General features: G+C 63.7%; 54 protein-coding genes (1 of these 54 running past the window's edge). 30 read left to right on the top strand and 24 right to left on the bottom strand.

Annotated elements, in window-relative coordinates; genetic code table 11:
• Nucleotides 1–209, bottom strand: partial view of an aromatic amino acid ammonia-lyase gene (locus BA190_RS21010; RefSeq protein WP_068291658.1) — the beginning only. The gene continues 1,612 nt to the left of window position 1, outside the view; only the first 209 of its 1,821 coding nucleotides appear in the window; it begins with the start codon at nt 207–209; its stop codon lies off the left edge, out of view.
• 279 nt (nt 210–488) lie between these two features.
• On the opposite strand from BA190_RS21010, the gene BA190_RS21005 reads away from it, so the two are divergent.
• The 8 genes from BA190_RS21005 to BA190_RS20970 all read left to right on the top strand — a co-directional run bounded on the left by BA190_RS21005 (nt 489) and on the right by BA190_RS20970 (nt 10,444).
• Nucleotides 489–1,412, top strand: a complete 924-nt coding sequence (locus tag BA190_RS21005; RefSeq protein ID WP_068291942.1) for a DMT family transporter — start codon at nt 489–491, stop codon at nt 1,410–1,412.
• Between the two features lie 228 nt (nt 1,413–1,640).
• A complete protein-coding gene (locus BA190_RS21000) occupies nt 1,641–2,858 on the top strand; it encodes an ROK family transcriptional regulator (protein ID WP_068291656.1) in 1,218 nt (405 codons plus the stop codon).
• Nucleotides 2,859–3,161: 303 nt separating this feature from the next.
• Nucleotides 3,162–4,994: a peroxidase family protein gene (locus BA190_RS20995; RefSeq protein ID WP_068291652.1), complete on the top strand. Its 1,833-nt coding sequence runs from the start codon at nt 3,162–3,164 to the stop codon at nt 4,992–4,994.
• A gap of 1 nt (nt 4,995) precedes the next feature.
• Nucleotides 4,996–5,895 (top strand): hypothetical protein, encoded by a 900-nt coding sequence (locus tag BA190_RS20990; protein ID WP_068291649.1) that lies wholly within the window; start codon nt 4,996–4,998, stop codon nt 5,893–5,895.
• Nucleotides 5,892–7,328, top strand: coding sequence for an NADH:flavin oxidoreductase (locus BA190_RS20985; protein WP_068291646.1), 1,437 nt, complete (start codon nt 5,892–5,894; stop codon nt 7,326–7,328). The genes BA190_RS20990 and BA190_RS20985 overlap by 4 nt, the downstream gene beginning before the upstream one ends.
• 44 nt (nt 7,329–7,372) lie before the next feature.
• Nucleotides 7,373–8,923, top strand: coding sequence for a hypothetical protein (locus BA190_RS20980; RefSeq protein ID WP_068291643.1), 1,551 nt, complete (start codon nt 7,373–7,375; stop codon nt 8,921–8,923).
• A 16-nt stretch (nt 8,924–8,939) separates the two neighbouring features.
• Nucleotides 8,940–9,365 (top strand): hypothetical protein, encoded by a 426-nt coding sequence (locus BA190_RS20975; protein ID WP_068291640.1) that lies wholly within the window; start codon nt 8,940–8,942, stop codon nt 9,363–9,365.
• 221 nt (nt 9,366–9,586) lie between these two features.
• Entirely contained in the window at nt 9,587–10,444 is an 858-nt protein-coding gene (locus tag BA190_RS20970; protein WP_068291638.1) for a slipin family protein, read from the top strand.
• Between the two features lie 68 nt (nt 10,445–10,512).
• Here BA190_RS20970 and BA190_RS20965 read toward each other — a convergent pair whose 3' ends face one another.
• Entirely contained in the window at nt 10,513–11,391 is an 879-nt protein-coding gene (locus BA190_RS20965; protein ID WP_068291636.1) for a LysR substrate-binding domain-containing protein, read from the bottom strand.
• Nucleotides 11,392–11,595: 204 nt separating this feature from the next.
• Here BA190_RS20965 and BA190_RS20960 point away from each other — a divergent pair, with 204 nt between their 5' ends.
• The gene (locus BA190_RS20960) at nt 11,596–11,904 is read left to right on the top strand and encodes a DUF1127 domain-containing protein (protein WP_068291635.1); all 309 of its coding nucleotides are present in this window, start codon (nt 11,596–11,598) and stop codon (nt 11,902–11,904) included.
• Nucleotides 11,905–12,017: 113 nt separating this feature from the next.
• On the opposite strand, the gene BA190_RS20955 is transcribed toward BA190_RS20960, so the two are convergent.
• Together BA190_RS20955 and BA190_RS20950 are read right to left on the bottom strand one after the other, a co-directional pair.
• A complete protein-coding gene (locus tag BA190_RS20955) occupies nt 12,018–12,707 on the bottom strand; it encodes a DUF937 domain-containing protein (RefSeq protein ID WP_068291633.1) in 690 nt (229 codons plus the stop codon).
• Nucleotides 12,708–12,737: 30 nt separating this feature from the next.
• Nucleotides 12,738–14,141: an MATE family efflux transporter gene (locus BA190_RS20950; RefSeq protein WP_068291631.1), complete on the bottom strand. Its 1,404-nt coding sequence runs from the start codon at nt 14,139–14,141 to the stop codon at nt 12,738–12,740.
• A 240-nt stretch (nt 14,142–14,381) separates the two neighbouring features.
• On the opposite strand from BA190_RS20950, the gene BA190_RS20945 reads away from it, so the two are divergent.
• Complete coding sequence (locus BA190_RS20945; protein ID WP_202908499.1) at nt 14,382–16,034, top strand: acyl-CoA dehydrogenase family protein; 1,653 nt, start codon at nt 14,382–14,384, stop codon at nt 16,032–16,034.
• A 196-nt stretch (nt 16,035–16,230) separates the two neighbouring features.
• On the opposite strand, the gene BA190_RS20940 is transcribed toward BA190_RS20945, so the two are convergent.
• Nucleotides 16,231–16,773: an invasion associated locus B family protein gene (locus BA190_RS20940; RefSeq protein WP_068291629.1), complete on the bottom strand. Its 543-nt coding sequence runs from the start codon at nt 16,771–16,773 to the stop codon at nt 16,231–16,233.
• Nucleotides 16,774–17,172: 399 nt separating this feature from the next.
• Between BA190_RS20940 and coxB the strand changes: the two genes are divergently transcribed.
• The 13 genes from coxB to BA190_RS20875 all read left to right on the top strand — a co-directional run bounded on the left by coxB (nt 17,173) and on the right by BA190_RS20875 (nt 29,936).
• Nucleotides 17,173–18,006 carry a cytochrome c oxidase subunit II gene (gene coxB, locus BA190_RS20935; protein WP_068291937.1) on the top strand — a complete coding sequence of 278 codons (834 nt, stop codon included), beginning with the start codon at nt 17,173–17,175 and terminating at the stop codon, nt 18,004–18,006.
• Between the two features lie 33 nt (nt 18,007–18,039).
• Nucleotides 18,040–19,686, top strand: coding sequence for a cytochrome c oxidase subunit I (ctaD, locus tag BA190_RS20930; protein WP_068291628.1), 1,647 nt, complete (start codon nt 18,040–18,042; stop codon nt 19,684–19,686).
• Nucleotides 19,687–19,887: 201 nt separating this feature from the next.
• The gene (gene cyoE, locus BA190_RS20925) at nt 19,888–20,811 is read left to right on the top strand and encodes a heme o synthase (protein WP_371260366.1); all 924 of its coding nucleotides are present in this window, start codon (nt 19,888–19,890) and stop codon (nt 20,809–20,811) included.
• Nucleotides 20,808–21,053, top strand: a complete 246-nt coding sequence (locus BA190_RS20920) for a hypothetical protein (RefSeq protein ID WP_068291626.1) — start codon at nt 20,808–20,810, stop codon at nt 21,051–21,053. The genes cyoE and BA190_RS20920 overlap by 4 nt, the downstream gene beginning before the upstream one ends.
• Nucleotide 21,054: 1 nt before the next feature.
• The gene (locus BA190_RS20915; protein ID WP_068291624.1) at nt 21,055–21,675 is read left to right on the top strand and encodes a cytochrome c oxidase assembly protein; all 621 of its coding nucleotides are present in this window, start codon (nt 21,055–21,057) and stop codon (nt 21,673–21,675) included.
• Nucleotides 21,676–21,706: 31 nt separating this feature from the next.
• Nucleotides 21,707–22,543, top strand: a complete 837-nt coding sequence (locus BA190_RS20910; protein WP_068291622.1) for a cytochrome c oxidase subunit 3 — start codon at nt 21,707–21,709, stop codon at nt 22,541–22,543.
• A gap of 168 nt (nt 22,544–22,711) precedes the next feature.
• A complete protein-coding gene (locus tag BA190_RS20905; protein ID WP_068291621.1) occupies nt 22,712–23,089 on the top strand; it encodes a DUF983 domain-containing protein in 378 nt (125 codons plus the stop codon).
• The gene (locus BA190_RS20900; RefSeq protein WP_068291620.1) at nt 23,086–23,841 is read left to right on the top strand and encodes an SURF1 family protein; all 756 of its coding nucleotides are present in this window, start codon (nt 23,086–23,088) and stop codon (nt 23,839–23,841) included. The genes BA190_RS20905 and BA190_RS20900 overlap by 4 nt, the downstream gene beginning before the upstream one ends.
• Before the next feature lie 136 nt (nt 23,842–23,977).
• Entirely contained in the window at nt 23,978–25,390 is a 1,413-nt protein-coding gene (thrC, locus tag BA190_RS20895) for a threonine synthase (protein ID WP_068291617.1), read from the top strand.
• Nucleotides 25,387–26,646, top strand: coding sequence for a pitrilysin family protein (locus BA190_RS20890; RefSeq protein WP_068291615.1), 1,260 nt, complete (start codon nt 25,387–25,389; stop codon nt 26,644–26,646). Before thrC ends, BA190_RS20890 begins: the two co-directional genes overlap by 4 nt.
• Before the next feature lie 8 nt (nt 26,647–26,654).
• Nucleotides 26,655–27,242 carry a GNAT family N-acetyltransferase gene (locus tag BA190_RS20885; RefSeq protein ID WP_068291613.1) on the top strand — a complete coding sequence of 196 codons (588 nt, stop codon included), beginning with the start codon at nt 26,655–26,657 and terminating at the stop codon, nt 27,240–27,242.
• Between the two features lie 190 nt (nt 27,243–27,432).
• On the top strand, nt 27,433–29,370 hold the full coding sequence (locus BA190_RS36065) for a hypothetical protein (protein WP_156771622.1): 1,938 nt from the start codon (nt 27,433–27,435) through the stop codon (nt 29,368–29,370).
• 173 nt (nt 29,371–29,543) lie between these two features.
• Nucleotides 29,544–29,936, top strand: a complete 393-nt coding sequence (locus BA190_RS20875; RefSeq protein WP_068291931.1) for a cupin domain-containing protein — start codon at nt 29,544–29,546, stop codon at nt 29,934–29,936.
• An 88-nt stretch (nt 29,937–30,024) separates the two neighbouring features.
• On the opposite strand, the gene galU is transcribed toward BA190_RS20875, so the two are convergent.
• Nucleotides 30,025–30,900, bottom strand: coding sequence for a UTP--glucose-1-phosphate uridylyltransferase GalU (gene galU, locus BA190_RS20870; protein ID WP_068291609.1), 876 nt, complete (start codon nt 30,898–30,900; stop codon nt 30,025–30,027).
• Between the two features lie 389 nt (nt 30,901–31,289).
• On the opposite strand from galU, the gene BA190_RS20865 reads away from it, so the two are divergent.
• Together BA190_RS20865 and BA190_RS36600 are read left to right on the top strand one after the other, a co-directional pair.
• Nucleotides 31,290–34,172 (top strand): EAL domain-containing protein, encoded by a 2,883-nt coding sequence (locus BA190_RS20865; RefSeq protein ID WP_068291929.1) that lies wholly within the window; start codon nt 31,290–31,292, stop codon nt 34,170–34,172.
• 334 nt (nt 34,173–34,506) lie between these two features.
• Nucleotides 34,507–34,860, top strand: coding sequence for a transposase (locus BA190_RS36600; protein ID WP_256390544.1), 354 nt, complete (start codon nt 34,507–34,509; stop codon nt 34,858–34,860).
• Nucleotides 34,861–34,944: 84 nt separating this feature from the next.
• Here BA190_RS36600 and BA190_RS20855 read toward each other — a convergent pair whose 3' ends face one another.
• On the bottom strand, nt 34,945–35,562 hold the full coding sequence (locus tag BA190_RS20855; protein WP_068291605.1) for a YqgE/AlgH family protein: 618 nt from the start codon (nt 35,560–35,562) through the stop codon (nt 34,945–34,947).
• A gap of 167 nt (nt 35,563–35,729) precedes the next feature.
• Between BA190_RS20855 and BA190_RS20850 the strand changes: the two genes are divergently transcribed.
• From BA190_RS20850 to BA190_RS20840, 3 genes are all read left to right on the top strand, one after another.
• Nucleotides 35,730–36,569: a protein-disulfide reductase DsbD domain-containing protein gene (locus BA190_RS20850; RefSeq protein ID WP_068291604.1), complete on the top strand. Its 840-nt coding sequence runs from the start codon at nt 35,730–35,732 to the stop codon at nt 36,567–36,569.
• A 98-nt stretch (nt 36,570–36,667) separates the two neighbouring features.
• On the top strand, nt 36,668–37,150 hold the full coding sequence (locus tag BA190_RS20845) for a peroxiredoxin (protein WP_068291603.1): 483 nt from the start codon (nt 36,668–36,670) through the stop codon (nt 37,148–37,150).
• A 189-nt stretch (nt 37,151–37,339) separates the two neighbouring features.
• On the top strand, nt 37,340–38,146 hold the full coding sequence (locus BA190_RS20840) for a hypothetical protein (RefSeq protein WP_156771621.1): 807 nt from the start codon (nt 37,340–37,342) through the stop codon (nt 38,144–38,146).
• Between the two features lie 209 nt (nt 38,147–38,355).
• Here the strand turns inward: BA190_RS20840 and rnhA are convergent, their stop codons facing one another.
• The 14 genes from rnhA to BA190_RS20770 form a co-directional block, all read right to left on the bottom strand.
• A complete protein-coding gene (gene rnhA / locus BA190_RS20835) occupies nt 38,356–38,841 on the bottom strand; it encodes a ribonuclease HI (RefSeq protein WP_068291598.1) in 486 nt (161 codons plus the stop codon).
• Nucleotides 38,838–39,803 (bottom strand): homoserine kinase, encoded by a 966-nt coding sequence (locus BA190_RS20830; protein ID WP_068291596.1) that lies wholly within the window; start codon nt 39,801–39,803, stop codon nt 38,838–38,840. Before BA190_RS20830 ends, rnhA begins: the two co-directional genes overlap by 4 nt.
• The gene (ispH, locus tag BA190_RS20825; RefSeq protein WP_068291922.1) at nt 39,803–40,792 is read right to left on the bottom strand and encodes a 4-hydroxy-3-methylbut-2-enyl diphosphate reductase; all 990 of its coding nucleotides are present in this window, start codon (nt 40,790–40,792) and stop codon (nt 39,803–39,805) included. The genes BA190_RS20830 and ispH overlap by 1 nt, the downstream gene beginning before the upstream one ends.
• 62 nt (nt 40,793–40,854) lie before the next feature.
• Nucleotides 40,855–41,490, bottom strand: coding sequence for a response regulator transcription factor (locus BA190_RS20820; RefSeq protein WP_068291594.1), 636 nt, complete (start codon nt 41,488–41,490; stop codon nt 40,855–40,857).
• Nucleotides 41,491–41,494: 4 nt separating this feature from the next.
• Nucleotides 41,495–42,565: a sensor histidine kinase gene (locus BA190_RS20815; protein ID WP_068291592.1), complete on the bottom strand. Its 1,071-nt coding sequence runs from the start codon at nt 42,563–42,565 to the stop codon at nt 41,495–41,497.
• 78 nt (nt 42,566–42,643) lie between these two features.
• A complete protein-coding gene (locus BA190_RS20810; protein WP_068291590.1) occupies nt 42,644–42,913 on the bottom strand; it encodes a hypothetical protein in 270 nt (89 codons plus the stop codon).
• A 99-nt stretch (nt 42,914–43,012) separates the two neighbouring features.
• Nucleotides 43,013–44,347 carry an AAA-associated domain-containing protein gene (locus BA190_RS20805; protein ID WP_156771620.1) on the bottom strand — a complete coding sequence of 445 codons (1,335 nt, stop codon included), beginning with the start codon at nt 44,345–44,347 and terminating at the stop codon, nt 43,013–43,015.
• Between the two features lie 18 nt (nt 44,348–44,365).
• Nucleotides 44,366–46,117 carry an ABC transporter permease subunit gene (locus BA190_RS20800; RefSeq protein ID WP_068291588.1) on the bottom strand — a complete coding sequence of 584 codons (1,752 nt, stop codon included), beginning with the start codon at nt 46,115–46,117 and terminating at the stop codon, nt 44,366–44,368.
• Between the two features lie 102 nt (nt 46,118–46,219).
• Nucleotides 46,220–46,540, bottom strand: coding sequence for a hypothetical protein (locus tag BA190_RS20795; protein WP_068291583.1), 321 nt, complete (start codon nt 46,538–46,540; stop codon nt 46,220–46,222).
• Between the two features lie 712 nt (nt 46,541–47,252).
• Nucleotides 47,253–48,050 (bottom strand): ATP-binding cassette domain-containing protein, encoded by a 798-nt coding sequence (locus tag BA190_RS20790; protein ID WP_068291581.1) that lies wholly within the window; start codon nt 48,048–48,050, stop codon nt 47,253–47,255.
• Nucleotides 48,050–49,036: an ABC transporter permease gene (locus BA190_RS20785; protein WP_068291578.1), complete on the bottom strand. Its 987-nt coding sequence runs from the start codon at nt 49,034–49,036 to the stop codon at nt 48,050–48,052. The genes BA190_RS20790 and BA190_RS20785 overlap by 1 nt, the downstream gene beginning before the upstream one ends.
• A 75-nt stretch (nt 49,037–49,111) precedes the next feature.
• Nucleotides 49,112–50,131 carry a substrate-binding domain-containing protein gene (locus BA190_RS20780; protein WP_068291576.1) on the bottom strand — a complete coding sequence of 340 codons (1,020 nt, stop codon included), beginning with the start codon at nt 50,129–50,131 and terminating at the stop codon, nt 49,112–49,114.
• A gap of 140 nt (nt 50,132–50,271) precedes the next feature.
• On the bottom strand, nt 50,272–51,843 hold the full coding sequence (locus tag BA190_RS20775) for an FGGY-family carbohydrate kinase (protein ID WP_068291574.1): 1,572 nt from the start codon (nt 51,841–51,843) through the stop codon (nt 50,272–50,274).
• A gap of 100 nt (nt 51,844–51,943) precedes the next feature.
• A complete protein-coding gene (locus BA190_RS20770; RefSeq protein ID WP_068291573.1) occupies nt 51,944–52,987 on the bottom strand; it encodes an LLM class flavin-dependent oxidoreductase in 1,044 nt (347 codons plus the stop codon).
• Between the two features lie 134 nt (nt 52,988–53,121).
• Between BA190_RS20770 and BA190_RS20765 the strand changes: the two genes are divergently transcribed.
• Nucleotides 53,122–53,574: a helix-turn-helix domain-containing protein gene (locus tag BA190_RS20765; protein ID WP_068291916.1), complete on the top strand. Its 453-nt coding sequence runs from the start codon at nt 53,122–53,124 to the stop codon at nt 53,572–53,574.
• Here the strand turns inward: BA190_RS20765 and BA190_RS20760 are convergent.
• The 3 genes from BA190_RS20760 to BA190_RS20750 all read right to left on the bottom strand — a co-directional run bounded on the left by BA190_RS20760 (nt 53,546) and on the right by BA190_RS20750 (nt 56,072).
• Nucleotides 53,546–54,058: a hypothetical protein gene (locus BA190_RS20760; protein ID WP_068291571.1), complete on the bottom strand. Its 513-nt coding sequence runs from the start codon at nt 54,056–54,058 to the stop codon at nt 53,546–53,548. The genes BA190_RS20765 and BA190_RS20760 overlap by 29 nt on opposite strands.
• Before the next feature lie 105 nt (nt 54,059–54,163).
• A complete protein-coding gene (msrB, locus tag BA190_RS20755; RefSeq protein ID WP_068291569.1) occupies nt 54,164–54,640 on the bottom strand; it encodes a peptide-methionine (R)-S-oxide reductase MsrB in 477 nt (158 codons plus the stop codon).
• Between the two features lie 115 nt (nt 54,641–54,755).
• On the bottom strand, nt 54,756–56,072 hold the full coding sequence (locus BA190_RS20750; protein WP_068291567.1) for a peptidase S41: 1,317 nt from the start codon (nt 56,070–56,072) through the stop codon (nt 54,756–54,758).
• A gap of 317 nt (nt 56,073–56,389) precedes the next feature.
• Here BA190_RS20750 and BA190_RS20745 point away from each other — a divergent pair, with 317 nt between their 5' ends.
• Nucleotides 56,390–56,755: a Rap1a/Tai family immunity protein gene (locus BA190_RS20745; RefSeq protein WP_068291566.1), complete on the top strand. Its 366-nt coding sequence runs from the start codon at nt 56,390–56,392 to the stop codon at nt 56,753–56,755.
• The last annotated feature ends 199 nt before the right edge of the window (nt 56,756–56,954 follow it).

Below are 56,954 nucleotides of genomic sequence, written 5' to 3'. Positions count from 1 at the left end.
TTGGCGCCGTTGCGGGCGATCTCGACAACCTGCTGGTAGGTGAGATCGCGCCCCGTCAGCGTAACCGTCTTGTCGACCTCGGTTTCGTCGATCGGCCGGTATTTATCGGTGTCTTCAAATGCTCTCGCTGGTGGCGCCAAAGAAAACAGGAAAGTAAGGGCCGCGACAGTCAGAAATATGCGGATTGGATAGGTATCACGCCTCGACATACACATTTCTCCTATCAGTTAACGGAAACTCCTATTCGACACTTCACCTATTAGAAAAAAATATTCATATAAGTAAAAAATTCTTACTGCTCTTTGTCAATCGACCGACGCGAAGAATTCATGCGGCACGGGCTCCATTGCCGGTATGGAGTTCCGTTCGAGGCCTGATGCTCCCGGGCGGGTTGAGGCTTCTGACACCTGCAACCATCAACCGACGCGATGATTTCCATTCGCGAGCTTGATTGGACCGGCCCGGCAAATCCCCCGATAATCGAGCACATGACCAGCACGACTTTGAAGGCAGGACCGAGCGAGGCAGCGCCTCTCGGAGTTACCGATCTCGGCCTCTATGCCGGGGTCGTTTTCGTTTGGGGCACGTCCTGGATCGCGCTGCACATGCAGCTCGGCGTGGTCGCGCCGGAAGTGTCGCTGCTGTGGCGCTTCCTGCTCGCCACAGTAATGATGCTGGGCTGGGTCGTGCTGTCGGGCGCACCGCTGTCCTTTGCCTGGAAGGATCATCTCAGCTTCGCCGGGCTCGGCCTGCTGCTCTTTTCCACCAATTTCCTGTGCTTCTACTATGGCGGTCTGTCGACGCCATCCGGCCTGCTCGCCGTGGTCTTTTCACTGGCTTCGGTGTTCAACATCGTGCTGAGTGCCCTGATTTTCGGCCAAAAGCCCAGCCTGCGCTCGGTCGCAGCCGCCCTGATGGGTTTTGCCGGAGTCGGCCTGATGTTCGCACCGCAGCTCGCCGGCGACCATCTTTCCGGCGCGGCCCTCACCGGCCTCATCCTGTGCGTGGTCGGCACCCTGAGTTTCTGCTTCGGCAACATGCTGACCCTCAGCCTGAAGAAGCGCGCCATTTCCCTCACCTCCGCCACCGCCTGGGGCATGGTCTACGGCTCGCTTTTCCTGTTCGTCTTCAGCCTCGCGCGCGGGCAGGCTTTCATCATCGAGCCCAATCTACATTATCTCGGCGCCCTGCTCTGGTCGGCCCTGCTCTCTTCGGTTCTGGCCTTTGCCGCCTACCTCACCTTGCTGTCGCGCATCGGCGCCAGCCGGGCCGGCTATTCCACCGTGCTGTTCCCGGTGGTCGCCCTTGCCATTTCGACGATCTTCGAAGGCTATGTCTGGAGCGCGCCGGCCATGACAGGCCTTGCGGTCGTGCTCGCCGGCAACCTGCTGATGCTGACCGGGCGCCGCTGACCAGACGCCCTCATCTGAGCGGGAATTGGAGTATCAGCCTCACAGCTCCATCGCTTGATGGAGCGGGGCTGACATCTGGAAACCGATGCACCCGTCGACAAATATGTCAGCCGCAGGCGGACACTCCAAATCCCGCAGATACCTTGAGCCCCTCGCTCTGGCTTATGACTGATTCTGGTCATAAGCTTGCCGCTCGCCCAGAAGCAGGGCCGGCACGAAGGAGCTACGGTGAAGGACAGCGCCAAGTCGGGACAGGAAGAAGGCTCGGCGGCCGGAGCCGGTGCGATCCTCTGGCTGATCGCCTCTGGAAAAGCGCGCTCGCGGTCCGCCCTGATCGAAGCCTCGGGCCTGTCGCGCTCCACCGTGACCGAGCGCCTCGCAGCCCTGTTCGCCGCCGGGCTGATCGAGGAGGCGCCGGAGGCGATGCCGAGCGGCGGCCGGCCCGCGCGCCTCATCCGGCTGAACACCGCCTTCGGCGTGACGCTTTGCGCCGATATCGGCGAAAGCCATGTGCGCCTGGCCATCACCGATCTCGAGCCGCGCATCCTGGCGGAAGCGGTGGGAAGCGTCGACATTCGTCGCGGCCCGGTACCCGTCTTGGGGTGGATCGTCGAGCAGTTCGGCACGCTGCTCGCCGGCATCGGGCGCAGCAGCAACGAGGTTCTCGGGATCGGCCTCGGCCTGCCGGCTCCGGTCGACCACGAAGGCGGCCGCGTGGTGGGCCCTTCCGTCATGACCGGTTGGGACGATTTCGATATCCGGGGCTGGATGCGCCGGCATTTCGATGCGCCGGTCGCGGTGGAGAACGACGTCAACCTGATGACGTTGGCGGAATATCGGCGTTTCTGGCCCGATGTCGGCCAGTTCCTCTACATCAAGGCGGGAACCGGCATCGGCAGCGGCATCATCACCGATGGCCGTCTCTATCGCGGTGCTCAGGGCGCGGCCGGAGACATCGGCCATATTCAGCTCATCCACGCTCCCGCCCCGCTCTGCCGATGCGGCAAGCTCGGCTGTGTCGAGGCACGCGCCGCCGGCTGGGCCATCGCCCGCGATCTCAGGGCACATGGCATCGAGGCCGCGGCCGCCCGCGACATCATCGCGCTGACCCAGGCAGGCGAACCGGAAGCCGTGCGGCTGGTGCGCGAAGCCGGGCGCGTGCTCGGCGAGGTGACCTCGGACGTGGTCAGCGTGCTCAATCCCAGCGTGATCGTGATCGGCGGTACACTTGCTTTGGCCGGTGAGGATTTGATGTCAGGCATCCGCGAGTTGGTCTATCAACGCTCACTGCCACTGGCCACGCGCAACCTCGCCATCGCGCCGGCTCAGTCCGATCTGGCGACCGGCCTGCTGCTCGGGGCCGCCCTGCTCGTCATCGAAATGCAGACGCGGCCCGAAACCATCGAGCATACCATTCTTCGGCATCAGCGCCCGCGCGCTGCCTGAGAACGCACGACGGCTTTCGCGAAATTCAATGGGCTAAAGCGTTTTGATGTGTTGGCCCTGGTCAGCCAGCGCTCATTGCCGCCAGCATGACCTGCCCTAGCGTCAATGTAAATTTCACAAAACAAAAGATTAACCCCGAGGTCCTTTGCCTCCGAGGTATAATATTCCACGATGACCTCAATATCTAAGAATTCATTGCATCAAATACCGTGACAATACCGTGATTCAGGGGTGATCCGCCGGGAATTCAAAGTCGACAAACCTGCACATCCTACCCATCATTGCTGCCACAAGGGGGATGCAATGACTGGAATTGTCGATCGTTTGCTGATCCTGCTGGCGCGGGTAACGAGCCGCTTTTGCGTCTGGTACCGCTGGCCCTTCCCTGTGAGCGTGGCCATCATGCTCGGCAGCCGGGGTATATTGAGGCAGAACAACCTCTTCGATACCGAGACCGCGCCGGCACGCCCCGACCCGGCCGATGGCTTCGACATTCTTGAGTTCCGCACCGCCGACGGCAGTTACAACGATCTGGCTCAACCCTGGATGGGGCGGGCCAAGACGCGCTTTGGCCGCAACGTGGCCCTGGACAAGACCTATGGCGAGGTGGAACCGACCCTTTACGAGCCCAATCCGCGGCTGGTCAGTTCCAGGCTGCTGGCGCGACAAGCCTTCGTTCCCGTGCCGCATCTGAACGTGCTGGCGGCGGCCTGGATCCAGTTCATGGTGCATGACTGGCTAAGCCACGGCACCAATCTGAAGGACAACCCCCATCGCTTCGACGTGCCGGAAGGAGACGACTGGCCAACCAGGACGATGGAGGTGCTGCGGACCCCGGCGGACGTGACGCAGGCGGATCAGCCCGGGCGACCGGCCGCCTACACCAATACCGAGAGCCATTGGTGGGACGCCTCGCAAATCTATGGCTCCAACCTGGCGCTGCAGACCCGCATCCGCAGCGATCCCGCGACCGGCACGATCCGGGCCGACGGCAAGATCCACCTCGACGAACGCGGCCATCTGCCGGTCGATACCGAGGCCAAGCAGCCGGGTTCGGAACTGTCCGGCGTCAACGGCAATTGGTGGGTCGGCCTCTCCGTGCTGCATACGCTGTTCGCCCGCGAGCACAATGCCATCGTCGACCGTCTGCGCATCGACCATCCCGACAAGTCCGGCGAATGGCTGTTCCAGAAGGCCCGCCTGGTCAATGCCGCCTTGCTTGCCAAGATCCACACGGTCGAGTGGACCCCGGCCCTGATGAACTCCCCGTCCGGCCGTTTTGCCATGCGCGGCAACTATTTCGGGCTGCTGGGCGAGGCCTTCAAGAACAGCCAGGGCCGGATCGGCGACGGCGAGATCCTGTCGGGCATTCCGGGATCTCCCAAGAACCATCACGGGGCGCCCTATGCCATGACGGAGGAATTCGCCGCCTGCTATCGCCTGCATTCGCTGATGCCGGACAGCTTTTCCTTCCGACGCCACGAGGACGACGGTGCCCTGTTCGAACGCAGCCTCACCGACGTCTTCGCGGGCAAGACCCGCGCCGTCTACCAGGAAGCCGGCTTTCTCGACGTCGTCTATTCACTCGGCACGTCCCATCCCGGCGCCCTGGTGCTGCACAATTTTCCCAACACGCTGAGAAGGCTCGACAAGAGGGCGGAGGAGAACATCTTCGTCGACCTCGCCGCCATCGACATTCTGCGCGACCGAGAGCGCGGCGTGCCACGCTATTGCGAGTTCCGGCGCCAGATCGGCGCGCCCGTGCCGCGCACTTTCGAGGAACTCACCAACGACACGACCTGGCGCGCCGAGCTTGCCGAGGTCTACGGCACGGTCGAGCAGGTCGACCTATTGGTCGGCACCCTGGCCGAGAGCAACGCCCACAATGGCTCGCCGCCCGGCTTCGGCTTTTCGGACACAGCCTTCCGCATCTTCATCCTGATGGCCTCGCGCCGCCTCAAGAGCGACCGCTTCTTTACCGAGGATTTCCGTCCCGAGATCTATACGCCGGCCGGCTTCCACTGGGTCCAGGAAAACTCGCTCCTCACCGTGCTACAGCGCCATGCCCCGGATCTCGCCCCTGCCTTCGTCGCAACGCGCAACGTCTTCTTCCCCTGGACCAAGGCGAGCAGGTGAGATGGCCCGGCGCATCCATATCCCGTTGCTGATCGATCTCCTCGAAGTCGAGGACGCCGCCACCATCTCTGCAATCGACCGCGATCCCCGTCTCGACCGCGCCTATGGCAAGGCAGGGCCCTTGTTCAACCGGATGCTGGCCGGCCGGCTGGCACGGATATTCGCCATCGACGGCATCCCGTTTCCGACCATGCGGGGGCGCCATGACGAAGCACGCCGGGCGGCCCAGGCCGCCCTCGCCGCCCGGCTGCACGATGCGGCTCTGCCCGAGCTGTCCGGCAAGCACCCGCTGGTCGCCTATGTCAGGGGCACCGGCCCGCGCGAACAGGTGGGGCCGGCGCTGCAAGCCGTGATCGCCCGCCAATTCGACCCGGCCTTCACGCCGCAGGAAGCGGAAGCCCAACGCCTGTGGGACGCGGCCGTTCGCTTCGATGCTGCCGCCCGCACCGCCAACCCGCTGCTCTGGCTGCAGCAGGCGCTGTTCGGCACGCTGCATGCCGACAGGAACATCCTGGCCGGCGCGGTCGGCCGCGATCCGGTCGCCATCCATGCCGTCGGCATCGCCGTGCACAATCTGGTGGCGAGCCTCGACCGGCTGCGCGCCCATCATGACGACCCCGGCCGCCGCTTCGCCCTCGATGGCACGGCGGCGGCGATCGCCTCGCTCGCCGCACCCGACTCGGTGCTGCGCCAGGCCAAGGGCGTGGCCGACATCCCCGGCGGCTCGCTGGAACCCGGCGCCCTGGTGAGGTTCAAGCTCGCTTATGCCGCCGGGCGCACGCTCGATCCCGCCACCGCCTTCCAATCCGCCTCCTGGAGCGCCTGCCCGGCCTCCGGCTTCGTGTTCCGGCTGCTCGCCGGGATCTGGACAGCGGCCCGCACCGAGGACGACGAGCCATGAGACCACCTCAATCAACCGGCGAGGATCCGATCTTCACGCCCCTTCATTTCCGCAATCTCACGGTGAAGAACCGCATCTTCCGTTCCAGCATTTCGGGACGCTGGGACAATGAGGACGGTTCGCCCACCCAGACGCGCCTCAACTGGGAGAGCAAGTTCGCCCGGGGAGGCATCGGCGCCATCATCACCTCCTTCGTGCCAGTGGCGATCGAGGGCCGGATCGCGGCCAATTATGCCACCAACCATCGCGATGCCTTCATTCCGCTCTGGGCTCGGATTGCCGAGGCCGTCCACGTCCATGATTGCCGCTTCATCATGCAGCTCAGCCATTCGGGCCGGCAGATGGACGTGCCTGGCGTCACCAACCAGCATCGTCCGGTGGCCAGCCCCACCAATGCGCGCGAGACTTTGCACGGCTTTCCGACCCAGGCGATGACGCCGGGCGAGATCGGCATCCTGGTCGAGAAATTCGGGCGCGCGGCCTGGCGGGCGCGCGAGGCGGGCTGCGACGGCGTCGAACTGCACGCGGCCAACGGCTACCTCTTCACCCAGTTCCTTTCCTCCGGCATCAACGACCGTACCGACCACTATGGCGGCTCCCTGCCCAACCGGGCGCGCTTCCTCCTGGAGGTGATCCGCTCGATCCGCAGCCATGTCGGCCGGGATTTTCATCTGCAGGTCAAGCTCAGCGCGGTCGATCGCAACAATGTCATCCCTTGGGAAAAGAAGGGCAACACTATCGACGAGACCATCGAGGTGGCGCGCTACTGCCAGGCGGCGGGGGTCGATGCCATCCATGTCTCCATCGGCTCTCTCTTCCCCCATCCCCTCAACCCGCCCGGCGACCTTTCGCTCGAAACGCTGGCGGTCGTCTACGACGCCATGATCGCCTCCGGCCTGTATGGCCTGCGCAATTTCCTCCTCTTCCGCTATCCGGCCCTGCGCCCGATCTTCCGCTGGCTGTGGTTCCGCATGAAGAAGGGCCATGGCATCGAGGGCATCAGCCTGGAGGAAGCCTGCCAGTTCAAGCAGGTCCTCACCATCCCGGTGCTGGTCACTGGCGGTTTCCAGACAGCCTCGGTGGTCCGTCAGGCCCTCGCCTCGGGCCAGTGCGACGGGGTGGCGATTGCCCGCTCCCTCATCGCCAACAACGACCTGCCCCGGCAATGGCAGGCCGGCCACGACCGCCCGGCCAATCCCTGCACCTATTGCAACAAATGCCTGGTCAACGCGGCCAAGAATCCGCTGGGCTGCTACGAGGAGCAGCGCTTTCCCGACCGCGACGCCATGCTGGCTGCCCTCTACTCGATCTATGCGACCAAGCCCGATCTGGTCATTCCCGGTGGGGTTCCGTCCGGTTCGAGCCCCGCTCCGGCATTGGCCAGCACCGCCGGAACTGCACGAAAACGCAAAACCCCTCACCCCGTTTCATGAGCCGATCGGAGGCTGGCGCTCGACCACATCTGAGGAAAAGCACGATGCCGGAACCCTATTTCGTCACCGAAGTCGAGCGCCAACTGGCGCAACGCCGCCGGAAATGGCAGCCGGTGCGGCTCGTGCTCATCGCCGCCCTGGTGGCGGTTGTCTATCTCGCTTTGACGGCGGCCATCCTGTTCACCCGCAACGATACGCCACGCTATGCCGACATAGCCGAGCATTTCAAATATGGCTCGATCGGCTCGGAGACGGAAAGCGGCATTCCCTACCGGGTCTGGCAGGCCCTGCCCAGGCTGTTCCCGGATACCTTCGAACGGCGCGACGACTACAGCGCCTTCGGCTTCCTCTATGAAAAGGACAGCCTCGGGCGACAGCGCGACCTGCCCATCGGGGTCTCGCGCCGGACGGTGCGCGGCGTCGATATGGTCTGGCTCAACTGCGCCGTCTGCCACACCGGCACCTATCGCTTGAGCGCGAACGGCCCCCGCATCACCGTACCGGCAATGCCCTCCAACAATCTTCAGTTCGAACGTTTCGTACGCTTCGTCCTGTCGACGGCCGCCGACGAACGCATGGCGCCGGATACGCTGATTCCCGCGGCCGAAGCCGCCGGCCATCGCTTCGGCGTGGTCGAGAAGGTCGCCTGGCGCTATCTGGTGCTGCCTACGCTGCGCGAAGGCCTGATTGCGCGGCATGCCAGGCTCGAATCGCTGCTCGCGCGCCAGCCCGACTGGGGTCCGGGCCGGGTCGACACCTTCAATCCCTACAAGGTGGTGCAGATGAAGATCCCCGCCTCGACGCTGACTCCGGCCGAGGTGATCGGTGCCGCCGACTTCCCCGCCGTCTTCGAACAGGGACCGCGCGAGGGCATGCATCTGCACTGGGACGGCAACAACACCTCGCTGGCCGAGCGCAATCTCTCGGCCGCGCTCGGCGCCGGCGTCACCCCCGAGACGGTCGACCATGCCGCCATCAAGCGCGTTGCCGACTGGCTGCTCACGCTCAAACCGCCGGCCTCTCCCAACCGGCCCGATGCCGGTGCCGTCGCGCGGGGGCGCACTGTCTACAGGAGCGCCTGCAGTTCCTGCCATGGCGAGCAGGATCCGGCGGGCTATCAGTTCCAGGGCGAGACGATAGGCAAGGTCGATCCCATCGCGCGCCTCGGCACCGACAGGGCACGCCTCGACAGCTACACGCCGGCCTTCCGGCAAAGACAGCTCACCGAATTGTTCGCCGGCACGCCCTACGCCTTCAGATCCTTCGAAAAGACCGATGGCTACGCCAATCTCCCGCTCGATGGCCTGTGGCTGCGCGGGCCCTATCTGCACAACGGCGCCGTTCCCACGCTGAAGGATCTGCTCGCCCCGCCCGCCGAGCGCCCGTCGGCCTATCTGCGCGGCAGCGACGTCGTCGATGCCGTCAATGGCGGCTTCCTCTCGCCGCCCTGCAACCCCAAGGCCCCGCCACCGCCGGCAGCGGGCTTCTGCTTCGACACTGCCCAGGCCGGCAACGGCAGGGACGGCCATCTCTACGGCACCGATCTGCCGGCACCGGCCAAATCGGATCTGCTTGCCTATCTGCTCACCTTCTGACCGGGAGACCCCAACCATGACCGATCAGACTCTCACCCTCGGATGGACCATGGCGCAGGCCGCCAGGGCCCTGCGCAGCTATCGGATCGTCCTCGGCTTCAACATGGTCGTGCATGTGCTGATCGGGCTCGCCTGCATTTTCTGCCCCGGCTGGGTTTCGCAGATGGCGGGCCTGCCGGAAGCCGTTCCGGTGGGTTGGGAACGCGGCTGGGGCGCCACGCTGCTGCTCGTCACCGCGCTCTATGTTCCCGGCTGGCACAGGCCGTTGATAGCCCGTATGCCCAACCTGATCGGCATCGGCGGCCGCCTGTGGATGGCCTTGATCTGGCTCCTCTGCGGCGGCGGTTTCCTGTGGTTCGCCCTGTTCGACGGCTTTTTCGCCGTGGTGCTCGCGGTGCTCTACCGGCGCCTGCTGACGAACCAGCTGATGACCCGTCCCTGAGGCCCCGCCGGGTTCCGGGCGCTGCCAGGGTTCCTCTTTAAGTGCGCGGCGGCGATGGCCATATTCAGGGCGGGACTGCGGCCCCGGCCCGCCATGCTCGGGATTGCTCCGCCGTAACGCCTTGCTCCCCTCGGGGTCACCAGGACCCGCAGGATGCGGCGGAACCAGGAACTGGCGCCAGGAGGCGATGACGCCTCGACGCCCGTTCCGGGAGTATCGCCATGAACCCCATCACCCTGTTCGTCACGAGCATTCTCACCCTCGCCGGTGCGGGCTCGGCCTATCTCGGCCAGTACTGGCTCGCGGGCCTGTTATTCCTGTTCGCCCTCGTCGTCGCGGCCTCCCTCAAGATGGCCAACACCTGGCAGAAATTCGTGGTGCTGCGCGCCGGCAATCTGCAGGGCGTCTATGGCCCCGGCCTGTTCCTGATCATTCCGGTCATCGACAATGTCGTGGCCGTGATCGACGAGCGCATCCAGACCACCGCCTTCAACGCCGAACAGGCCCTGACGCGCGACACCGTACCCGTCAATGTCGATGCCATCATCTTCTGGCACGTGCATGATGCCCAGAAGGCGGCGCTGGCGATCACCCATTACCGCGAGGCGATCGACCGGGTCGCCCAGACCTCGCTGCGCGAAATGATCGGTGCCTCGATGCTGTCCTCCCTGCTGTCCGACCGCAAGGCAGCCGACGAGCGCCTGCGCGACGTCATCGGCGGCAAGACCGCCGAATGGGGCATCACCGTGATGTCGGTGGAGATCCGCGACGTCGCGATCCCGGTGGCCCTCCAGGACGCGATGTCGCGCCAGGCCCAGGCCGAACGGGAAAGAGAAGCACGCGTCATTCTCGGCTCGGCGGAAGCCGAAGTCGCCAGCAAGTTCGTGGAGGCGGCCGAGACCTATGCCAGCCATCCCGCCGCCCTGCAGCTCAGGGCCATGAACATCATCTACGAAACGACCAAGGAGCGGGGCGCGACCATCCTGATCCCGACCACCATGGTGGACAGCCTCAATCCGGCCTCGGCGCTGGTCCTGGCGAACCAGGGCTCGCCAAACCCGCTGAAAAGCGCGGCTTGAATATGCGGGGTGGTCGGGGAAGGGGAGTGTCAGATCGACAACTCCTCACCTCCTGCAAACCGGCAGCTTTATTCCGCCGCTTCGTTCTGGGCCAGATTATCGAGACTCTGGATGATCAGGCCCGCCAGGGCGTCGGCCAGCGAGGTCTGCTCGCGCCAATTGCGCACCAGGCCGATCTTGCAGGACGGCAGCGGCGGGAAGCCGTCGGTGGGACCGAGGACACGCATGCCCGGCTTCAGCGCGCTTTCGGGCAGCACGGAGACCGCCAGGCCGGCCAGGACCATGGCGCCGACCGCCGTGGAATTCCAGCTCGAATAGAGCACGCGATAGCTGCGATTGATGGTTTCGAGCCTTTCCTGCGCCGCCTGCCGCCAGCCGCAGCTCGGACGGCCGAGCGCGAGCGGCAGCGGCGTCTCGGTATGGACCTGGTGCCGGCTCGAGGTCACCCAGAGCAGGCGCTCATGACGCACGAATTCGGCAGCTCCCTTGTGCTCGACATGGGTGATGATGGCGAGATCGAGATCATTGGTATTGATACGTTCGATCAGCATGGGCGTCGGCTCGCAGACGATGGTCACCTCGACCCGGGGATTGGCCTGCGAGAAGCGCGCCATGATCTCGGGCAGGTAGCGGTCGGCGTAGTCGTCGGGAATGCCGATGCGCACTCGTCCGGTCAATTCGTTCTGCGAGAAAGCACAGACCGCGTCCATGTTGAGCTTGACGATGCGGCGGGCATAGTCGAGCAGCTTGTCGCCGTCTTCCGTCAGCCGGGAAGCCCGCCCGTCCCGCTCGAAGATCGGCTTGCCGATGCGTTCCTCCAGCCGCTTCATCTGCATGGAGACCGCCGATTGCGTCTTGAAGACGATGTCGGCAGCGCGGGTGAAGCTGCCCGTTTCGGCGATGGCGATGAAGGTCCTGAGCTGATCGATATCCAACAGCACTGCCATGGCCACCCTCGCCTCGCTATTGCCTGAGGTGCGTGCCTCCACGCGCCATCAAGGAGCACGATAACAATCGCTTATGCTGAACATTAGAAACATTCGTTGGATTGATCAATGCCGATGTTTCATAGTGTTACCGTTCAGTATTGGTGATGAGTGGAGCGTTCCATCCGGGAGCGCTGCATCACCGGCCGCCCGATGGAGAATCCGATGAACAGCGTCGTCGTCAACAGCCAGTCTTCCTCTCTCGTCTCGCCCCTCGTCGAGATGATGCGCGCTGTATTCGGCAAGATCGCCAGTCTCGCCGTCGCGCTTCACAATCGCCGGGAAATCAACCAGTTGGCCAATGCGGATGCAGCGATGCTGCGCGATCTCGGCCTGACGCCGACCGATGTCGAAGGCGCCCTGTCGCAGCCGCTCTGGCGCGATCCGTCGGCCCAGCTCGTCGCGGCGCAAATGGATTGGCGCTGCTCGGCCAAGGCCGCCAAGCATGACAATTTCGTCGGTCTGCACGCCTGATGCCTGACCGGCACGACTTCTGGCCGCTTCCCCTGCGGCAGAACGCCCCGGAAGCGTGACTTCCGCACCTCAGCCCGCTTCGCCTGAAGCGGGCTTTTTCATTCCGGCCTCTGTTATTTCCTGCCGAACCAGGTTTGCAGCAGCGACTGCATCGCATCGGCCTGCGCCTTCTGGATCTGGCTGCCCGCTTCGAGCATCTGATCCATCATCGCCGCAGCATCGCTCTTGGGAGCGGGAGCCGAGATCGGCGCGAGGAACGGCGCCCACAAGGCCGCCAGGGCGCTATTGTCGAACCAGGGCGCCGGCTTGGCCTGCGGCGGCTGGAAGGCCCGCATCATGGCATCGAACATCTCGCCCAATGGATGGCTGGGTGCCGGCGGCACGGCTGCCCGCGCCAGGCCGCTGACCAGGATGGATGCCACGGACGGCAGCATGGCGGCGATCACCGGAGCGGCAACACCGCTCTGCAAGGCTGCGAGCTGGGACAGTGCCTTGGTCATCTCTGAGGTACCGAACAGGGCCGCCATCACGCGCTGGCCCTGCTGGGTCGCCTGCTGGGTGAAGGCCAACGCCGCGTCCTGGAAGCTATCGACCTGCGGCACCCCCGACAGGCCGAAGAAGTCCGGCGGTTCGGCCGCGGTCTTCGCCCTCTCCACCTCCCGCTTCAGGCCGAGCGAGAAGGCCGGCATCAGCGCCTCGGCCGCTGCCAGGGCCTGCTTCTGGCTGAGTTCGAAATGGCGGGCCAGATTGTCTATCGCCTGCCCGTTCTGCGCGGTGTTCAAGAGATCGAAGAGTGTGTTCATGCCGCTTCCCATTCCACCGCCATTGCGCCCTCAGGCCTGTCCGGGGATCTTGAGCCACCGCAGCGAGCGATAGGCCCACCATACACCAAACACGCCGAAGATCACCGCGCCAAGCCCCTGTCCGGCCAACGCCCCCTCCGCTCCCCAGTATTTTGCGCCGATGATGGCAAAGGGAATGGTGCCGAGCGTCGCCTTGCCCCAATTGGACAGGGTCGCGGCAATCGGAAAGCCGAGATTGTTGAAGGAAGCATTGGCAACGAAGAGCAGCCCGTGGAAGACCCACGATCCCGCCGCGAACAGGCAGAAAAAGGTGATGAGCTGGGCAGCCTGCGGATCGGTGATGTTGAACAGGCGGATCACCAGCTGATGCGTGGCCGCCAGCACCGCCCACACGACCAGCGCATAGATCGTGGTGAAGGTGAAGGCATCGATCAGGGCCCGGCGCACGCGGTCGAGGCGACCGGCGCCGTAGTTCTGCCCGAGAATCGGGCCGACGACACCGGAGAGCGAGAAGATGCCCCCGAAGCAGAAAGCGATTAGGCGCCCCATCACGGCATTGCCCGCCACGGCGCCATCACCGAAGGGGGCCAGCACGGCCGTCATGTAGCCGTTGGCCACGGGGGTGGCGAGATTGGCGAGCATGGCAGGGCCTGCAATCGCCATGATCGGTCCGGTATCGGCGAACGCCTCGCGCAGCGACAGGCGCCCGACCAGATCGTGCACGCGGGAAGCGCCGTACCAGCCGACCCAGACGGTAACCAGCCGCGAGATCACGATGACAACAGCCGCCCCCTCGACGCCGAGGCCGAACCACAGGATGAAGATCGGGTCGAGGATCGCCGCAGCGATGGCCCCCGACAGCGTGACATACATCGAGCGCCTGGCATCCCCGACCGAACGGAGCACGCCGGAGAGCGCCATGCCGCTTCCCATCAGCACGCCGCTCGGCACGCTGATCTGCAGGAAGATGGTGGCGAGTGCCAGCGTGCGGCCGGTGGCCCCCAGCTGCGTAAGCAGCCAGGGAATCAGCGGAAAGGCAACCGCCGCCACCAGCGCGTTGATCAGGAGCATCCAAACCAGGATGGAAGCCCCATAGCGTCGCGCCAGCGCGCGATTGTGCGCCCCGAGCGCGCGCGAGCACAGCGCGCCCGCCGAGATCATCACGCCGATGCAGATCGAGGTCGCCAGGAAGAGCACCGCCGCGCCATAGCCGACCGCCGCCGTCGCCGCGGTGTCGCCGAGATGAGCGATGTACCACAGGTTGATGAGGTCGACGGCAAACACCGACATCAGCCCGATCGAGCCGGTCGTGGTCATCACCACGACGTGGCGCATGATCGAACCGGTCACGAACTTTGCCGTCGGCGACAGGGAGGCCGGCTGCGCCGACACCTCGGCGGGCGTCGCGTCGTCATCGGCTTGGGGATGGCGCATTTTCAGTCCAATTCCTGGGAGCGCGGACGTCCTCGTCCGCACTTCCTCTCCCACAGGCACGATGGCTCCGAAAGCGGACGAGGACGTCCGCGCTCCCAGGAGTCGAAGCCTCGCTGCCCGCGGTTGGGCGAAGGGCATCGATATAGGCCGATATCCTCGGGCGGAAAACCCCTGTCTTCCTCCCCCCTCGCCAGAGGTGCTCCCACGCGATAATTTGACCCACAGTCAGGAAGCCACGCCATGATTGCGCAAGAGCCGATCGCCGACCTGCCGACCCATCAGGTGACCAATCAGGTCCCGCCTTTGCTCGACTACAACCTGTTCGACAGCGACCCCGGGCTCCAGGCCGCCCTGGAGCGCGAAGGCGCAGGCTGGGCCCGGCAGGCGGCGAGCGCCTTCGGAGCCTCGATCGGCAGCGCCGAAGCGATCGCGCTCGGCGAGGCCGCCGGCCGGCACACGCCCGAGCTGCACAGCTTCGATCGTTTCGGCCAGCGCATCGATCACGTCGAATTCCACCCCGCCTATCATGCTCTGATGGCCCGCGGCCTGGAAGCCGGCATCCATTCCCTGCCGGCTTCCGGCCGCCCCGGCGGCTTCGTCGCCCATGCCGCCCTGGAATATATGCTGACCCAGATCGAGCCCGGCGTGTGTTGTCCGATCACCATGACCGGCGCCAGCCTGGCCGTACTGCGCCAGGCACCCGCCCTTTTCGGGCAATGGGGCCCGCTCATTCTGGCCGACGCCTATGACGGCTCGGCCCGGCCGGCAGCCGACAAGGCGGCGGCGACCATCGGCATGGCCATGACCGAAAAGCAGGGTGGCTCCGACGTCCGAGCCAACACCACCCTCGCCAAGCCCCTGGGCGAAGACCTTTACGAACTCACCGGGCACAAATGGTTCTGTTCGGCCCCGATGTCGGATGGCTTCCTCACTTTGGCGCAGACGCCCGGTGGCCTCGCTTGCTTTTTCGTGCCGCGCTGGCGGCCCGACGGCACCCGCAATCCCATCTTCATCCAGCGCCTCAAGGACAAGCTCGGCAATCGTTCCAACGCCTCGGCGGAGATCGAATATGCCGGCGCTCTCGCCTGGCGCATCGGCGATGAGGGACGCGGCGTCGCCACCATCATGGCCATGGTCAACCAGACCCGGCTCGACGCCGCCCTGGTCTGCGCCGGCATGATGCGCCAATGCGCGGTCCAGGCCGTGCATCACGCCGCCCATCGCCGGGCCTTCGGCAAGCTGCTGATCGAGCAGCCCCTGATGCAGCCGGTCCTTGCCGACCTCGTGATCGAGGCAGAGGCCGCCACCATGCTGGTGATGCGCGTCGCCCGGGCCTTTGACGGCAACACGCCACAGGAAACCGCCTTTGCGCGCATCGGCGCGGCTATCGCCAAATTCTGGGTGACCAAGCGCCTGCCCAATCTCAGCTACGAGGCGCTGGAATGTCTCGGCGGCAATGGCTTCGTCGAAGAGGGACCGCTGGCCCGCTTCTATCGCGAGGCTCCCGTCAATGCGATCTGGGAAGGCTCCGGCAATGTCAATGCGCTCGACGTTCTGCGCGCCCTCGGCAAGGAACCCGCGACCGCCGAGGCGCTGCGCGCCGAATTGCAGGCGGCACACGGGCTGGATCGGCGCTACGACGCCTTCGTCGCCGCCATCGAGAAAAGTATGCGCACCGATGGCATGCAGGAGGCTCTGGCACGCCGCCTGGTGGAAGATCTCGCTTTGGCGCTGGAAGCTTCGCTCCTGCTGCGCGACGGCCCTGCGCCGATGGCCGAGGCCTTCATTGCCGGCCGCCTCGCTGGCGGCATGCGCGGCTGCTACGGCGCCCTCCCCGCCGGCCTGAACCTGCAGCCGATTCTGGATCGGGCGAGAGTGAAACCTTCCAGATAGCATCGAGTGCCGGCTGCGCCAGTATTCTCGAAACTTGGTAAACGCCGCCAATGGCGTAGAACGGAGCAGCCGGCTGGGACCGCGAACGCCTCGACCGCCCCAGTGGAAACGGATGCTCGCCGGAAGGGCAGAGGTGGACGGGACGTCCGCGGTCCCAGCCTCAGCTGCAACAATCGAAGGCCGATGCCTTCCGACTTCATTTCAGCTTGTCGAAACCTTCGCCAAAGCCCTTCAGGGTCAGGGGAATGCCGATGCCCTCTTCCGGTGTCTGGAAGATGATGAAGGTGGCTTCCTTGCCGGTGCGCAGCATGCCGATCTGGGAATCGTCGAGCACCACGTCGGCCAGGCATCCCGTCGGCAGGCAGCGCACGAAAGCGGCGCGGCCGACATCCTTGCCGTCGATCTTGAGGCCGAGGCCGGACGGCAGGAGCACGCCGAGCGGCGCGATCACCCGCAGCAGGCGGCTCTTCTGGTCCGCCGTGCGCAGCACCAGCACCGAGAGCGCCACATTGGGGCGATCGGACGCGGTGACGGCCTGCACCAGCGCACATTGTTCCTGCTGGGCTCCCGGCGGGGTATCGCAGCGCACCTGCCAGTTGTCGTGGGTCGAGCGCAGCACGCCGAGCTGATCGGTCTGCTGCGCCGCGGCAGGACCGCCAAGCACGGCGCCGGCCAGCAGGCCCACGAAGGAAAGGCCGGCTACGCGCCGCAGCGTGGTCGCAAGAGCATGTTTCAGCATGTGTGCCAACAAGTTACATCCTCGCCGAATCAGGGCACGCAGGCCCGGTTTGGATTTCAGTCGCGACGGGTAGCAGACAGGCCCTGACTGTCAAGCACACCACCGCGACGGCGTTCCGCCCAGGTTGACGGCACATCATGGCGCTTTCGCGCCCAATTGCCGCACAAACCGTGGACGTCGAACCATTGCGATGCGCTGTGGATTGTGGTTTTTGAGTGACCGTGTGCTTTACATGAGTTCCAATCCGTGAAATCTGCGCGCCAGAGAGTTTTGCGCGATTGGCGCTCCCGACCGGTAACGAGCCAGGTGGCTTACCACGTGCCGCATCGGCTGCGTCGTGTCGGCGGGGAATTGGAGAGAAGGCGGATGGCTTTCCAGGCTAGGAAGAAAATGGGCGGGATGGCACTGTCATCGCTGCTGTGGGGCCTCATGATCGGCACGGCCCGTGCCGAAGAGGCCGCCAAGGGCGGCCTCGGCGAGCCGCAGCCCTGGCAGACGGGCCTGCAGGAACCCGCCACGCCGGTCATGGAATATATCGTCTGGTTCCATACCTATGTGATGTGGTTCATCGTCCCCATCACCCTCTTCGTGATGGTCCTGCTGCTCTATGTGATCGTCCGCTTCAACAAGAAGGCCAACCCGGTCCCCTCCAAGGTCACGCACAACACCATCCTGGAAGTGGCGTGGACGGTACTGCCGATTCTGGTGCTGGTGTGCATCGCCCTGCCCTCGTTCAAGCTCCTCTACATGGAGGAAGTGATTCCGAAGGCCGACCTGACCATCAAGGCGACCGGCAGCCAGTGGTATTGGGATTACGAATATCCCGACAATGGCGACATTTCCTTCTCCTCCACCATGGTGCGCGACCTGCCCATGAGCGATCCGCTGCGCCTGCTCAAGGTGGACAACGAGGTCGTCGTGCCCGTGAACAAGACGGTGGTGGTGCAGGTCACCTCCAACGACGTGATTCACTCCTTCTCGGTGAACTCCTTCGGCATCAAGATCGACGCCATTCCCGGCCGCCTGAACCAGACCTGGTTCAAGGCCACCCGCGAAGGCATGTATTATGGCCAGTGCTCGCGCCTGTGCGGCCGCGACCATGCCTTCATGCCGATCGCCTTCCGCGTGGTAAGCGAGGAAGAGTTCCAGAAGTGGGTGGCGAGCAAGAAGACTGCAATGAACGGCGCCGCCCCGGACAAGGTCGCAGCCGCGACCACCGTCGTAGTAAAGTAATGGCCTGACGGCTCGACTAAAGGATTGAATGTGATGGCCACTGCCCACAACGCATCGGCGCATGGGGATCATGCCCAAGATCCGCATGCCCATGACGCGCATGATCATCCGACCGGCTGGCGCCGTTATGTCTATTCGACCAACCACAAGGACATCGGCACGCTCTACCTGATCTTCGCGCTGGTCGCGGGTATCATCGGCGGCCTCCTGTCGGTGGCGATGCGCGCGGAACTGATGTTCCCGGGCCAGCAATTCTTCACCAACCCCTACACGTTCAATGCGTTCGTGACCGCGCACGGCCTGATCATGATCTTCTTCATGGTCATGCCCGCGATGATCGGCGGCTTCGGCAACTGGTTCGTGCCGCTGATGATCGGCGCGCCGGACATGGCCTTCCCGCGCATGAACAACATCTCGTTCTGGCTGCTGATCCCGGCGTTCGGCCTCCTGATCATCTCGATGTTCGTGCCCGGCGGTCCCGGCGCCGACGACCTCGGTGTCGGCACCGGCTGGACGGCCTATCCGCCGATGTCCTCGATCAAGGGCACGCCCGGGCCGGCGATGGATTTTGCCATCCTGTCGCTGCATCTGGCCGGTGCTTCCTCGATCCTGGGCGCCATCAACTTCATCACCACCATCTTCAACATGCGCGCACCGGGCATGACGCTGCACAAGATGCCGCTGTTCGCCTGGGGCGTGCTGGTCACCGCCTTCCTGCTGCTGCTGTCGCTGCCCGTCCTCGCCGGCGCCATCACCATGCTGCTGACGGACCGTAACTTCGGCACCGCCTTCTTCGATCCGGCCAATGGCGGCGACCCGATCCTGTGGATGCATCTGTTCTGGTTCTTCGGTCACCCCGAAGTCTACATCATGATCCTGCCCGGCTTCGGCATCGTCAGCCACATCATCTCGACCTTCTCGCGCAAGCCCATCTTCGGCTATCTCGGCATGGCCTATGCCATGGTCGCCATCGGCGTCGTCGGCTTTGTCGTGTGGGCCCACCACATGTACACCGTCGGCCTCGACGTCGACACGCAGGCCTATTTCGTGTTCGCCACCATGGTGATCGCGGTGCCGACCGGCGTGAAGATCTTCTCCTGGATCGCCACGATGTGGGGTGGTTCCATCGACTTCAAGGCGCCCATGGTGTGGGCGACGGGCTTCATCTTCCTGTTCACCGTCGGCGGCGTAACCGGCGTGATGCTGGCCAATGCCGGCGTCGACCGCTCGCTGCACAACACCTATTACGTGGTGGCGCATTTCCACTACGTGTTGTCGCTGGGCGCGGTCTTCTCCATCTTCGCGGGCTGGTACTACTGGTTCCCGAAAATGTTCGGCTACGTCATCCCCGACTGGATGGGCCAGGTGCATTTCTGGATCGCCTTCGTCGGCGCCAACATGCTGTTCATGCCGCAGCACTTCCTGGGCCTGGCCGGCATGCCTCGCCACCTCGTCGACTACAACCCGGCCTTCGCGGGCTGGAACCTGGTCTCCTCCCTCGGCGCCTTCATCTTCTTCGGTGGCGTGATCTGGTTCCTGGCCATCAACTTCTATGCGATCTTCGTCCGCAAGGAGCAGGCGGCCGCCAATCCCTGGGGCGAGGGCGCCACCACCCTGGAATGGACGCTGTCCTCGCCGCCGCCCTTCCATCAGTTCGAGACGCTGCCCCGCATCCGCTGAGCCCCTCGAACGCACGAGCTTTCGGGAGGGTGGCCGCTTCGACGGCCGCCCTCCCGCCTCCAGCAAACAGGTTTTCTTCTTGAGCCTTTCCCTGAAGGCTCGAGAAGAAAACCGGCCCGCAAGGGCCGCCGGCCAGGTGTTTCAGCCCAAGCATCTCCCCCGCCCGGCCGGCTCGACGAAAAGGAACGTTCTTTGACCGATATCGGCATGCCCATCCAAGGCGAGGCTGACGATGCTGTCCCCGTGATCAGCATCGCGTCGGTTGGCGACTTTCTGGCCTTGCTCAAGCCGCGCGTGATGTCGCTGGTGGTCTTCACCGCCCTCACCGGCATGGTCGTGGCACCCGGCCCGATCCATCCGGTCATCGGCCTTGCCGCCCTGATCGCCATCGCGGTCGGCGCCGGCGCCTCGGGCGCCCTCAACATGTGGTACGACGCCGATATCGACGCCGTGATGTCGCGCACGCGCAACCGCCCGGTTCCGGCCGGCCGCGTCAGTCCGGGCGAAGCGCTCGCCTTCGGCATCATCCTGTCCGGCCTGTCGGTGCTGGCGCTCGGCGTCTTCACCAATTTCCTCGCCGCGGGCCTGCTCGCCTTCACCATCTTCTTCTATGTCGTTGTTTACACGATGTGGCTGAAGCGCTGGACGGTGCAGAACATCGTGATCGGCGGCGCGGCGGGTGCCCTGCCCCCAGTCGTCGCCTATGCCGCGGTGACCGGCACTGTGACGGTGGAAAGCCTCGTGCTCTTCGCCCTGATCTTCATGTGGACGCCGCCCCATTTCTGGGCGCTGGCGCTGTTCAAGTCGGGCGACTACGAAAAGGCCGGCGTGCCGATGCTGCCCGTGGTGGCGGGAGACCACGAGACCCGCCGCCAGATCCTGATCTACACCGTGCTGCTCGCCCCGATCGGCATGCTGCCCTGGCTGCTCGGCTACGCGCATTGGAGCTATGGCGTGGTTGCGGGCCTGGGTGGGCTCGGCATGCTCTGGCTTGCCATCGACATCTGGCGCAAGCCCGGTGACATGGGACCGGCCAAGCGCATGTTCGGCTACTCGATCCTCTATCTGTTCGTGCTGTTCGCCTGCCTGCTCGGCGAGGCGCTGGTGATGAGGGTCCTGGCATGATGGCGCATCATCTGTGGTTCATCGGACCGGCCCTGATCATCCTGCTGCTGATCATCCTGTTCCGTCCCCTCGCCTATCAGCGCCCACCGAAGGATAGCTGGGTCGCCAGGCTGCCGGCCGACCAGGCGCGCAAGCTGCATTGGCGTTCGATCGCGATCGCCGCCGCCCTCATCGCCTTCGTGCTGCTCGTCTATGCCGTGAGCTTCGTCAAAGGCCCCGGCGTGCTCGACAAGGGGTTCTAGAATGGCCGGAACGCCCGACAAGCCTTCCTCTTCGCGCCCCAAGGTCGGCAATGGCATAATCGCGGTGTCCTGCATCGCGTTCGTGGCATCGATGGTTGGTGCGGCCTATGCCGCAGTGCCGCTCTATACGCTGTTCTGCCAGGTCACCGGCTTTGCGGGGACCACGCGCGTCGCCGAGGCCGCTCCGGGCCAGATCCTCGACCGCAGCTTCGAAGTGCGCTTCGATTCGAACATCAACCCGGCCCTGCCCTGGAAGTTCGAACCCGAGCAGCGCTCGGTGACGGTCAAGGCCGGAGAGGTGAAGACGGTCTACTACAAGATCACCAACCTTTCCCAGGAAACCACCTATGCCGCGGCCGCCTACAATGTGACGCCGCAGGAAACCGGTGCGTATTTCTCAAAAATCCAGTGCTTCTGCTTCACCAACCAGAAGCTGGGGCCGGGCGAGAGCCAGGAGCTGCCGGTGGTCTTCTTCGTCGATCCCGCGATCGACAAGGTCGACTATCTTGCCGGCGTGCACACGATCACGCTTTCCTATACCTACTATCCGGCCAAGCCTCCCGTGACTCCGCTCGCGGCGGCCGAACCGAAAACCGACACGTCGAGCAAACCACAGTTATAAGTTCCCGGGCGACCGGCATCTGGAGAAAGCCATGGCTCAGACCAAGAACCATGATTACCACCTCGTCAATCCGAGCCCATGGCCGTTCGTCGGCTCGATGGCGGCTTTCGTTCTGGCCATCGGCCTGATCACCTGGATGCACAAATATTCCTACGGCCCGCTGGTGTTCGGCGTCGGCCTGATCGGCGTGCTCTACACCATGCTGATGTGGTGGTGGGACGTCATCAAGGAAGCCTCCGAGGGCGATCACACCCCGGTGGTGCAGCTGCATCACCGCTACGGCATGATGCTGTTCATCGCTTCGGAAGTGATGTTCTTCGTCGCCTGGTTCTGGGCCTATTTCGACGTCGCCCTCTTCCCCGGCGATGCCGCCGAGGTCGCTCGCACCACCCTGACGGGAGGCGTCTGGCCGCCCAAGGGCATCGAGACCCTCGACCCCTGGCATCTGCCGCTCCTGAACACGCTGATCCTGCTCACCTCCGGCACCACGGTGACCTGGGCCCATCACGCCCTGCTCGAGGGCGATCAGAAGGGCCTGAAGAACGGCCTGATCCTGACGGTCATCCTCGGCCTGATCTTCACGCTGTGCCAGGCCTACGAGTATGCCCACGCGCCGTTCTCCTTCTCGGGCCACATCTATGGTTCGACCTTCTTCATGGCGACGGGCTTCCACGGCTTCCACGTGATCGTCGGCACCATCTTCCTGGCGGTCTGCCTGCTGCGCGCCAATCTGGGCCAGTTCACCCAACGCCACCACCTCGGCTTCGAGTTCGCTGCCTGGTACTGGCACTTCGTCGACGTGGTCTGGCTGTTCCTGTTCGCCTGCATCTACATCTGGGGTTATGGTCCCGGCGGCGTGCACGGCTGAGCCGCCTTCACATAGCGTTTTGCGATTTTACGGTGTCACCAAGAATCGCAAAGACGCGTCCAAACAAAGAGTTAGAGTAAAAATGCGTTCACACTTGAACGCGTTTTGCTCTAGGATCAACGAGGCGGCCGGGATTCCCCGGCCGTTTCCTTTTAGGGCTCTCCAATCATGTCGCAGGATCAGCACTACGCTCCGCTTTCGCCCTTCCAGACCGGCTCGCGCGGCAGATGCCCGCGTTGCGGCCAGGGCAAGCTCTTCGACGGCTTCATCAGTCTCAAGCCGAAATGCAGCGCCTGCGGCCTCGACTACAGCTTTGCCGATTCGGGCGACGGGCCGGCCGTGCTGGTCATCCTGGTCGCCGGCTTCATCCTGCTGGGCGCGGCCGTCTATGTCGAATTCACCTTCTCGCCCCCGGTCTGGGTGCACATCATCCTCTGGCTGCCGCTTTCCCTCGCTGTCTGTCTCGGATTGCTGCGCTGGATGAAGGGCGTACTCGTTGCCCTGCAATATACCAACAAGGCGGCCGAGGGCCGGTTGGAAGAATGACGACGTCCGTGGTCTCCTCGCGTCCTCGCTCGCTGGTGGTGCTGACGATCTCGATGCTGGTGATGGGCGCCTTCCTGGTCGGTCTCGGCATCTGGCAGCTCGAACGTCTGCAATGGAAGCTCGGCCTGCTCAAGGAGATTGCCGACCGCACCACGGCGGCTCCCGTTGCTCCGCCCCCCGAAGCCGATTGGCCGCGCCTGACGCGGGACGGCCTCGAATACCGGCATTGGCAGGTCTCGGGGACCTTCGACCACGCCAAGGAGATCCGCTCCTTCACCAACCTGCCCGATGCCAAAGGGCAGTTTCGCGGCGTGGGCTACTGGGTGCTGACACCGCTCATCCGTCCCGACGGTTCCACCATCCTGGTCAATCGCGGCTTCGTGCCCGAGAACGCCAAGGATCCCGCCAGCCGCCAGGCCGGGCAGATCGCCGGTCCCGTCACCATCACCGGCCTCGCCCGCTGGACGGAAGACCGCAATCTCTTCACGCCGGCAGACGATCCTGCCACCGGCAACTGGTTCACGCGCGACATCGCCGGCATTGCCAAGGCCGAGGGGCTGACGCGGGTCGCACCGTTCTTCATCGATGCCGATGCCAGCGCCCCCGGCGGCCTGCCCGAGGGCGGAGAAACCATTCTCACCTTCCCCAACAACCACCTGCAATATGCGCTGACCTGGTTCGGTCTCGCCCTCGGCCTTGTAGGGGTCTACATCGCCTTCGTCCTGCGCCTGAGGCGCAAACCGGCGGGATAAGGACGGCGCCGCTGGGCAAGGAGGCGGCGATACGCGCCTTGCCCGTCGGCCCCGGGCGGATTACACGATGAAGACTTGTGTCCCGGACGGCGCGCGACTGGTATTGCAGCGCTTCCGGCACCGAAAGGATAGAACCGTGCTCTATGTTTCCACGCGGGGCGAAGCCCCCGTCCTCGGCTTTTGCGATGCCCTCCTCGCCGGCCTTGCCCGCGACGGCGGCCTCTATGTGCCGCAGCATTGGCCGGTTCTGTCCCACGCCCAGATCGCTTCCTTTGCAGGCAAACCCTATTGGCAGGTCGCCGAAGCGGTGATCTCGCCCTTCGTCGGCGGCGAGATCGAGCCGGCGGCCCTGCGCCGGATGATCCAGGAGGCCTATGGCAGCTTCGGCCATCCAGCCGTCGTGCCGCTGGTGCAGATCGGTGACAATCTGTTCGTGCAGGAGCTGTTCCACGGCCCGACGCTTGCCTTCAAGGACGTGGCGATGCAGTTGCTCGCCCGGCTGATGGACCACGCCCTGAAGGCCCGCAACAAGCGGGCCACCATCGTCGGCGCCACCTCGGGCGACACCGGCAGTGCCGCCATCGAGGCCTTCCGCGGCCTCGAACAGGTCGACATCGTCATTCTCTATCCGCATGGCCGCGTCTCCGAGGTGCAGCGCCGGCAGATGACCACGGTCGATGCGCCCAATGTCCATGCCGTGGCGCTGGAGGGCAATTTCGACGATTGCCAGGCCCAGCTGAAGGCGATGTTCAACCATCTCGAATTCCGCGACGAAATCGGCCTGTCGGGCGTCAACTCCATCAACTGGGCCCGTATCGTGGCCCAGATCGTCTATTACTTCACCGCCGCGGTGGCCCTGGGCGCGCCGCATCGCAAAGTGTCGTTCTCGGTGCCCACGGGCAATTTCGGCGACATTTTCGCCGGCTATGTCGCCAAGCGCATGGGCCTGCCGATCGAGCGGCTCCTGATCGCCACCAATGTCAATGACATCCTGGCGCGCACCATCGCGACGGGCGTCTACGAGGCACGCGGTGTGAAGGAGACGTCTTCGCCCTCGATGGATATCCAGGTTTCCTCCAATTTCGAACGCCTGCTCTTCGACGCCTATCACCGCGATGCCGGCCAGATCCGCCGCCTGATGGGCAATCTCACCCAATCAGGCGCCTTCGAGATCGACGAAGGCGCCTATGAGGCCATCCGTGGGGAGTTCGACGCCGAGCGCGCCGACGAGAAGGAGGTCGCCAAGACGATCGGCATGATCTGGCGCAACGCCGGCTACCTCCTGGATCCGCATACGGCCGTCGGCGTGATGGCGGCGTGGAAGGCCGAACCCGATCGCCGCGTGCCGATGGTCGTGCTCGGCACGGCCCATCCCGCCAAGTTCCCGGCCGCGGTCAAGGACGCCTCGGGCATCGAACCCAAATTGCCGGATGCCCTCGCCGATCTCTATGAGCGGCCCGAGCGCTTTACCGTCCTGCCCAATGACCTCGGGGTCCTGGAGGCCTTCGTCCGCAAGCATTCCCGCGCGGCCCAGGGTGCAGCCGCATGAGCGTCGAGGTAACCCGCCTCCCGTCCGGCCTGACCGTCGTTACCGACGCGATGAGCCATCTGGAAACCGCTTCGCTCGGTGTCTTCGCGGGTGCCGGCGCCCGCTCGGAAGGCGAGAAGGAGCACGGCCTCGCCCATCTGCTCGAGCATATGGCGTTCAAGGGCACGCGGACTCGTGACGCCAAGCGCATCGCCGAAGAGATCGAAAGCGCCGGCGGTGAACTCAATGCCGCGACATCCGGCGAGCAGACCGCCTACTACGCCCGCGTGCTGAAGGAAGATGTCGGCCTCGGCTTCGACATCCTGGCCGACATCCTCACCCAGTCCGTCTTCGATGCCGATGAACTGGCGCGGGAGAAGAATGTCATCCTGCAGGAGATCAGCGCCGTCGAGGACACGCCGGACGATCTGGTCTTCGACATGTTCAACCAGGCCGCATTTCCGCATCAGCCCCTCGGCCGCCCCATTCTCGGCACCCCCGAAACCGTGATGTCGTTCGACCGCAAGGCGATCCAGACCTATCTCGACACCCATTACCGGGCCGGCCGCATGGTGGTCGCCGCCGCCGGGGCCGTCGAGCATGATCGCGTCGTCGAAGAGGCAGGCCGCCTGTTCGCCCATCTGCCCGAAGGCAGCGGCCCCGAACCGGCTTCGGCGATCTATCGCGGCGGCGAGGACGTGATGGTGACCGATCACGAACAGGCCAATGTGCTGATCGGCTTTGCCGGCCGTTCCTACAAGGATGCCCTCAGCCCGGCTCTCGGAATCTTCACCAATCTGGTCGGCGGCGGCATGTCCTCGCGCCTGTTCCAGGAGGTGCGGGAAAAAAGGGGCCTGTGCTACTCGGTCTATGCCTTTCAGTGGGGCTATGCGGATACCGGCATCTTCGGCATATCCGCCGGCGCCGGCGCCGAGGACCTCAAGGATCTCGTGCCGGTGATCCTGGATACCGTAGCGGCCGCTGCCGCCTCCCCCACCGAAGCGGAGATCGCCCGCGCCAAGGCGCAGATGAAGGCCGGCCTTCTGATGGCGCTCGAATCCTCGGCGATGCGCGCCGAGCAGATGGCGCGCCACATGCTGATCTGGGGCCGCCCCCTGCCCCCGGCGGAATTGATTGCCAAGATCGATGCAGTCACCGTCGAGGACGTGCGCCAGGCAGGCGAGGCCGTGCTGGCGTCGCCGCCGACCCTGGCGGCCCTCGGGCCGGTCAAGAAATTGCCCCGCCTCGACAAGATCCGCACCCATCTGGCGGCATGAGGCGGTGAATGTCCTTCCTGCGGCCCTTCTCCTTCGCCGACGTCGTACCGCCGGTCCGTGGCGAGAAGGTCGAGCTGCGCGCGCCGGAAATGCGCGATTTCGAGGCCTGGGCCGCCCTGCGCGGCGCGAGCCGGGAATTCCTGCGCCCCTGGGAGCCGACCTGGCCCCCCAATGATCTGACGCGCCCGGCCTTTCGGGCCCGGATCAAGCGCTATGGCCAGGATGCCAGGGCGGACGCCGCCTATCCTTTCTTCGTCTTCCGCTCCGATAATGGCGCGCTGGTCGGCGGCCTCACGCTCGGCCAGATCCGCCGCGGCGTGGCGCAGACCGGCTCGCTCGGCTATTGGATGGGCCAGGCCCATGCCGGCCAGGGCCTGATGAGCGACGCCGTGCGGGCGTTGCTGCCCTATGCCTTCGGCACGCTGCGCCTGCGCCGGGTGGAAGCCGCCTGCCTGCCGGAGAACGCCCCCTCGATCCGCCTCCTGGAGCGCGTCGGCTTCATCCGCGAGGGCTATGCCCGCTCCTATCTGTGCATCGCCGGCGCCTGGCGCGACCATCTGCTCTACGCAATCCTGTCGAGCGACGAGATCCGCTGAGGCTTTCAGGAGAGCGCACGTTACATGTGACGTGTCTTCATATCGTGTCGTCGCCTTGGACCTGTGGCATTCGAGGACAAAGTGTATTGACAATGTCATCCCGTAGTTGCAGCTCGGGTCTAGCATCGAGTAAATTGCCATCATAGACATTGAAATTTACCCACGACACGTTTTTGACCGGGTACATTTGGTGCAGCTACAGGCATTGTATCAAAAGATGATAAAGTTTGATCACCTATTCAAAGATAATAAAAATGCCGTTGAAACCGTCGAAGGTGACATCGTGGTCAAAACTTTAGCTTATCCGCCTGAAACACATTTGGAACAGTATCTATCCTATTATGTAGGAACTACGAATCCAGGTTACGCGGTACTTATTGATGGCGACTGGGGCACCGGCAAAACTTTTCAAGTAACAAAAGCGCTGCCTGCTGATCATGCGTGGTACGTAAGCCTCTTTGGGCTGAGCACACCTGCAGATATCGAAGCTCAGGTTTTTTCGAAGATGTTTAGCACCAAAGCAAAGATCAAGGGGTTTGTATCAAAACTTAATTCTATAAATTTAGGGCTTACGGGATTGGGGTCTGTAGGAATCAATGGCCTTCCAAGTGCTATTGCAGACGCATTTGTAAAAGGGGCTGTCGACAATTCCAGGCCTCTAATTTTCGATGATCTCGAACGCTGTTCGGTAGAACCAGAGAATATTTTAGGCATCATTAATAGATACGTGGAACATCATGGATGTCGTGTCATCGTGATCGCTCATGACGATAAAGTTGTTCAGAAAATAAAAGATACGAAAGAAAAAATATTTGGTCAAACACTTAAGGTAGAACCAAATATTGATGCAGCATTTCGAGCGTTTAACGAGCATTTTACATATATAGATAATGAAGATTTACTTGGAGAGCTCAAAGAAGAAGTGTTATCGATCTTTAAAGAATCGAAAGCGCACTCACTTCGTGTTCTTCGACATGTCGTGGAGGATGTTAGGCGCCTGAGGAAAACGCTTGAACCGCGACATCTTGAGAACCATCTCGCAATGGTGGAATTAGTTCGCCTATTTTCCGCCCTTTCAATCGAAGTTCGAGACAATGTGCTGAACCGCGCAGATATAAGAGACAGAAAGGCGGCAATATTTCGATACGAGGTCGACACTTCAGGAAATAGAGAAATAGAAGACAATCGACCGCAAATTGTAAAATCTAAATCAAAATATAAGTCAATCGATATATCCAATACAATCCTCGATGACCAAGTAATAGAAGAAACTCTATTTGAAGGAAGATTTGTTAATGATCACATCCGAAATTCGATTGACTCTAGCCCACATTTTGTAAAAATTGAGACAACACCTCCTTGGAAAATTGTAATAAATTTCGACAATCTCGATGATGATATAGTTTCAACGGCCATTCAAGCGATGAATGAGCAGTTTTTAAATAGATCCATCACTGAATCAGGCGAATTTTTACATGTGGTCGCCCTTAAAATGATGATGTCGACGCGTGGAATCTCAGTCCAATCAATTGATGACATTGAAAGAGAAGCCAAATTATATATTGACGACCTTTTATCTGCGAACCTCTTGCCTTCCAGATCACTTGATTACCGATGGGACGAAGCCTTTAGAGATTCGCACGATCGAATTCGATATTGGATCGAAGAAGGATTTACTTATCAATTTCAGAGAGTTCGTGATTATCTTATAGCAGGTCGTACCAAGGCACTTGAAAATAGCTTTCCTACTTTGATCGTCAAATTGTTGGAAATTGTTCGGAAAGATGGCCAAAGCTTCTTTGCTAACATTTGCTACACTCGCGACGGAGTAACGGCATACCAAGACGTACCAATCCTCTCTCAGGTGTCAGAGAAGGACTTCGTTGACGCATGGCTCGCGTCCCCAAAAACAGGATGGTATTGGATAACGAGCGCACTGCAAGAACGCATCCAATCAATTGATCACAAACCGGCTCTCGGCGCTGAAATTGAATCTATATCTAAATTTGTTTCCGAATTACGAAAACGCGCAGACAGTTCCGACGGCTTAGCTCGCTTGCGACTGGAACGTTGCTATCAACCTATATTATCAGAGCTTGAGTCACGACAACGGGTACCGCGGAATTAAAAATATTGAGAGCTGCAGTGACACTTTTACCAATTGGGGCTTCTTTCACAGTCGACCGCCCGGCGACCCATACACAAACTGCGAACTGTTCAGTTCGGAACGGGTAGCAAACGGTCGCCCAAACTCTGCAAATGCCCACCATAGTTTTCACCTATCACCGCGCGGGGGATATCATGATCGGGGAAACTCAACTCATCATCACACGGGCTGAAGAGCGGCCCCAGGAAGCCTGGGACGATCCCGCCAAGGGGAGCGTGGCCTGGCATACCTTGATCAGCGCTGAGATCACGCCGACCGACAGCCTCAGCGCTGGAATCGCCATCCTGCCGCCCGGCGGCACCAATCCGCCCCACCGCCACGCCGAAGCGGAGCTCTATCTCATCCTGGAAGGCAGCGGCGTGCTCACGGTCGATGGCGCGGAGAGCCCCGTCGTCAAGGGAGCGACGATCTTCATCCCCGGCAATGCCTGGCACTCGCTGCGCAACGAAGGCGATGCCGAACTTCGGCTCTTCTATGTCTTCCCGACCGGACGCTTTTCGGACGTGGTCTACGAGTTTCCCGGTTGAGCCCGGACATCACGACACGAAGGCGCATTGCCGTGTCCGCACCTAGAAAAATGGCCCGGTTTCCCGGGCCATTTCATTCAGAACCCTGTCAGCCCAGCAGGGCCTTCAACTCCGCCCTCAGCTCATCGCCGAGGCCCTCGCGCTCGAGTGCATAGGCGACATTGGCGGTCAGGAAGCCGATCTTCATGCCGGTGTCGTAGATGCGCCCCTTGAACACCGACCCGTAGAATTTCTGCCCCTGGGCCAGTTTCAGCATGGAATCGGTGAGCTGGATCTCGCCGCCCGCGCCGCGTTCCTGCTTTTCCAGGAGATCGAAGATCTCGGGCTGCAGGATGTAGCGGCCGGAGACCGCCAGGTTGGAAGGCGCCGTGCCCTTCTTGGGCTTTTCGACCATCTGGGTGATCTCGAAGGCATTGCCGCCGACGCTCTCGCCCTTGCCGACGATGCCGTATTGATGCGTCTGGTCTTCCGGCGCCTCGAACACGGCGATGTGGTTGCCGCCGACCTTGTCATAGGCCTCGACCATCTCCGCCAGGCAACCCTTGCCCTTGCCGTGATGCAGCATGTCGGGCAGCAGCAGGGCGAAGGGCTCGCGCCCGACGATCTCCCGCGCGCACCAGACGGCATGGCCGAGGCCGAGCGGGGCCTGCTGGCGCGTGAAGCTGGTCTGGCCCGCCGCCGGCAGCGAACGCTGCAATTCCTCATAGGCTTCCATCTTGCCGCGCTCCTTGAGCGTGGCGTCGAGTTCATAGGCGATATCGAAATGATCCTCGATCACGCCCTTGTTGCGGCCGGTCACGAAGATGAAGTGCTCGATGCCGGCTTCGCGGGCTTCGTCCACCACGTGCTGGATGACGGGCTTGTCCACCACGGTGAGCATCTCCTTGGGCACCGATTTCGTGGCAGGCAGAAAGCGCGTACCGAGGCCGGCGACGGGAAATACAGCTTTGCGAATGCGCGTCATAGGAATCCTTTGATCGGTGCCCTTGGGGAAGGTTGGTTGTTCTTATTGCCCCCTCGGATGAAGGAACGGTTTATGCGAGCCTACTCAGAGTCTGGCCCTGCAGCAATCTCAGCCTTGCCAGCTTTGAACGTCAAAAATGAGGTAAGGGCGAAATCGCTGGTGACAGCCTCTACATCGGCCCGGCCTGCACGATGATGGCGCTGGACGGAGCTGCCGGCACGCAATCTCCATTCCGCCAACAGGAATCCGACCGGCGCAGCTTGCCCAATTTCGCATTGCTGGCTACTGCTTCTCGACACAATTGAGTGGCAGGTGGGCAGGCCCTTCGAAGTGAGATGAACCAGGACCGTCGCAAGGGGGCGCCGGGAAGCCTGGCTGGAGATCGTATGTTGCAGTTCATTCGCGTCGTCGCAGCCTCCATGGTCATGATGCTCGTCATGGCAATGGTCGGCGGCGTTGCGCATGCCCTGGAGCCGGTGGACGTCAACGGCGAGGTCGACGCCATCGATCTCCTGCCTGCTGTCGAAAGCTATTCCAGCCAGGGCGACCGCATCCAGATCCAGACCGCCCCGGGCGCCGACGGCATCGTGCGCCGCATCGAGGTGCGCTCGAAGCAGCCGGGAACCAATCCGCATTGGATCGTATTCGCCCTCGCCAACACCACCGACGAGCAGATCGACCGCATCGTGGTGGCGCCGCATTTCCGCCTGGTCGGCTCCGGCCTGGTCTGGCCGGATCTCGGTGCATCGCGCATCGCGGAAATCACGCCGAGCCAGGGCTTCCAGCCCGAACGGCAGGAGGACGACGATGCCGATGTCTTCCGGGTGACGCTCGACCCGGGCTCCCGCGTGACCTTCGTGGCCGAATTGCGCACCGCCAAGCTGCCCCAGCTCTTCCTGTGGGATCCCGACGCCTACAAGGACAAGGTCAACTCGCTGACCCTCTACAAGGGTATCGTGCTCGGCATTGCCGGCCTCCTCGCTTTGTTCCTCACCATCGCCTTCGTGGTGAAGGGCACGGCGATGTTTCCCGCCGCCGCCGCGCTGGCCTGGGCGGTGCTGGCTTATCTGGCCATCGATTTCGGCTTCCTGCACAAATTCCTCGCCATTCCCCCGGATGGAGACAGGGTGTGGCGTGCGGGCGCCGAAGCGGTGTTCTCCGCCACGCTTCTGGTCTTCCTGTTCGCCTATCTCAATCTCAACCGCTGGCATGTGCGCTACTCCGTAGTCTCGGCGCTCTGGCTCACCGCCCTGGCCGCTCTCGTCGGCCTGGCGGTGATCAACGCCCCCGTCGCCGCCGGCGTCGCCCGCATCTCCATCGCCACGCTGGCCGTCGTCGGCCTCTTGATCATCCTGCTGCTGGCCTTCTACGGCTACGACCGGGCCGTGATGCTGATACCCACCTGGACCCTGCTGCTCGGCTGGGTGGCGGCGGCGGGATTGACCATCATGGGCCATCTCACCAACGACCTGGTGCAGCCGGCCCTCACCGGCGGCCTGGTGCTGGTGGTGATGCTGATCGGCTTCACGGTGATGCAGCACGCCTTTGCCGGCAGTGCCTTCGCACCCGGCCTGATGACCGATACCGAACGCAAGGCCCTCGCCCTCACCGGCTCGGGCGACGTGGTCTGGGACTGGGACGTGCCGGCCGATCGCATCTATGTCAGCCCCGAGGCCGACCAGTTGCTCGGTGTCGCCCCCGGCGCCCTCGACGGGCCTGCCGCCGACTGGCTCGAACTCGTCCATATCTTCGATCGCGACCGCTTCCGTACCGCCCTCGACGCGGTCATCGACCAGCGCCGCGGCCGCGTCAGCCTGGATTTCCGTATCCGGGCTGCCGACGGCCACTATATGTGGCTCAACCTCAAGGCCCGGCCGGTTGTGGGCTCGGACGGCGAGGTGGTGCGCTGCGTCGGCACTGTCTCCGATGTCACCGAGCAAAAGACGGCCGAGGAGCGCCTGCTCCACGATGCCGTCAGGGACAATCTGACCGGCCTTCCCAACCGCGAACTCTTCACCGATCGGCTGGAAGCCGCGCTGGTCCAGGCCAAGCAGGACGGCACCACCAAGCCGACTGTGCTGATCCTCGATCTCGACCGCTACAAGCAGGTCAATGACGCTGTCGGCCATTCCGTCGGCGATTCGATCCTGCTGACGGTGTCGCGCCGCCTCTCACGCCTGATGAAGCCCCGCGACAGCGTCTGTCGCATCTTCGGCGATCAGTTCGGCGTCCTTCTGCTGTCGGAACCCGATCCGGAGCGGATCTCGGCCTTTGCCGAGTCGATTCGCCGCTCGCTGCGCGCGCCCATCGCCGTTGCCGACCGCGAAATCTTCCTTACCGCCTCGGTCGGCGTGGCGATGTACGATCCCCAGGCTCCGGTCAAGGCGGACGAACTGATCAAGGATGCCGAGATCGCCATGTACAACGCCAAGAAGATCGGCGGCGATCGCATCGAGATCTTCCGGTCGGCCATGCGGGTCGAGCGGCCGGACCGCTCCACCCTGGAGGCCGATCTGAGAAGAGCGATCGAACGCGACGAACTCAAGGTCTTGTTCCAGCCGGTGGTGCGCCTGCAGGATCGCACCATTGCCGGCTTCGAGGCGATCGTGCGCTGGGAGCATCCCAAGCTCGGCCGCCTGCCGCCGGGCGAGTTCAACGCCATGGCCGAGGAGACGGGGCTGATCGTCGATGTCGGCCTGTTCGTGCTCGACCGCACCGCCCGCCAGCTCTCGATCTGGCAGCGCCTGGTCGAGGTCGAGCCGCCCTTGTTCGGCATGGTCAACATCTCCAGCCGGCAATTGCTGCGCCAGGACCTCGTCCAGGACATCAAGGCGGTGATGGCTCGGGCCGGCATCGAGCGCGGCTCGCTCAAGCTCGAGGTCTCCGAGAGCCTGGTGATGGAAAATCCCGAATATGCCGCCCAGATCCTGGCCCAGCTCAGCGATCTCGGGGTGGGCCTGGCCATGGACGGCTTCGGCACCGGCTATTCCAGCCTGTCCTACCTGCAGCGCTTCCCCTTCGACATGCTCAAGATCGATCCGAGCTTCGTCAAGGAAGGCGAGCGCGGCCGGCCGGTGATCCTGCGCTCGATCATCGCCATGGCGGGCGACCTCGGCATGGAGATCATCGCCGACGGTGCCGAGGCCGATAGCGATGCCGCCGAACTCGGTGAGCTCGGCTGCCAGTTCGCCCAGGGCGAGGCCTTCGGCGATCCTGTCACGGCGGAGGAAGCCCGCCGGCTGATTGCCGGGCCGATACGGCTGCGGGCGTGACCTGGAGCACGGACATCCTGTCCGCTCTTGAAGCCTGCCCCTTGCAGGACGTTTCGAGGGAACCGCCAGGGTGGAGAAGAAACACCCGCTGCGGCCACAAGTGGTGTGGCATTCCCGAGGATATCTCCCGCATTGGGAAGCTGGCGAACATCCATAAGGCATCACCTTCCGTCTCGCGGATTCCCTGCCCAGCGAGCTGCTGAGCCGTTGGGCGCGGGATCTGAAGGAGTCCGACCCCGAACTCGATTCAACCGAGCAGCGCCGGCGCTATGAGGAAGCGCTTGACAAGGGCTATGGGGAAGCTTTGCTCGCGCAGCCCGATGCCGGCTCGATCGTGCAAGCAGCTCTGCTTCATTTCGATGGGGTACGATATCGTCTCCACGCCTGGAGCGTCATGCCCAACCACGTTCATGTACTCGCCGCACCGCTTGTACCGCATGCGCTATCGGCCATCATTCACTCGTGGAAATCTTTTACGGCACTTCAGATCAATCGCGCCTTAGGGCGGCAGGGAATGCTGTGGTTTCCTGAATATTTTGATCGTCGGATCAGAGATGAGGGCCACTTTCAACGCGCGCTTTACTACATCGAGACCAATGCGGTAAGCGCCGGTTTGTGTGCTCGGGCCGAGGACTGGCCTCATTCGAGTGCGGCGCGCATAAGGGGACGTAATGAAGTCGAGTTGTGAGGCACGACCAAAGACGTTCGGCAATCACAGATCTAGCGGAACCGGTTGAGGATCAAGAGCGGACAGGATGTCCGCGCTCCTCGCCTACGCGTGCCCGGCATCCCGCGAGAACAGGCCGGGCTCGATGCCGAGCTTGCGCAGCGCCCGCGTATATTTGGTGTCGACCTGGTCGTCGAACAGCAGGCCCGGATCGGCGTCGCAATGCAGCCAGCCATTGGCCTGGATCTCGCGTTCCAGCTGCCCCGCACCCCAGCCGGCATAGCCCAGCGCCAGCAGGGCTTGCTCAGGCCCTTCGCCGATGGCGATAGAGCGCAGAATGTCGAGCGTCGCGGTCAGGCAGATATTGTCCTCGATCGGCATGGTCGAATTGTCGATGAAGACATCGTTGGTATGGAGCACGAATCCCCTGCCGGATTCGACCGGACCGCCATTGACGATACGGATCGGCGCGCCCCTCGGTTGACGCATGTCCGAGACGCCGTCGATGACGCCGAGCTGCTTGAGGAGATCGGGAAAGCGGATGTTCTTGGCCGGCTGGTTGACCACGATGCCCATGGCACCGTCGGACGAATGCGCACAGATATAGATCACCGTGCGTGCGAAGCGCTCATCCTGCATGGACGGCGTGGCCACGAGCATCTTGCCGTCGAGGAAACCGCCGGATGAATCGCTGCCGAATGGAATGTACCCTGTCATGGACATGATCGTGCCGCATCGTATCGGCTTTGTTAAGGCATAAATTTGGCCAACCTTGGCGAAGCGCCGACGGTAGGCTTCACAAGAGTGTCACGCCTTCGTGCATGGCGCTATTGACCATTCGCAGTTATCCGTCTGCCGAGACCTCCTGTTTGGAACCGCAAGCTATCCGAATGTCCAGCCGTCCTGTCCTTCCCATACTCGCCGGGTTCCTCGCCTTGTGTGCTCTGCCGGCCCTGGCGGGTTCACCCAGCCAGTCCGATCCAGCTCAATCGGATCCGCGCGCCGTCATCCAGCTGCTTTCCGGCCAGGCGCATCCGGAGGGGATAGCGGGTCTGGAGATTCAGCTCGCACCAGGCTGGAAGACCTATTGGCGCAATCCAGGTGATGCCGGCATTCCCCCGACCTTCGACTGGTCCAGGTCGGAGAATCTGCGCGAGGTGACGGTGCTGTGGCCCTCGCCGAGCCGCTATGATCAGGAAGGCGCGTCATCGGCCGTCTATCACGATCAGGTCGTGCTGCCGCTCAAGATCAGCGCGATCGATCCGTCCAAGCCGGTCAAGCTGGCGCTCAGCCTCGATTATGCCGCCTGCAAGACGATCTGCGTGCCGGCCAAGGGCAGTGCCGACGTCGTGCTTTCTCCCGGCGCGACGACGCAAGGGCAAGGCAGCGCCGAGATCGAGCAGGCCCTGAAGCAAGTACCGGTATCGCGTGAGATCGGCGCCACGGCTCCCCTCGCCATCAAGCAGGTTCGCCTGGACACCACGACCACCCCGGCCCGCCTGACCATCGAGGTCAGCGCCCCCTCCGCCTCGGCCCTGTTCGTGGAAGGGCCGATGAAATGGTACCTGCCGATGCCGGAACCGGCCGACAAGGCGGACAAGGCCAACCCCCAGAGCTTCGTCCTCCCGCTCGAGGGACTGCCGAAAGGCGCGACCCTCGCCGGAAACGAACTGCGCTTCACGCTCTCGACTGGCGAGGCCGGCGTCGAAAGCCTATATCGGTTGCCGTAGACTCTCGTCATGGCTGCGGACCGGCCATCCCGATCGTGCAGAGGCGCAGGGGGGATGACAGGGCAGCGTTCGCCATGGCGTCACCAATGGAGATATCAGTGACGATCAAGCCCGGCGACAAACTCCCCGATGTGACGTTCCGCGCGGTGACGCAGGACATGCCCGAACCCAAGAGCACGGCCGACGTCTTCAGCGGCAAGAAGGTGGTGCTGTTCGCCGTGCCCGGCGCCTTCACCCCCACCTGCCACCGCAACCATCTGCCGGGCTATCTGGAACACTACGATGCCTTCAAGGCCAAGGGCGTCGATACGGTAGCGGTGACCGCCGTCAACGATGCCTTCGTCATGCAGGCCTGGGCCAAGGCCACGGGCGGCCTCGGCAAGATCGAATTCCTCGCAGACGGCAGCGGCGATTTCGCCAAGGCGATCGGCATGGAGCTCGATCGCGTCGCCGCAGGCCTCGGCGTGCGCTCGCAGCGCTATGCCATGCTGGTGGAAGATGGCGTGGTGAAGGTGCTCAACCTCGACGACGGCGGCAAGCTCGACATTTCCGGCGCCGACACGCTGCTCAAGGCGATCTGATCGCGAAGTCTGGTCTTCCCAGTTCCATCAGAAGATGGAACTGGGCTAGCCGACTTATTTGGTACTGCTAAAATGCGAGCGCCGTAACGTAAAAATGCAGATGAAACTGCAGGCGACGGAGTTTTCGAGGCCACCCCATCTGCAACGTCGGATCATTTCTTGATAGTTTCCTTATAAGTGCAGGTATTTATGACCCACGCTCAACTCTGCACTCTCATTCAGGCAACCGTCAAAGGCGATAAATCTGCCGAGGAGCAGCTGCGAGCATCGGCCTCGTTTCTGAGACTGTGGGCCAAGGACGCAGCCATCGCCGTTCTATCGCGCGAGAACCGGGAGGCCGGAATCTACCTGGGCTGGTACCCTGAGCGGGGTGGCGGTCTGGAAACGGCGCCCTTGCCGCAAACCTTCACCGTGATCGACGCCCATTTCGAGGGCGAGGTTTTCACGCTTCAATCGCTGGATGGATGGTCCGTTTCGGCCACCTGGCGCGGATTTCACCAGATTCGTTCCTATCTGTTGCCTGCCCACGCAGTGCAACGTAGCGCCGGCGACCTCGACCGTATTTTCGCCCACCTCCATCCCGGCAAGGCAACCGGCAGCGGAACGAGCAGGGTGGCAGGTTCGCTCGAGGCTTCCGATGGGCCCTATGCTCTCCTCTTCAATTACGAAGGAAGTTTCCTGCATCACGGTCAGGAGATCTTCCTGGCCGTCCGTGCCGTGAGCGAGAAGCATCTCCAGACCATGTTGCCAAGTCTCGACAACGCCTTGGTCGGGCTCGACAATGCAGTGCCCATGGCAAGGCGTTTGCTGGCGCAGAAGATGGAGGTCGAGCCGAGCGAGATCGAAGCTCTCCCTTTATCGGAAATCGTCCACTACGATGGTGGCGCCGCGGATTTGGTCTTCAATGCGGACGAGGAGACCCAAAATCAGGGTGTCGACTTTTTCACAGTCCATTGCGACGCCACCGGCGTACCAAAGCTCATCTCCATGGGATAAGTGGGGTCGCAAGATTCCTGAACCCAACGACATCGTTGGCGCCAGACACTAAAGCCATCGCGCAGGACTATTACGAGAAAGCTTGCACACGCTTGGATGATCTGGTCGGTGGTTCTTCTCGGGTATCAGTCCGGATAAAGGCGAAGGTGGCTTCGAACTCGATGAGCGATTAAATCGCGGCGTTGCTGGTTTTTGCGACAGCGTTGGCCTCACGACAACGCCGCCGCCCTGTCCCGCTTCTCTTGCTGATAGGGCGCCATGCCCTCGCGTGCCAGCCGGTCGGCCTCCTCGTTGAGCGGGTGGCCGGCATGGCCCTTCACCCAGTGGAACTCGACCTCGTGGCGCTCCAGCGCCGCGTCGAGGCGGCGCCAGAGGTCCTCGTTCTTCACCGGCTTCTTGTCGGCGGTGCGCCAGCCATTGCGCTTCCAGCCGTGGATCCAGCCGGTGATGCCGTTCTTGACGTATTGGCTGTCCGTGTGCAGGTCGACGGCACAGCCGCGCGTCAAAGCTTCCAGCCCCTCGATCGCCGCCTGCAACTCCATGCGGTTGTTGGTGGTCTCCAGGGCGCCGCCGCACATCGTCTTGCGGTGCTCGCCGAACATCAGGATGGCGCCCCAGCCGCCGGGACCGGGATTGCCCGAGCAGGCGCCGTCGGTATAGAGCGTCACCTTCTTTGCCGTAGCTTGGGCCGTCATAGGTCGAACCCGTATTCGGCCGGGCTGGCGACGCGCTGGTGGAAGCGCAGCTTCTTCCAATATTCCAGAGGATCCTTCGGCTTCACCATGGCGCCGGGGGGAACGTTGAGCCAGTCGACCAGGCGCGTCAGCATGAAGCGCAGCGCCGACCCCCGGGCCAGCACCGGCATGGCCGCCATCTCGGCATCCGAGAGCGGCCGAACGGCGCGATAACCGGCCAGGAGCGCCCTGCCCTTGGTGGCGTTGTAGGCGTGATCGGGCTCGAAGCACCAGGCATTCAGGCAGATCGCGACGTCATAGGCGAGAATGTCGGTGCAGGCGAAATAGAAGTCGATCAGGCCCGAAAGCCGCCCGTTCAGGAAGAAGACATTGTCGGGGAAGAGGTCGGCATGGATGACGCCCGTCGGCAAGCCTTGCGGCCAATGGGCGCGGTGAAAGGCGAGTTCCTCGGCGATGGCGGCATCGAGCCCGGCCTGCACGCTGTCGGCCCGGCCATCCGCCTGTTTGTAGAGCGTTTCCCAGCCGGCGAGAGACAAGGCGTTGGGCCGCTCCATCGGGAAGCCCAGCGTGGCATTGTGCATGGCGGCGAGTGCGCGGCCGACGGCACCGCAATGCTCGACATTCGGCTTCTTGATCCAGACGCCCTCCAGGAAGCTGATCAGCGCGGCAGGCCGCCCGGCGAGTTCCCCCAGCACCTTGCCGTTCCGCCGCCGGATCGGGGTGGGGCAGGTCACGCCGCTCGCGGAAAGATGCTCCATCAGGGCCATGAAGAAGGGCAGGTCGTCCCGCCTCACCCGCTTTTCATAGAGGGTCAGGATATAGGCACCCTTTTCGGTGCGCAGGATGTAATTGGTGTTTTCGACGCCCTCGGCGATGCCCTTGCAGGCCAGTACCCCACCGATGTCGTATTCGGCGACGAAACAGGCGAGATCCTCGTCATTGACTTCGGTATAAACGGCCATCAGCGGGCAACATCTTCTGCAATTTTGCGCATGTCGTTCTCCCTCAAATCCCTAGGCAGCGGGAAGAACACGCTTTCATCGGCGGTCGAAACCGTCTCCACGGTGATGGCATAGCGCTCCGCAAAGGCGTCGAGGATTTCCTCGACCAGGATTTCCGGCGCAGAGGCGCCGGCCGCGACACCCAGGGACTTCAATCCACCGAAGCGGGTCCAATCGATATCGGAGGCGCGCTGCACCAGTTCCGAAATGAGGCAGCCCGAGCGCTCCGCCACTTCGCGCAGGCGCTGCGAATTGGAGGAGTTCGGCGCCCCCACCACGATGAAGGCCTCCACCCGTGGCGCCACGGCCTTGACCGCCTCCTGGCGGTTGGTGGTGGCGTAGCAGATGTCTTCCTTGTGCGGGCCGACGATCGAGGGGAAGCGAACCTTCAGCGCCTCCACGATGTCGCGCGTATCGTCGACCGACAACGTGGTCTGGGTCACATAGGCGAGCGCATCCGGATTGGACGGCGCGAAGGCGGCAACATCGGCGACCGTCTCGATCAGGCTGACGGCGCCGTCCGGTAGCTGCCCCATCGTGCCTATGACCTCGGGATGGCCGCGATGCCCGACCAGCACGATCTCGCGCCCGCGCTTGTGGTGGATCTCGGCCTCGCGATGCACCTTGGTCACCAGCGGGCAGGTCGCGTCGATGGCAAAGAGATTGCGGCCCGCGGCGGCAGCCGGCACCGATTTGGCAACGCCATGGGCCGAGAAGATCACCGGCGCGCGGGTCTCCGGCACCTCGTCGAGTTCCTCGACGAAGATGGCGCCCTTCGACTTGAGATTCTCGACCACATATTTGTTGTGCACGATCTCATGGCGCACATAGACCGGCGGGCCATAGATCTTCAGGGCCTGCTCGACGGCATCGATCGCCCGCACCACCCCGGCGCAGAAACCGCGGGGCGAGCAGAGCAGAATGGTGAGGGCGGGTTTTTCAGCAATCATCTCGGCCCGGATATGGGGCTGAGCCGCAAGGCCCGTCAAGCGCTTTGGCGACATCGCCGTCGCTATCCCCGCCCTGCCGGCTTGGCGGGGAGCCCAAGCCGGTCCGCCATGCGGATGAGATCGGCCAGCGTATTGGCCTGCATCTTGCGCATGACCTGGCCGCGATGGATCTTCACGGTGATTTCGCTCAGTTCCAGTTCCGCGGCCGTCTGTTTGTTGAGAAGCCCCTGCACCACCAGCGCCATCACCTCCTGCTGGCGCGGTGACAGGGCGGCGTAGCGGTTGCGCAAATCCTCCCCCAGGGCCGTCTCGACACTGTCTGCGCGGCTTTTTTCCAGGCAGGCCGCCACGGCATCGAGAAGATCCTGCTCGCGGAAGGGTTTGAGCAGGAATTCCATGGCACCGGCCTTGATGGCCCGGACCGACATCGGCACGTCGCCATGGCCGGTCAGGAAGACGATCGGAATGGCATCCCCTGCCCCGACCAGTTCGACCTGGAAGTCGAGGCCGCTCTGTCCGGGCATGCGCACGTCGAGCACCAGGCAGGACGCTCCCTCCGAGCGCCGAAACTGCATGAACTCGCGGGGCGAGGCGAAGCAGCGGACGCGATAGCCGACCGATCTCAGCAGGCTGTCCAGCCCATCCCTGACCATGGGATCGTCATCCACCACATAGACGGTCGCGATTTCTTCCGACATGGTTCTAATCCTTGCGTCCGCGCGCTCGAGCCAGCGGCAGCGTGAAGCGAAAAATGCTTCCATGCGGCATGGCGGCCCGGGCCTCTATGCTTCCGCCATGCGCCTCGACGATGGAACGGCTGATGGCCAATCCAATGCCCATGCCGTCCTCCTTGGTGGTAAAAAAGGGATCGAAGACATGCTCTATCGCCTGCGGCGACAGGCCGGGGCCGGTATCGGTGACGGCAATGGTGACCTCCCTGTCGTCGGCGGAGGTGTTGACCGTTATCTCCCGGTTTCCCTGCCTGGTTTCCACCGCCGCTTCGACGGCATTGGCGACGAGGTTGAGCAGGACCTGCTGCAATTGAACCCGATCGCCCATCACCGGCAACAAGCCATGCAACAATTCGGTCCGCAGCAGGATGGCGTTCGCGCGCAGCTTGCCCCGCATCAGGGCCAATGTCTCGTCGATCACCTCGACCATGTCGACGGGTTCGCGCGAAGGCGGGGCCCGGCGCACCAGGCGGCGCACCCGCTCCACCACTTCGCCAGCCCGTTCGGCGGCTTCCACGATCCGATTGAGGGCGTACCGAGCCTCGTCCTGATTGGGCGGCGAAGCGGAAAGCCAGCGTAGCGCGGCATTGCTGCTGGCACCGATGGCCGCCAGGGGCTGGCTGACCTCATGGGCAATGGAGGCCGTCAGTTCGCCCAGCATGGTGATGCGCGAGATACGGGCGAGGTCGGCCTCGGCACGGCGCACGGCGATATCGGCAAGCTCGATCCGGATGGCGAGATAGGTGGTCGCGCCGATGGCCACCAGGCTGAGGGAGCTGTTGGCGATACCCGCCTCGGTATCGCCCCTCACCGTCATGAAGAAACTGAGCGCGGTCAGGAGGCTGCAGGCCAATCCGACGATCAGCACGGTCCGAGGCCGTCCCGTCCATACCGAGATCAGCACCACGACGACATGCAGCACGGCAACGGCGATTTCCAGGTCGGTGACGGTGTCCGCCACGAAAATGAGCAAGGCCAGCCCGGCCATGGCGAACCACAGCAGCGGCATGTCGACGGTCGATCCCAGGCGTTCGCGTGTCACCAGCTGCGTTCCCCGTCATGGAAGGGCTGTCCCACATCCTTGTCGCCGCCATCCACGCTAGGCCCGCAAGCGCGACAGTCAGGCGCGATGGCGGGGATACCGCCGCAGATGTCGGCGCAACAGCACCACGCCCACCTTGTTGAGGCCTGCGGCCATGCGAAGCAAGCCTTGCGTCTCCAGCGGCAGCAATTGCTTGCGAAGGAACAGGCGGCGTACGAGCCAGGAGAAACCGTCGGCTCCCGACAGGAGGAGGCCGATGGCGAGCAAAGAGGTTCTGTTTTCGACCCGGCAGCCTGCCTTCTGCAGCGCGACGATGGCCTGCGCGAGTTCTTGATTGTCCCGGAGCATGTTTCACCTGCCTTCGCCATGAAGGGTGGCAAGGCTCCCGCCGACGCCGGTGGCGGGAGCACGATCACGATATCGACGATCACCGAGCGCTCGAGGCGTTCAGCTCGGGTTCTCCAGCGTGAAGAGATCCGCCGCCTCGTCATAGGCGAAATATTCGGCGTAGCGGGCGAGGCTGATCACGGACCGTACGGTACCGGCGGCATAGTCCTCCGACATGTGGTCCTCCAATTCGTCACGAAAGCGGCGGGCCGGCGCCTGATGGCTCGGCCTTTCGTCGAGGATGCGCCGAATATGGGCCGCCAGCGGCACATAGGTTGCCAATTGCTGTGCGAAGAGCCGCTTGCGCTCGTCCACCTCGCTCTCGGCAAAACGCTTTCCCGCGGCGGTGAGACGGATATCGCCGCCCTCCAGCTCGGCAAACCGCAGCAATTGCAGGGTCTCCGCCACCGGAAAGAGCTCGTCGATCTCCAGATGCAGGCCCGCAGCCAGGGGCGGCAGGTCGGCCTTGCCGTGATAGGGAGCCGCCGCAACCGCCTCGATCAGGCCGGCGAGTTCGTTGGAGGAAACCTTGGGCAGCACCATCGCGATGCCCGTGCCGGGGAAGAGGCCATCGCGCGCCGGAGCCAGGCCCGGACGGGCGGTCATGCGCGCATAGATGTCCTCAACCAGGGCCCGGAAGGCCGGGTCGAGCCGGTTGCGCGGCTGTGGCAGGTCGACGCGGACCTCCCCGATCACCCGGCCCGGATTGGAGCCGAAGATCAGGATGCGATCGCACATCAGCACCGCCTCCTCGATATTGTGGGTGACCATCAGGATGGCCTCGATCGGCATGCGTCCTTCGCACCACAGATCGAGCAGATCCGTGCGCAGGGTCTCGGCGGTGAGCACGTCGAGCGCCGAGAAGGGTTCGTCCATCAAGAGCAGCTTGGGATGCACCACCAGTGCGCGGGCCAGGCCGACGCGCTGACGCATGCCGCCCGACAGCTCCTTGGGATAGGCATTCTCATAGCCGTCAAGCCCGATCAGATCGATCGCGGCCAGCGCCCGCTTGCGGCGTTCGGCCGGCAGGACACCCTGCGCCTCCAGCCCGAGCTCGACATTCTGCTGCACGGTGAGCCAGGGAAACAGGGCAAAGCTCTGGAACACCAACGAAATGCCGCTGCGGGTGCCGCTGACAGGTTCGCCCTGGAAGGAGACACTGCCTTCGCTGGGGCGGATCAGGCCGGCGATCGCCCGCAGCAGCGTGGACTTGCCGGAGCCGGAGCGGCCGAGCAGGCCGACGATCTCGCCGGGCTGCAGCATGAGGTCGACCCTGTCGAGCACGACGAGCGGGCTCGACCCACCCTTGTCATAGGTCTGGCGCACGCCCGAGACCAAAACCAGCGGAGTGTCCTTGATGGTGACGGGAGCATTCATGGTGACGGGAGCGTTCATGGTGATATCTCCGGATAATCAATCGAGGCGCAGGCGGCGTTCCGCGAACACATAGAGCGGGCGCCACAGCAGGCGGTTGAACAAGGTGACGAAGAGCGACATCACGGCGATGCCGAGCACGACGCGCGGAAAATCGCCCGCCTCCGTCGCCCTGGCGATGTAGGAGCCGAGCCCGTAGGCCTCGAGCTTGGTATTTCCCCAGCTCACGAGTTCGGCGACGATGCTGGCGTTCCAGGAGCCACCCGAGGCCGTGAGGGCGCCGGTCACGTAATAGGGAAAGATCCCCGGCAGGATCACCCGGCGCCACCAGGTCCAGGACCGGATCTGGTAGATCGAGGCCGCTTCCCTGAGATCGGTGGGAAAGGCACTCGCACCGGCGATGACGTTGAACAGGATGTACCACTGCGTCCCCAGCACCATCAGCGGCGACAGCCAGATGTCGGGGCTTGCCCCGGTCGCGACGATGGCGATCACGGCAAAGGGAAACAGCACATTGGCCGGGAAGGCCGCCAGGAACTGGGCCAGCGGCTGGACCCGCTCCGCAAGAGCCGGGCGCAGGCCGATCAGCACGCCGATGGGAACCCAGATCAGGCTGGCCACCGCGATGAGGACGATGACGCGCAGCAGCGTGACGAAGCCGCCGCCCAGGGCCTCGAGTGCATCGGCCCAGGACAGGGTCTGGCGCATATAGGCAATCGCCACGAAGATCCCCCAGGCCGTCACGGCCAGCACGAGGCCGAGCCACAGCCGGTCGATCCAGGGCGAGCCCGCTTTCGTGCGGCGGAAGGATGCCTGTCCTGATCGTCCGACACCCACCAGCATCAGGCGTTGCCAGGCCCAGGCCAGCGGGGCGATCAGGCGCTTCATCAGCCGGGTGTGGCGGATGAGGTCATAGACCCAGGAATGCGGCCTTTGCTGGCTGGCCGTCTGCTCGACGCGGAACTTGTCGGCCCAGGCCACCACCGGCCGGAACAGGAGCTGATCGTAGAGCACGATCAGGATGCCCATGGCTGCCACGGCCCAGGCCACCGCGACGAAATTCTTCTGGTCGATGGCGAGCGCCAGGAAGGAGCCGATGCCGGGAAGCTGCACGGTGGTGTTGCCCACCGTGATTGCCTCCGAGGCAACCACGAAGAACCAGCCGCCGGACATCGACATCATGGTGTTCCAGATCAGACCCGGCGCAGCGAACGGCGCCTCCAGGCGCCAGAAGCGCTGCCAGCCGGACAGCCTGAAGCCACGGCTCACCTCGTCCAGGTCTCCAGGCACCGTGCGCAGGGACTGGTAGAAGGAGAAGGCCATGTTCCAGGCCTGGCTGGTGAAGATCGCGAAGATCGAGGCGCATTCCGCTCCGAGCTGGCTGCCGGGAAACAGGCCCATGAAGAAGGTGACCGTGAAGGTCAGGAAACCGAGCACCGGAACCGACTGCAGGATATCGAGCGCCGGAATGATGATCAGCTCGGCCCGCCGGCTCTTGGCCGCCAGCGTGGCCACCACGAAGGTGAAGACCAGCGAGGCGATGATGGCGGCGAACATGCGCAGCGTGGTGCGCAGCGCATATTCAGGCAGGCGGGCCGGATCGAGCGAGACCGGGGAAACCGAGAGGGCGTCGAGCGGCGTCCTCATCGCGGCGGCACCGTGCAGCACCAATGCGATGAGCGCGATCACCAGCCCGCAGGCAACCAGATCGTAAAGATTGGGCAGGAGGCGCCCGCGGGCGAACGCCGCGACGGAACGCTGACCGGAACGGTCATGGGGCAGGAAAACCATGGCGAACCTCGTGGGAGAGCAAGGTCGAAAAAGGCGGAATAGGGAGAGAAGGGCGGGATCAGGGCGTGGGCGGGCCCTCGTGGAACCCGTGCCGAGGGATGCTCAGCGGGAGCCGACGGCCACTCCGGCGCATTTCGAACAAGGCGGATGGGAGGCATCCGCCTCTTCGCCGGAACCGGGCAGGCTCCAGCGGCATTCCAGTCGCCCCGTGTCCGGATTCAGGTGCCAGGATGCCCTGAGACAGCCGCGGATCGCACCGGAATGTTCCTCGATCCTGCCGGACCGGACAGGAGCATCCGATGCCCTGATTGACGCGCAGGACGCGGTCGCGCGGGCCCTGGCCCGGAAGGCAAGGATGATGGCACCGCGAACGGGCAGCGTGGCGGCCGTGATACGGCCGCGGAACGGAATGACGTTGTTCATGTTTCACCTCGTCGGGCCGCCTTTGGCCAGACCCGCGAGGCAAGCCGGCGGGGACTAGGGCCCGCCGGTCATCGCCCGGCGCGCGAGACCGCCGGCGTTCCAGATCGATGGCGCACCCCTCCGGCGACGGTCGAGGACCGAAGCCGGACGGCTACTGCGATCGTTGTCCATGTGCTTCCACAGCTGATTTTTCGGGTGTTATCCAAGGTGCCGGGCACCGCGGATACAGAGCCCTTCTGTCACTGCCCCAAAGCGGGGTCAACCGTGCCTTGGTGTGTGAAGACCATACCTTGGTATGGGTTTTTTGGGGGAGGCCGATCGGGTTCGGCGGCAGCGCTCGACGGGAGCGTATCCAATAGTCTCGTCCACGCCGGCACACATGCCACGTTGGTAAGAAAAAGCGCAGGAATCCTTCCCCGATTTCGGGGAAGGTGGCCGAACGTCGTGAGGTCGGATGGGGTAGAGTGGCGGTTTGCGGGCCGGAACTGGCATTATCGCGCCACCCTGCCCCTTCCGTCACCGCTACGCGGCGACACCTTCTCCGAAGTCGGGGAAGGATTCCGGCGCCTCGTACTGGCAATACTGAGATGTGTGCATCGGCTAGCCGCGCAGTGGAGAAGACAAATCGCTCCTTGCTCCGCCCCGTCTCAGGCCAAGACGGGCGATAAGGTCCGGCCACAACGTACGATCCGGAAGCATCGCTTTGACGGCGTCAGGCCTGCCCGCGCTTTTCGAAATCCTCAACCTTGGCTGCGCCGGTCATGATGGCCACCACGTCGGCCATCGAATGGGTCTTCGGGCTCACTACCGCAGCCCGGCGTCCCAGGCGCATGATGTGGATACGGTCGGCCAGCTCGAACACATTGGGCATGTTGTGGCTGATCAGTACGACGGGCAGGCCGCGATCCCGGATGGCGCGGATCAGTTCCAGCACCTGGCCGGTCTCGCGCACGCCGAGGGCGGCCGTCGGCTCATCCATGATCGCCAGCTTCTTGGCAAACAAGGCGGCTCTCGCCACCGCCACGCCCTGGCGCTGGCCGCCGGAGAGGGCTTCCACAGCGTTGTGGATCGACGGCAGCCGGAACTTCAGCTCCGCCATGGCCTTCCGCGCTTCCTCGCGCATGCGTGCCTTGTCGAGGCGGCGGAACACGCTGCCGAGCACACCCGGCATGCGCAATTCACGCCCGAGGAAGAGGTTCGAGGAGATGTCCAGGGCGGGTGCCACCGCCAAGTCCTGGTAGACGGTCTCGATGCCGCGATGGCGGGCATCGAGCGGGCCCTTGAAATGCACGGGCTGGCCATCGAGCAGGATCTCGCCGCTATCGGGCCTCAGTGCCCCGGTCAGCGCCTTGATCAGGGAGCTCTTGCCGGCACCGTTGTCGCCGACGACGGCGAGGATCTCGCCCCTGCGCAGCTCGAAATCCACCCCGTCCAGCGCCGTGACATGGCCATAGCGCTTGATGACGTTGCGGGCCTCGAGGATGACCTCGGAAGAAGCGGATGCGGTCATCAGCGCCTCCCGCGCGAAAGCTGGTCGAAGGCCACCGCCACGATCACCAATATGCCCGTGATCAGGTCCTGCCAGAGCGGATCGATGCCGGCCAGCGTCAGGCCGTTGCGCAGCACGCCCACGATGAGCGCACCGATCAGGGTGCCGACGAGACCGCCCCGACCGCCGAACAGCGAGGTACCGCCGATCACCACGGCAGTGATGGAGTCGAGATTGGCGGTCTGCAGCGAATTGGGATCGGCATTGGGAATGCGGCCAAGCGCCAGCCAGGCGGCGATGCCATAGAGCAGGCCGGCGAGCACATAGACCGAGAGCAGATGCCGCCTGACGGGGATGCCGACCAGCCTCGCCGCCTCGGGATTGTTGCCGATGGCATAGACGTGGCGGCCCCATTTGGTCTGGTTCAGCAGATACCAGACCAGGGCATAGAGCAGCAGCATGGCGAGGACGCCATAGGTGACCACGAAGCCGCCGATGAGCTCGCCATTGCCGGTCCAGCTCAGGAATTCGTCGTCGACCGGGAAGGCGCCGCCGGCCGAGATCAGGCGGAGCGCTGCCGTGATGATGCCGAGCGTGCCGAGCGTGACGATGAAGGGCGGCAGCTTCAGGCCGCTGATCAGGCCGCCGGCGACGGTGCCCGACAGGGTGCAGAGCACGATCGCCACGCCCATGGACAGGACGGGATCATAGCCGAGCGCCGCCATCTTGCCCGCGATGATGGTGCCGAGCACGCAGATCGCCCCGACAGCGAGGTCGATGCCCGCCGTCAGGATGATCAGGGTCTGGCCGATCGCCAGCGTGCCGACCACCACGGTCTGCTGCAGGATCAGCGAGATGTTCTGCAGGGCAAGGAAGCGCTCGTTGATGCTGGCGAAGATGACGCAGAACAGCGCCAATACCAGGAAGGGCCCAGCCGAAGGCACGGCGAAGATGCGCGCCAGCAGGCTGCGCTTTTCCTCGGGTGCGGGAACCGTGGTCGTGCTCATACGATCCTCGACGATATGGATGGCGGGCCGGTCAGGAAACCGGCCCGCCCAATCTGGAGGAAAAACCGGTAAGGCTTACTCGCCGCCCCAGCAATTCTTGAGGCCCCAGGCCGTGTCCTTGGACTCCAGACCCGACATCGGCTTGTCGGTGATCAGCTCCGAACCGGTGTTGATGAAGCCGCTCGGCTTCTTGCCGGTCTTGGCATATTCGGCGACCGCGTCGACGCCGGCGACTGCCATCTTGTAGGGGAACTGCATCACGGTGGCGGCGACCTTGCCGGACTTGACGTCCTTCACGCCCTGGCAGCTGCCGTCGATCGAGGTCAGCATCACGGCCTTGGCCTTGCCGAAGGATTTCAGGGCAGCATAGCCGCCAGCCGCTGCCGGCTCGTTGATGGTGTAGACGACATTGATGTCGCCATTCTTCGACAGCAGGTTCTCCATGCCGGTCTGGCCCTTGTCCTGCGCACCATTGGTGATGGCGGAGCCGGCGATGACCGGGTCGCCTTCCTTGATGCCGAATCCCTGCAGATAGCCATTGTGGCGGAAGGTATCGACCGTGCCGCCCGGCGTGCCGTCGAGCATGGCGAGCACCGGCTTCTTGTCGCCCATCGCCTTCTTGGCATAGGTGCCCTGCTTGACGCCGGCCTCGAAATTGTCGGTGGCGTAGGTGGCATCGACCGCATCGGCCGGATCGGTCGCCGTGTCGAGCGCGATCACCAGGATGCCGGAGTCGCGTGCCTTCTTGATGATGCCGAGCATGCCGGTGGAGTTGTTGGGCGTCACCAGGATGCCCTTGGCACCGGCCGAGATCAGGTCCTCGATCGCCGCGACCTGGCCTTCATTGTCGCCGTCGAACTTGCCGAAGCGGGCGATCAGCTTGAGGCCCTTCTTCTTGGCTTCGGCCTCGGCGGCCTGGCGCAGCTTGACGAAATAGGGATTGACCTCGGTCTTGGTGACCAGGCCGACGATCACCTCTCCGGCCGCCTGGGCCTTGTCGGCCGCGGCGAGGGAAGAGAATGCGACAAAGCCGAGGGCGGCGGTGGTGGCAAGAGCAGTGGATGCGACGATGCGGCTCAGGCGAAGCGCTGACATGAAATCCTCCCAGGTTTTTGAATGGAGCTTGGCGCTCTCTTCTCGACGATGGCCTTTCCATCATAGGCAGCGGATTAATGCATCATCGCTGAATGATTGCAAATATATTTTGCCTGTTTTCAGGCATAACGGCGCCGGCGCTAGGGCAGCTGTTGGATAGTACCGATCCGATTGAGCGCATGCATGGCCGTTCGCAGAGATGCATCACCTGCCAGGGCGGCGTAACTGCGATAGAGTTCGGCATAGACGGATGCCGCCTGGCCGCCTGGCCGATAGGTCCTGAACGCCCGCGCGCCGAACCTCGCGCCGCCTTCGGGATAGCCGGCCACGACGCCGGCTGCGACGGCGCCATGGATGGCGGCGCCCACCGCGGTGGGGTTGTCGATTTCGGGAACCTCGACCTCCCGCGCGAAGACATCGGCCATGATCTGCACCAGCAAGGGATTGTTGCGGGCTAGGCCGCTCGACAGGATGAGACGGTCAATGCTGAAGCCCCCTGCGATGAAGAGATCCTGGATGCTGCGCGCGCCATAGGCGAGCGACTCCAGCAGAGCCCTGTAGATACCCGCCGCCGTCGTGCCCGTGGTCAGGCCGAGGATGAGACCGCTCAGGCCGGAATCGGCCAGAGGCACGCGGTTGCCGCTCCACCAGTCGAGCGCCAGGAGATGGTTGGCGCCCGGCGCAAGAGCAGCCGCTTCCTCATTGTAGAGCCTGAAATTCTCAGCCGGATCCGCGGCACGCGGAAAGGTTTTGACGAACCAGGCGAGCGTATCGCCGAAGCCGGCCTGGCCCGATTCATAGCACCACAGATCGCGCACCGACCCGTCGAAGGCCACGCCCTCGATGCCCCGGGGCAAGGGCCGGAATTCGCGGCCGAGCATCAGATAGACGGCGGAGGTGCCGAGAGCCCCGACGAGGCAGCCATCGCTGACGCCGCCGACGGCCGGCAGCACGACATGGGAATCGATCACCGCCACGGCGACTGCCGCCTGCCCGCGGATGCCGGTGCGCTCGCGCCACGCCGCCGACAGCCCCCCCGCTGAACTGCCGACCCGCAGGGGCGGCTTCACGCGGTCGGCGAGGCCCGGAACGATGCCGTCGGGATAGCCCGCGCCATCGGCATATTGCGCCTTGTAGGCGGCAAAGCCGAGGCTGCGTGTCTCCTCGCCCGTCAATTGCCAGACGAGCCAGTCACCCGCCTCGATGAAGCGCCCCGTCTCCTGCCAGAGCTGCGGTGCCTCCTGCGCCAGTTGCGCCGCCTTGGCCAGCAGCCACTCGGCCGAGAGCTTGCCGCCGAAATTGTCGAGGAAAGCCCCTCCCCGGGCGTTGACGGACTCGGCCTGCGCCTGGGCAGCACCATGCTTCCACAGTTTCACATAGGCGTGCGGATCCTGCGGATGGAGGCGGGAGAGCGGCACGCCCTCCGCCGTGGCAGGGAGCGGCGAACTGGCGGTGAAACCGAGGCCGATGCCCTCGATCTGCCTGTCCCGGCCGAGAGTCGACAGGATAGCCTGGGCCGCCTCGGTATAGTCGTCGGCGTTCTGGAGCGCCCAGAGCGGCGGCAGGACGGGCCCCTCGGGCAGGCGGGTCATCACGCCATGGCGATAGGGCACCGCGTGACTGGCGACCTGCTCGCCACTATCGGCATCGACGAGCACGCCACGCGCCGATTCCGTACCATAATCGAGGCCGATCAGATAGCGACGTGTCATGGCTGCGCCTTTCCCACTTGTGCAGGCTCAGCTTAGGCGCCATCGCCAGCAAAGCAACACTTTTGTCTTTTTTTAAGCAAAAGTGTTGCTTTATGCCACCTCATGCCGGCACGGGAGCCAGCGCCTTGCGGACAGCGGGAGCAACCACTGTACCGAAGAGTTCGATCGATTTCATCATCTTGGCATGGGGAATGCTGCCCATCGAGAACTTGATCAAGAAGCGCTGGTGCCGGAACAATTCATGCTCGGCCAGGATCTTGTCGATGACCTGCTGGGGATCGCCGACGAAATCCGAACCGCGCGGGGCGCGCGAGGCTTCGAACTGCGCCCGGCTCAGCGGCGGCCAGCCGCGCTCACGGCCAATGCGGCCCATGACGTCGACATAATAGGGGAAGATCTCGTCCGCCGCTCTGTCGCCGTCCTCGCCGATATAACCATGCGAATTGATGCTGACCGGCAGCTTGTCCGCATCATGCCCGGCCCGGCGCGCCGCCTCGCGATAGAGATCGACCAGCGGCTTGAAGCGGGCCGGCTCTCCGCCGATGATGGCGAGTGCCATCGGCAGGCCGAGCGTGCCGGCGCGGATCACCGATTGCGGATTGCCGCCGACGCCGACCCAGACCGGCAGGGGATGCTGGACCGGACGCGGATAGATGCTCTGCCGGTCGAGCGGCGCGCGATGCTCGCCCTGCCAGCTCAGCGTGGTCTGCTCGCGGATCTTCAAGAGCAGGTCCAGCTTCTCGGCGAACAGGCTGTCATAGTCCTTGAGGTCGTAGCCGAACAGCGGGAAGGACTCGATGAAGGAGCCCCGCCCGGCCAGGATCTCGGCCCGCCCGCCTGACAACAGGTCTACGGTGGAGAATTCCTGGAACACGCGCACCGGATCGTCCGAGCTCAGCACGGTGACGGCGCTGGTGAGGCGGATGCGCTTGGTGCGCATGGCCGCCGCCGCCAGCAGCACGGCGGGAGTCGAGGCAGCGAAATCGGGGCGATGATGCTCGCCGATACCGAAGACATCGAGACCGAGCTGGTCGGCAAGCTCGACCTCCTCCATCAGGTTGGCAATGCGCTCCTGCGCGCTGATGACGGTTCCGGTGGCGGGATCCGCGGTGGTTTCCGCGAAGGTGTACAGGCCGAGTTCCATATCTGTCGCGCCTCACCGGGAAGGGAGCGTCCCGGGTTTCCAGGTTGAAATCTTCTGGTTACAAAACGTAACTGAGGCTAAATATGGTACAGTCACACGAGGCACAAGGAGGCACATTCATGGCCGTAGGTGACATGGGTGTAACCGGCGGGGACGAGGACAGGGACAGCCTCACCGAGAGCTACCGGCCGGTCACCGAAATCCTGTCCCGCATCGGCGACAAATGGAGCATCCTGATCGTGATGGCGCTGAGCCAGGGGCCTCGGCGTTTCAGCGAGATCAAGCGCCGCATCGACGGCATCTCGCAGCGCATGCTGACGCTCACTCTGCGAGGCCTGGAGCGTGACGGCCTCGTCAGCCGCAGCGTGACGCCCAGCATTCCGCCGCGCGTCGACTATGAGCTCACCCAACTCGGCCATTCGCTACGCATGCCGGTGAGTGCACTCGGCCAATGGGCCTTCGCCCACCGCGCCGCCATTCTGGAGGCGCGAGCGATGTTCGACCGAACCTGCCCCGTCCAGCGGGCGACCATGCGGGACGGGCAGCCGGTACCGGCGGCTACTCGGCCGGCGCCACGGCGAGCTTGACGGTCTGCGCCTTCACGCCGCTGATCTGCAGCGAAACCGGCCCCGCCGCCAGGTTGAAGCGCACGCTCTTGCGCAGGCCCGTGCAGGCCTTCTGGCCGGTCGCCGCCGAATATTTCACCGTTGCGCCCGCCTGGACGACATCGATCCAGCCTTCATCCGAGAGCGTGACCTGATAGAGGCCGGCCTTTTCGATCGGCGGCAGGGTCAGCAGCGCACCAAAGGTGCCTGTCGCCGGCTTGCGCCCGGTTGTGATTGGAAATTTGAGATCCGCCACCGGGCTGAGCTGCAGGTCGGCGGCTCCGTCGACCTTGGCCAGCGTCCCGCCCGAAGCCAAAGTCGGCGGCGAGGCCTGGAACCAGCCCTGCTCGCGCGTCAGCGACCATTTGAACGGCTTGCAGGCTGTCGTCTCGGCCAAGGCGGGCCCGGTTTGCAGGGCGGCCATCAATGCTATCAGGGCCAGGCCGGCGCGGCTGGAGGTGGGCATTGCGCAATTTCTCCGAAGGGAAAGAATGCCCGATCATAACCCGGCCCGCGCCAGAAACAAGAACAATTCACGAACAAATTACGGCCGCGCGGCAAAGGTAATTTGTCAGGCCGCGCCCGCCACGAAGGCCAAGGCCAGCCCATTGATGCAGTAGCGCAGTCCTGTCGGCTTGGGGCCATCGTCGAAGACATGGCCGAGATGTCCCTCACAACGGGCGCAGGCCACCGCAATCCTGGTCATGCCGAGGCTGTTGTCCCGGTTGGTCCGTACCGACCGGCCGAGCGGAGCCCAGAAACTCGGCCATCCGGTGCCGCTGTCATATTTGGCACGGGACGAAAACAAGGCGGTACCGCAGCCCGCGCAACTGAAACGGCCCGATCGCCCTTCATGCAGCAGCGGGCTGGTGAAGGCGGGCTCGGTGCCTGCCCCTCGCAGGATGGCGAATTGGGCCGGCGTCAGGCGCCGATGCCATTCCGCCTCGCTGAGTACGAGGCGGGCAGGACCTGCCGCTGCAGGCCGTGCGAAAGCAAAGCTCGCGCCTCCCAGCAGCGCCAGGCTCAAGAAATCGCGGCGTGTCGGCATGGGCAGGTCTCCTCGCAGCAAGGTGGTTCGACTCCTGCTTCATCCTACGACAACCGAGCAAGCCTTGTTACCGGCCCGTGCTTGTTCCGGCGCGGCGGATCGCCTGCAAAAGGGGTCATCGCGCAAGCTCGAGCGCCTTGGCCAATACGGGGTCACGCCCGGCTGCATAGTCGGCAAAGGCGACATCGATGGCCATGTCGGGCGCCAGCGAGATGCCGCGGGGACCGAACGCCACCGTCGCCCAATAGCAGTTGCGCGTGTCCGTGCAGCCCTTCTCGTAATCCTCGAACTGGTCGCTGTAGCGCACCGTGATCTTCGAATGCGGCAGTGTCATTTTCCGGCCCTCGGCCCAGAACTGCCCGGCATCGCCCATGGACTCGCCGATGAACACGACCTTGCCCCCGCCAGCCCCCTTGATCATGGCGGCGGTGACGATGCCGGCGGAAAAGGTCGCCCGGCTTACCAGCACGAAGATGCGGCCATCCTCGGGCAGGAGCCGCGGCAGGGCCTGCGCGAACAGGATCGTATTGAAGAAATCGCCGCCATTGTTCAGGCGCAGGTCGACGATGACATGCTTGGGTTTGTGCGCAAGAATCTCGTCCCTGACGATGGCGGAGAGCTTCTGGGCGAGCGGCGTATCGTCGACACTCGCGACGGTGTCGTTGCGAATATAGAGCGTGTTGCCTGAAGGCTGGATCATGAAGGCCTTGACGTCACCGCGCTTGCTGTAGAGCGGCGAAAGATCGGTCTTCGCATCAAGTATATGCAGCCAGCGGTCCGGCAGGTCCTTCGCATCCGGGATCAGGACGGAATAGCCTCGGTTCAGCCCGGACCTGCGCTCGTCGCCCGGATCGGCTACGACGGCTTCCAGGCGCGGCGTTTGCGTGCTGCCATCCGCCAACCGCACCGTGAAGGGAATGGCGGAAGCGGTGTCCGTCGCACCGATCTTCTTCAAGATTCGTGGATTGACCAGATAGCCCGGAGCAAGGAAGCGTCTGCGCTGGCGTACGCCGGCCAGATAGGGCTCGACCTGCTGCAAGGCTTGCTCCGCCGATAAGACGCCGATCTTGTCGATACGGGCTCCGAGCAGGTGGCCATAGGCCGGATGGGTCTTGACGATGAACAGGCCATCAGCGAACCACCAGGCACGGATCGGCAGATCGGGGCCGAGATAGGCGGCGACATTGGCGTTGGTGTGGCCATTGCCGGCGAGAGCGACGGCTCCCATGACGTCGAGGGCGAAGTCCTCCGGCGTGAGCTTGTCTGCCACGGTCTCGGTTTCCTCGATCCGGCGGCTGAAGGCTTGCCGTTGCTCGTCGCTGAAACTCTTGTCGAGTGGCGCCCAGCGCTGCTTCAGGAAAGCAAGATCTTCTCGCATCTGCTGCGGCTGCAACTCGATATCGCCGGCATGGCCTGCCATCGGCGCAAACATAGGCGCTGCCACTGCCAAGCCGGCGATAAATCGTTTGGTGCTTGAAACGAACATGGCCTCCCCAGCGAACAAGCGCACTTGTGTGCGTGTGTGGTCGGAAACATAAGTCTATACGATCATGGAAAGTCGTTTTGTATTGTTTTACTATGGAAGCCGTGAATGATCCCTGCGATCTTGGCTCGGCGAAAAACGTCCTGGCGCCCGCTCCTTCCATGGCGCGCACCAGGTCAGGCCCCATCGGGGAGGCATGTCGGATTGACCATGCCGCCCCGCAAATGCCAGTTTACCGGCACAAGCTGGCATATCGAGGATTTCCCATGGTGAGAAAATTCCTGCTTTCAGCCCTTTGCTTGACCGGCTTTTGCATACCCGTAACGGCCGAAACCCTGCCGAACAGCGGTGACTATTATCGCGCGGCCTGCCGCAGCCTGGCAGCCAATACCGGGCCGACACCGAGCGAACTCGTACTTCCCTCCCTGCATTGCGCGATCGAGATCGAGGATCTTGCCTCGATGGGGCGCCTGCTGACTTCGGATAGCCGTATCTGCAAACCGGTCGACGTGTCGGTTGCGCAGACGGCAGCCGTGGTCTCGGCCTTCCTCGACGCCCATCCCGATCGGCTCAAAGAGCCTTTCGTCATCCTCGCCACCACGGCCCTGCGCGAGAAATGGCCCTGCTCCTGAGGCTTACGGTGCAGGAAATACCGGCTCATGAAAAGATTGATCCATCGGCGTGGGCATTTCTGGGAGCGCTGACGTCCATAGGCGCTAAGATAAGGGGTTGTGCGAGATGAGGGGGTTGGAGATCGAGCTCGACATATGAGCCCCCTCGCCCCGTTTACGGGGAGAGGATGGAGGTGAGGGGCTACGGACGGCGTCAGTT

The sequence above is a fragment of the Labrys sp. WJW genome, assembly GCF_001676615.1.
Lineage (GTDB): Bacteria > Pseudomonadota > Alphaproteobacteria > Rhizobiales > Labraceae > Labrys > Labrys sedimenti.
Note: the sequence above shows the minus strand (reverse complement) of the source record. Positions and strands in the feature narration are given on the sequence as shown.

Excerpts from the sequence above, each read along its gene's own strand:
- BA190_RS20945 (WP_202908499.1), top strand. The coding sequence starts at position 14,382 with ATGATTGCGCAAGAGCCGATCGCCGACCTGCCGACCCATCAGGTGACC.
- BA190_RS20905 (WP_068291621.1), top strand. The coding sequence starts at position 22,712 with ATGTCGCAGGATCAGCACTACGCTCCGCTTTCGCCCTTCCAGACCGGC.
- BA190_RS20765 (WP_068291916.1), top strand. The coding sequence starts at position 53,122 with ATGGGTGTAACCGGCGGGGACGAGGACAGGGACAGCCTCACCGAGAGC.
- ispH (WP_068291922.1), bottom strand. The coding sequence starts at position 40,792 with ATGATTGCTGAAAAACCCGCCCTCACCATTCTGCTCTGCTCGCCCCGC.
- BA190_RS20855 (WP_068291605.1), bottom strand. The coding sequence starts at position 35,562 with ATGTCCATGACAGGGTACATTCCATTCGGCAGCGATTCATCCGGCGGT.
- ctaD (WP_068291628.1), top strand. The coding sequence starts at position 18,040 with ATGGCCACTGCCCACAACGCATCGGCGCATGGGGATCATGCCCAAGAT.
- msrB (WP_068291569.1), bottom strand. The coding sequence starts at position 54,640 with ATGCCGACACGCCGCGATTTCTTGAGCCTGGCGCTGCTGGGAGGCGCG.
- BA190_RS20850 (WP_068291604.1), top strand. The coding sequence starts at position 35,730 with ATGTCCAGCCGTCCTGTCCTTCCCATACTCGCCGGGTTCCTCGCCTTG.
- BA190_RS20915 (WP_068291624.1), top strand. The coding sequence starts at position 21,055 with ATGGCCGGAACGCCCGACAAGCCTTCCTCTTCGCGCCCCAAGGTCGGC.
- BA190_RS20840 (WP_156771621.1), top strand. The coding sequence starts at position 37,340 with ATGACCCACGCTCAACTCTGCACTCTCATTCAGGCAACCGTCAAAGGC.
- BA190_RS20830 (WP_068291596.1), bottom strand. The coding sequence starts at position 39,803 with ATGGCCGTTTATACCGAAGTCAATGACGAGGATCTCGCCTGTTTCGTC.
- BA190_RS21005 (WP_068291942.1), top strand. The coding sequence starts at position 489 with ATGACCAGCACGACTTTGAAGGCAGGACCGAGCGAGGCAGCGCCTCTC.
- BA190_RS20775 (WP_068291574.1), bottom strand. The coding sequence starts at position 51,843 with ATGACACGTCGCTATCTGATCGGCCTCGATTATGGTACGGAATCGGCG.
- BA190_RS20875 (WP_068291931.1), top strand. The coding sequence starts at position 29,544 with ATGATCGGGGAAACTCAACTCATCATCACACGGGCTGAAGAGCGGCCC.
- BA190_RS20750 (WP_068291567.1), bottom strand. The coding sequence starts at position 56,072 with ATGTTTGCGCCGATGGCAGGCCATGCCGGCGATATCGAGTTGCAGCCG.
- BA190_RS20940 (WP_068291629.1), bottom strand. The coding sequence starts at position 16,773 with ATGCTGAAACATGCTCTTGCGACCACGCTGCGGCGCGTAGCCGGCCTT.
- BA190_RS20920 (WP_068291626.1), top strand. The coding sequence starts at position 20,808 with ATGATGGCGCATCATCTGTGGTTCATCGGACCGGCCCTGATCATCCTG.
- BA190_RS20910 (WP_068291622.1), top strand. The coding sequence starts at position 21,707 with ATGGCTCAGACCAAGAACCATGATTACCACCTCGTCAATCCGAGCCCA.
- BA190_RS20980 (WP_068291643.1), top strand. The coding sequence starts at position 7,373 with ATGCCGGAACCCTATTTCGTCACCGAAGTCGAGCGCCAACTGGCGCAA.
- BA190_RS20995 (WP_068291652.1), top strand. The coding sequence starts at position 3,162 with ATGACTGGAATTGTCGATCGTTTGCTGATCCTGCTGGCGCGGGTAACG.
- BA190_RS20890 (WP_068291615.1), top strand. The coding sequence starts at position 25,387 with ATGAGCGTCGAGGTAACCCGCCTCCCGTCCGGCCTGACCGTCGTTACC.
- BA190_RS20820 (WP_068291594.1), bottom strand. The coding sequence starts at position 41,490 with ATGTCGGAAGAAATCGCGACCGTCTATGTGGTGGATGACGATCCCATG.
- BA190_RS20965 (WP_068291636.1), bottom strand. The coding sequence starts at position 11,391 with ATGGCAGTGCTGTTGGATATCGATCAGCTCAGGACCTTCATCGCCATC.
- BA190_RS20805 (WP_156771620.1), bottom strand. The coding sequence starts at position 44,347 with ATGAACGCTCCCGTCACCATGAATGCTCCCGTCACCATCAAGGACACT.
- BA190_RS20955 (WP_068291633.1), bottom strand. The coding sequence starts at position 12,707 with ATGAACACACTCTTCGATCTCTTGAACACCGCGCAGAACGGGCAGGCG.
- BA190_RS20885 (WP_068291613.1), top strand. The coding sequence starts at position 26,655 with ATGTCCTTCCTGCGGCCCTTCTCCTTCGCCGACGTCGTACCGCCGGTC.
- BA190_RS20795 (WP_068291583.1), bottom strand. The coding sequence starts at position 46,540 with ATGAACAACGTCATTCCGTTCCGCGGCCGTATCACGGCCGCCACGCTG.
- galU (WP_068291609.1), bottom strand. The coding sequence starts at position 30,900 with ATGACGCGCATTCGCAAAGCTGTATTTCCCGTCGCCGGCCTCGGTACG.
- BA190_RS20990 (WP_068291649.1), top strand. The coding sequence starts at position 4,996 with ATGGCCCGGCGCATCCATATCCCGTTGCTGATCGATCTCCTCGAAGTC.
- rnhA (WP_068291598.1), bottom strand. The coding sequence starts at position 38,841 with ATGACGGCCCAAGCTACGGCAAAGAAGGTGACGCTCTATACCGACGGC.
- BA190_RS20985 (WP_068291646.1), top strand. The coding sequence starts at position 5,892 with ATGAGACCACCTCAATCAACCGGCGAGGATCCGATCTTCACGCCCCTT.
- BA190_RS20975 (WP_068291640.1), top strand. The coding sequence starts at position 8,940 with ATGACCGATCAGACTCTCACCCTCGGATGGACCATGGCGCAGGCCGCC.
- BA190_RS20770 (WP_068291573.1), bottom strand. The coding sequence starts at position 52,987 with ATGGAACTCGGCCTGTACACCTTCGCGGAAACCACCGCGGATCCCGCC.
- BA190_RS20800 (WP_068291588.1), bottom strand. The coding sequence starts at position 46,117 with ATGGTTTTCCTGCCCCATGACCGTTCCGGTCAGCGTTCCGTCGCGGCG.
- BA190_RS20970 (WP_068291638.1), top strand. The coding sequence starts at position 9,587 with ATGAACCCCATCACCCTGTTCGTCACGAGCATTCTCACCCTCGCCGGT.
- BA190_RS20960 (WP_068291635.1), top strand. The coding sequence starts at position 11,596 with ATGAACAGCGTCGTCGTCAACAGCCAGTCTTCCTCTCTCGTCTCGCCC.
- coxB (WP_068291937.1), top strand. The coding sequence starts at position 17,173 with ATGGCACTGTCATCGCTGCTGTGGGGCCTCATGATCGGCACGGCCCGT.
- BA190_RS20760 (WP_068291571.1), bottom strand. The coding sequence starts at position 54,058 with ATGCCCACCTCCAGCCGCGCCGGCCTGGCCCTGATAGCATTGATGGCC.
- BA190_RS20745 (WP_068291566.1), top strand. The coding sequence starts at position 56,390 with ATGGTGAGAAAATTCCTGCTTTCAGCCCTTTGCTTGACCGGCTTTTGC.
- BA190_RS20900 (WP_068291620.1), top strand. The coding sequence starts at position 23,086 with ATGACGACGTCCGTGGTCTCCTCGCGTCCTCGCTCGCTGGTGGTGCTG.
- BA190_RS20950 (WP_068291631.1), bottom strand. The coding sequence starts at position 14,141 with ATGCGCCATCCCCAAGCCGATGACGACGCGACGCCCGCCGAGGTGTCG.
- BA190_RS20785 (WP_068291578.1), bottom strand. The coding sequence starts at position 49,036 with ATGAGCACGACCACGGTTCCCGCACCCGAGGAAAAGCGCAGCCTGCTG.
- BA190_RS20780 (WP_068291576.1), bottom strand. The coding sequence starts at position 50,131 with ATGTCAGCGCTTCGCCTGAGCCGCATCGTCGCATCCACTGCTCTTGCC.
- BA190_RS20810 (WP_068291590.1), bottom strand. The coding sequence starts at position 42,913 with ATGCTCCGGGACAATCAAGAACTCGCGCAGGCCATCGTCGCGCTGCAG.
- BA190_RS20790 (WP_068291581.1), bottom strand. The coding sequence starts at position 48,050 with ATGACCGCATCCGCTTCTTCCGAGGTCATCCTCGAGGCCCGCAACGTC.